The sequence below is a fragment of the Streptomyces sp. NPDC050439 genome (assembly GCF_040655335.1).
Taxonomy (GTDB): Bacteria; Actinomycetota; Actinomycetes; order Streptomycetales; family Streptomycetaceae; genus Streptomyces.
The window spans coordinates 338,638-395,012 of the sequence record NZ_JBFAJT010000007.1; the positions used below are offsets into that span (position 1 = coordinate 338,638).

A 56,375-nucleotide genomic window follows, 5' to 3' on the forward strand; every position below is an offset into this window, starting at 1 on the left:
CCACCGGCTGTCCGTATACCGGACAGCCGTGGCGGTGCGTGACCGCACGCGTGTTTTACTGGTCCACATGACCACGACGAGCAGCCGCACCCCTGCGACCGAGGCGATCACGACGCCCGGTGCTCGTTGTATGTGTCGAATGTGCGCCTTCTGAGGGCCCCCGCACCACCCCTGAGCATCGCGCCCCGAAGCGAAGCCGCTGTGCCGCGCCCCTGTGCGACGTACGCCTTACCGGCGGACGAGACGTAGGAAGCGAGCCTGCCCCGCGCACACCTCCTCCGGTTCCTTTCGCCACCGCGAGAAACCGTGCCGCGTTCCCCACGAATGCCCCGTGCCCGGCGAAAACCGCGCCGCGCACTCGACAGTGACGGAAACCCCTGTGATCACCACTTCCGGCCTCACCAAGGTCTACCGCTCACGCGGTCGTGAAGTAACTGCCCTCGACGGCGTCGATCTGCATGTCCGCGAAGGCGAGGTGTACGGCGTCATCGGCCAGTCCGGCGCCGGCAAATCCTCGCTGATCCGCTGCGTGAACCTCCTGGAGCGTCCCACCGCCGGCACCGTCAGCGTCGGCGGCCAGGACCTCACCGCCCTCGCGGGGCGCGGCAGCCGCGCGAGCAAGGACCTGCGCCGGGCGCGCAGCCGCATCGGCATGGTCTTCCAGCACTTCAACCTGCTGTCCTCGCGCACCGTCAAGGACAACATCGAGCTGCCCCTGGAGATCCTCGGCCTCAGCGGCGCCGAGCGCTCCCGCAAGGCGCTCGAACTGCTCGACCTGGTCGGCCTCGCCGACAAGGCGAAGTCCTACCCGGCGCAGCTCTCCGGCGGCCAGAAGCAGCGCGTCGGCATCGCCCGCGCGCTCGCCGGCGACCCGAAGGTGCTGCTCTCGGACGAGGCGACCAGCGCCCTGGACCCGGAGACCACCCGCTCCATCCTCCGGCTCCTGCGCGACCTCAACCAGCAGCTCGGCCTGACCGTCCTGCTGATCACGCACGAGATGGACGTCGTCAAGAGCGTCTGCGACTCCGCCGCCCTCATGGAGAACGGCAAGATCGTCGAGTCCGGCACCGTCACCGAGCTGCTCGCGACGCCCGGCTCTGAGCTGGCCGCCGCGCTCTTCCCGGTCAGCGGCGCGGCCACGGGGGCCGACCGCACCGTCGTCGACGTGACCTTCCACGGCGAGGCCGCGACCCAGCCGGTCATCTCGCAGCTTTCGCGCACGTACAACATCGACATCTCGATCCTCGGGGCCGCGATGGACACCGTCGCGGGCAAGCAGGTCGGCCGGATGCGCATCGAGCTGCCGGGACGCTTCGAGGAGAACGTCGTGCCGATCGGCTTCCTGCGCGAGCAGGGACTGCAGGTGGACGTCACGGGCGAAGCGCCCGTAGCAGGCACCGCCACGCCGAAGGACGCCACGCTGCTGGTCAAGGAAGGTGCCAAGTGACCTGGTCGGAGATGCAGCCCCTGCTGGAGCAGGCCTGTTGGGACACCCTCTACATGGTCGGCTGGTCGACGCTGATAGCCGTCGTCGCCGGACTGCCGCTCGGCATCCTGCTGGTCCTCACCGACCGCGGCGGGCTGCTGCAGAACACGGTCCTGAACAAGCTCATCGGGCAGATCGTGAACATCGCGCGCTCGATGCCCTTCATCATCCTCATGGTCGCCCTGATGGGCTTCACGCGCTGGATCACGGGTACGACGATCGGCCGCGAGGCCGCCATCGTGCCGCTCGCGATCGGCGCGACGCCGTTCTTCGCGCGGCTCGTGGAGACCGCGGTGCGTGAGGTCGACGGCGGCCTCGTCGAGGCCGTGCAGTCGATGGGCGGCAACACCTGGACCGTCGTGCGCAAGGTCCTCGTGCCGGAGTCGCTGCCCTCGCTGATCTCCAGCACCACCACGACGATCGTCACGATCATCGGCTACTCGGCCATCACCGGCGCCGTCGGCGCGGGCGGCCTCGGCGACATCGCCATCCGCTACGGCTACCAGCGCTTCGAGACCGAGCTGATGTGGATCACCGTCGGTGTCCTCGCCGTCGTCATCTCGATCATCCAGTTCGCGGGCGACTACGCGGCCCGCAGGCTGCACCGACGCGGCGGCCACTCGGGCGCCGCCCCCAAGCTGCGGCTGCTCAAGCTCAAGACGCCGCCCCCGACCCCGTCGGTCTGAACCCACCCCGCACACCCCATCGCGGGGCGTACCACCCATGGAGAAAGGCACTTTTCGTGCGTAACACCGCCAAGATCACCACCGCTGTCCTCGCCGCCGGAGCCCTCACCCTCGGGCTCTCCGCCTGCGGCTCCGACAAGGGCTCCGCCGCGGGAGACAAGGACGGCAAGCTCATCGTCGCCGCCACTCCCACGCCGCAGGGCGAGATCCTCGACTACGTCCAGAAGAACCTCGCCAAGAAGGCCGGCCTCGACCTGGAGGTGAAGGAGTTCACCGACTACGTCACGCCCAACACCGCCGTCGAGCAGGGCGAGGTCTTCGCCAACTACTTCCAGCACAAGCCGTACCTGGACGACTTCAACAAGAAGAACGGCACGGACATCGTGCCCGTCCCGAACGCGACGGTGCACCTGGAGCCGCTCGGCGTCTACTCCAAGAGCGTCAAGAAGCTCGACGACCTGAAGAACGGCGCAACGGTCGCCCTGCCGAACGACACCACCAACGAGGCCCGCGCGCTCAAGCTCCTGGCCGAGAACGGCCTGATCGAGCTCAAGAAGGGCGTCGGCTACGAGGCCACCCCCAAGGACGTCTCGAAGAACCCGAAGAACCTCAAGTTCAAGGAGATCGAGGCGGCCCAGGTGCCCCGCTCCCTCGGTGACGTCGACGCCGCGGTGATCAACGGCAACTACGCGCTTGAGGCCAAGCTCAGCCCGGCCAAGGACGCCCTCGTCGCCGAGCCCGCCAAGGGCAACCCCTACGGCAACTTCCTCGCCGTGAAGAAGGGCGACGAGAACGACCCGCGCGTGAAGAAGCTCGCCAAGCTCCTCACCTCGCCCGAGGTCAAGAAGTTCATCGACGACAAGTACGACGGTGCCGTCGTCGCGGCGTTCTGATCATGCGCAGGCCCGTCATCGCGGCCGCGGGAGCGCTCGCCCTCACGCTCGGTCTGACCGCGTGCGGCGGCGGATCCGGCTCGGAAGGCGCCGACGGTGACACGCTCACCGTCGGCGCCACCCCGACCCCGGCCGGCGAGGTCCTCACGTACATCAAGCAGAACCTCGCGGAGAAGAAGGGACTCGACCTCCAGATCACGGAGTTCACGGACTACGTCACGCCGAACACCGCGCTCCAGGAAGGCTCCCTCGACGCCAACCTCTACCAGCACACCCCGTACCTCGAGGACTTCAACAAGTCCAAGAAGACGGAGCTCACGCCGGTGACCGAGGTCTATCTGCCGCCGATGGGGGTGTACGCGAAGAAGGCGAAGGACGTCACCGAGCTGCCCGCCGGTGCGACCGTCGCCATCCCGAACGACACCACCAACGAAGGCAGGGCGCTGCAACTCCTCGCCTCCAAGGGCGTCATCGGGCTCAAGAAGGGGGCCGGTTCGACCGCCACCCCCGGGGACATCACGTCCAACCCGAAGAAGCTCACCGTCAAGCCGCTGGAACCCGCCCAGTTGCCCCGCTCCCTGGAAGACGTCGAAGCCGCGGTCATCAACAACAACTACGCGCTCGACGCCGACCTCAGCCCCAAGAAGGACGCCATCCTTCTCGAGTCGCCCAAGGACAATCCGTACAACAACGTGCTCGCCGTCAAGAAGGGCGACGAGGACGATCCCAGGGTCGAGAAGCTGGCCGAACTGCTCACTTCACCCGAGGTGAAGCAGTTCATCAAGGACAAGTACAAGGGCTCCGTCCTGCCCGTCGGAACGAGCTGACGCACAGTCCGTTTCCGGTCCCACCACGGGGTCCGCTCCTGATGAAGGAGCGGACCCCGTGGTGCGTTTGCGCGACGACATGCTGCATGCTGGGCTCTTCAGCAGGCCCGAGGGTTCCAGGTTACGGAGCAGCGCATGACTACCTTCCCCGATATCTCCATCAGCACGGAGCGGTTGGTGCTGCGCCCGTTCGAGGAAGCCGACGTCTCCGCGTACACGGAGATGATGAACGACGAGATGGTCACCGCCTGGACCTCCGTGCCCCAGCCCTACACCGAGGACGACGCCCGCGCCTGGATCAACCGCCTCGCGCCCGCCGAGCGCACCGAGGGCCACGGCATCGCCCTCGCCGTCACGGAGTTCCTCACCCAGCGCCTGGTCGGCATCGTGCAACTGCGCGACACCGACTGGCGCGTACGCTCCTGCGAACTCAAGTACGTCGTCGCCCCCTGGGCCCGCGGCGAGGGGTACGCGTCGGAGGCGGCGCTCGCCACCGCCCAGTGGCTCTTCAACGACCAGCGCTTCGAGCGCATCGAGCTGCGCACCGCCGCCGACAACACCGCCGCCCAGCAGGTCGCGCAGAAGATCGGCTGCATCAGCGAGGGAGTCCTGCGGGGCGCTTGGATAGCGCGTACGCGAAACGGCGGGGACCCCTTCGGCGGCTGGATCGAGGTCCGCACCGACCTCATCGTGTGGAGCCTGCTCCCCGAGGATCTCGAAGGCGTCGGCGAGCAGCTCGCCGACAGCGGGTTCACGGCTTTCTCCGACTGGAACTGACCCCACAAGCGCCTCAGGCCCCCACCAGGTACGCTCGCCCCTGGCCGCACGCGGTTGCCCCCTACACGCGACACCCGGCCTCTCAGACGATCCGCGAGAAACCAGGAGACAGACGACGATGGCCGACCGCGTCACGGTGATCGGCTGGGACGGTTCGCCGCTGACCGCAGCGGCGCGCTCGGCGCTCGGCGCCGCCACACTCGTCGCGGGCGCCGCCCACCACCTCGCGCTCACCGCGGTCCCGCCGGCCGCGGAACGCATCCGCCTGGGCAGCGTGAGCCTGGCCGCCCGCCGCATCGCCGCCCACCGCGGCACCGCCGTGGTCCTCGCCGACGGCGACCCCGGGTTCTTCGGAGTCGTCCGCACGCTGCGCGCCCCCGAATTCGGCCTCGAGGTCGAAGTGGTGCCCGCCGTCTCCTCCGTCGCCCAGGCCTTCGCCCGCGCCGGGATGCCCTGGGACGACGCCGAGGTCGTGGTCGCCCACCCCCGCACGCTGCGCCGCGCCGTGAACGTCTGCCGCGCGCACCCCAAGGTCGCCGTCCTCACCTCGCCCGGCGCGGGCCCTGCCGAGCTCGGCCTGCTCCTCCAGGGCGTGCACCGCACCTTCGTGATCTGCGAGGAGCTCGGCACCGAGCGCGAACAGGTCACCGTACTGACCTCGGACAAGGCCGCCGACCACACCTGGCGCGACCCGAACGTCGTCATCGTCATCGGCGGCCCGGTCGCCGCGTCCGACACCGGCTGGATCGCCGGCCGCGACCCGGGCACCCCGCGCGGCTGGGCGCTGCCCGCCCCTGCCTACGGCGGCGACGCCCAGCTCGGCGAGGGCGAGAGCGACCGGCTGCGGGCCGTCCAACTCGCCCGCATCGGACCGCGCGTGGGCGACCTGGTCTGGGACATCGGCTGCGGCAGCGGCGCCTTCGCCGTGGAGGCGGCACGTTTCGGCGCCGCCGTCATCGCCGTCGACGCCGACCCCGACGCCTGCGCCCGCACCACGGCGATCGCCCGCCACTTCGGAGTGCAGCCGCACATCCTGCACGGCACCGCGCCGCACGTACTCGAAGACCTGCCCGAGCCCGACGTCGTACGGATCGGGGGCGGGGGAGCCGAGGTGGTCTCCGCCGTCGCCGACCGCCGCCCGGCGCGCATCGTGACGCACGCGTCGACCCGCGACGCCGCCGAACTCATCGGCAGGGGCCTGACGGAGCACGGCTACACCGTCGAATGCGCGCTGCTCCAGTCCGTCGAACTCGACACGCGCGCGTGGACGGAGCGAGAGCGGACCGTGGTCTTCGCGCTCTCCGGACAGTTGCCCGATCGCGCCCCGTGACCCTGCTGCCGCATGGTGCGGGGTAGGCTGGCCGATCGTTGTACCGCACCGAGTGTCCGGCAAATAGTTGGTCAATGTCCGGAAAGCTCGCCCGTTTTGGGGGGTGTGTGGTACGGCAGGACCGGAGGGCGCGCAACGTGGCGCAGCCCACAGCGGGCCGTTGCGGATCAAGGCGCCGCGGTGGCAGCCAGACCGGGACAATGCCTGTTGTCCGTACGCGGTTCGTGCCGCGTGGCGCGCACGCTCGTTGAGAATGACGGGCGGTTGGTGCGCCGCTCCGGGCAATGGGGCTTCCCCGGCCGACGGCTGAGGGGCGGTCGAAGAAGCACTAACCGATGGGCGAGGGGTTACGCATGACCGACACCGGCCAGGTCCCGGGCGAGGGACTGCCGGAGAACGCAGGCATGGTGGAGCAGCCGGGCGTCCCCGCCCCGGACGCGTACACCTACCTCGACCCCTCCGAGAGTCCCGCCGAGAGCGTCGCCCCCGCAGACGAGGACGACCTGCTCCTGATGCCGGGTGCCCAGGGCGCCTGGAGCGAGCCGCAGTCGGCAGTCGGGCAGCAGGGCATGGGTCAGCCCGCGGGAGACCCGCAGGCGAACCAGTACGCCCCTGTGGCCGACCCCTCGGCGGGCCAGGCCATGGCCGATCAGTCCGCCGGCGGCCAGCACGCGGCGGCTCCGCACGCGTTCGCCCAGCAGTCCGCCGGGCAGCCGCACGCCGCGCACCAGCCGGGCCCGCACGAGACGGCAGGGCGCGACAGCGGCTCGGTCGACCTGAACGGCGTCCAGTTGCCCGGCGCTCCCACCCCCGCGCCCGCGTCGCACCCCGGCCCCTCCCGCCGCCCGCTCCACCGGGGGCCCTCTGGTCCCGCCGTGCCCGACGCCTCGGGCAGCCCCGTACGTTCCCTGGCCGACCGGGGTCCGGCCGGTGCGCCGCAGCACGCCGCGCCCGTACGGCACGCGGGGCCGCCCACCGTGGGCCCCGAGTACCTCGACATCCCGCGTGATGACGACGGCATGCCCAGAGGGACGCGGCTCGGCGAGAACGTGCCGCAGGGCGCGACGCCGTGGACGCCTCAGCCGCAGCCTCAGCCGCAGCACTCGCAGCCCGTCGCACCAGCAGAAACGGTCGTCCCGGACGTCACTCCCGTCACAGGGGAAACACACGGCGCACAGGACACGCAGGACCCGCAGGACACGCAGGGCATACAGAACACGGCTGACGCTGACGCACAGGGATCGGTGGACGCAGCCGTGCCCGCGCCCGAGGCCCCGCAGCCCGTGGTGACCGACCCCGCGGCCCCGGCCGCCTTCCCGCAGGCCGCGGAGGCCGCCGACCCCGCCGTCGCGCAAGGCACCGAGGCCGACGCCCACTTCGCGCACGCCACCGCCGAAGCAGGGCAGCCCGCGTTCGCCATGGACGCCGGGCAGCCGTCGGCCGAGCAGCCGTCTGCCGCGCAGCCGTTCGCCGGGGACCCGGCCGCCTCCGCCCCGGAAGCGAGCCAGGAGCCCGCCCTCGCGCAGGGCTCCGGTCAGCCGCAGTTCGCCATGGCGGGCGCGCAGCCCTGGTCGGACGCGCCGCTCGCCGGTGCGGGACCCGTGGCCCATGGCCCGCACGTCCACCAGCCCCAGCAGCCCCAGCAGCCCCAGCAGGTCCAGCAGCCTCAGCAGTACGCCGATGTGCCCGCGGCGCAGGCGCCGCAGGCCGATGAGTTCCCGGCGGGCCCGAACCAGCACTTCGCGGACCCGCAGGCGCCCGCGCCCCTCGGCCAGTTCGTGCCGGTCGAGGGCTCGGTGCCGACCACGCCTCACCTGGCGCCGACGCCTCCCCATGCCCTGTCCGTACCGCCCGAGCACTTCGAGGCCCCGCAGCCGCAGCCCGTGGCCCCCGAGGCGCAGGCGGAGCCCGCCGAGGCAGCGGCTGCCCCGCCGGCAGCCGACGCCCCGGAGCCGCCGGCCATGGTGGAAACCCCCGAGGTCCCCGAGGTCCAGGAGCCGTCGGCCGCCGTCGAAGCCGAAGCCGTGGAGCCCGCCGCCGAAGCCGTCGAGCCCGCCGGTACTCCCGAGACCGTAGAGGCCCCCGAGCCCGTGGCCCCGCAGCCCGCGGCCACCGTGCCCGCCCCGCGTGACGGAGGAGAGTCCGCGGCGGCCCCGGAGGCGGTGGAGGAGCCCCTGGCCGTGGCGCCCGAACCCGCGGAGGTGGCAGCCGAGGCCGTACCTCCGGCAGTGGTCGAGGTACCTGCCGAAGCACCCGTCGAAGCGGAGGTCGTGGCCGCGGCCGAGGCAGAGGCTCCCGAGCCCCTGCTCATCGTCGAGGCCGAGCCCACCGAGGTGACCGAGGCCCCCGGCCCGGTGGCAGCCGAGGACGCGGACGCCCCCGCCGAGCCCGTCAAGGAGCCGGAGCCGGTTCAGCAGCCGCAGACGCCCGCCGCCCCCGGCTACGACGACGCCGAGCGCGAGGCCGTCCTGCGCGTGATGCGCGAACGCCGCGACATCCGCAACGGCTTCCGCAGCGACGCCATCCCGCACGAGGTGCTGCTGCGCGTCCTGGAGGCGGCCCACACGGCACCCTCCGTGGGCCACTCCCAGCCCTGGGACTTCGTCGTCATCCGCTCGGCGGACACCCGCCGCACGATGCACGAGCTGGCCATGCGCCAGAAGGACGCGTACGCGAAGTCGCTCCCCAAGGGCCGCGCCAAGCAGTTCAAGGAACTGAAGATCGAGGCGATCCTCGACACCCCGGTGAACATCGTCGTCACCGCGGACCCGACCCGGGGCGGCCGCCACACCCTCGGCCGGCACACCCAGCCGCAGATGGCCCCGTACTCCTCGGCCCTCGCCGTCGAGAACCTCTGGCTCGCGGCGCGCGCCGAGGGCCTCGGCGTCGGCTGGGTCAGCTTCTTCGACGAGCGAGAGATGGTCAGGACCCTCGGCCTGCCCGAGCACCTCGAAGTGGTGGCCTACCTCTGTGTCGGATACGTCGACGAGTTCCCCGAGGAGCCCGAGCTGATGCAGGCAGGCTGGTCCAAGCGCCGCCCGCTCTCCTGGGTGGTCCACGAGGAGACGTACGGCCGCCGCGCCCTGCCCGGCGAGGACCCGAGCGACCTCCTTGCGGAGACCGTCTCCAACATCCGTCCGCTGGACGCGAAGGCGCTCGGCGAGGCGTGGGAGCGGCAGAAGCGGATGACGAAGCCGCCGGGCGCGCTCGGCATGCTGGAGATCATCTCCGCGCAGCTCTCCGGCCTCTCCCGGCAGTGCCCGCCGCCGATCCCGGAGCCTGCGGCCGTCGCGATCTTCGCGGGCGACCACGGCGTGCACGCCCAGGGCGTCACCGCCTGGCCCCAGGAGGTGACCGCGCAGATGGTCGCCAACTTCCTCGGCGGCGGCGCGGTCTGCAACGCCTTCGCCAACCAGGTGGGCGCCGAGGTGTGCGTCATCGACGTGGGCGTGGCCAGTGAACTCCCGGCCACCCCCGGCCTGTTGCCCCGCAAGATCCGGGCGGGCACGGCCGACATGACGACCGGCCCCGCGCTGAGCCGCGAGGAGGTCAAGGCCGCCGTCGAGGTGGGCATCGAGACCGCCCGCGACCTGGTGGCGGCGGGCAACAAGGCCCTGCTCACCGGCGAGATGGGCATCGCGAACACCACGGCGTCCGCGGCCCTCATCTCCGTCTACACCGACACCGACCCGGGCGAGGTGACCGGCCGCGGCACCGGCATCAACGACGAGATGCACAGCCGCAAGGTCGACGTCGTGCGCCGCGCCCTGGAACTGCACCAGCCCGACCCGGCCGACCCGATCGGCGTCCTCGCGGCGATCGGCGGCCTGGAGCACGCAGCGATGGTGGGCCTGCTGCTCGGCGGCGCCTCCCTGCGTACGCCGGTGATCCTGGACGGCGTGAGCGCCGGCGCGGCGGCCCTGGTCGCCCGTGCCATCGCCCCCGAGGTCCTCGCCGCCTGCATCGCGGGCCACCGGAGCGCGGAACCGGGCCACGTGGCGGCCCTGAACAAGCTGGGCCTGCGCCCCCTGGTCGACCTCGACCTCCGCCTGGGCGAGGGCACCGGCGCCCTCCTGGCCCTCCCGGTGGTGCAGAGCGCGGCGCGCGCGATGCACGAGGTGGCCACCTTCGACTCGGCGGGCGTGACCGAGAAGTAGCCGAAGGCGCCGCACGCAGGAGGCTCGGGCGAAGCCCACCATTCGGGAAGGGGCGGGGCTGGGGGAGAGACCCCGCCCCGCCCCAGCCATACTGAACGCGCACGTCACAGCACCAACGCAGCCGCCCCACCGTCGTAGCGGCACCCGCAAAGCCCCGCGCCCCGCACGAGGAGCCTCCCGCCATGGCCGAAAACCCCGCCTACCCCGTAGGCCTCCGCCTCACCGCCCGCCGCACGGTCGTGCTCGGCGGCGGCCAGGTGGCCCAGCGCCGTCTGCCCGCCCTGATCGCGGCGGGCGCCGACATCCTCCTCGTGTCGCCGACGGCGACCCCCTCCGTGGAGGCGATGGCGGACGCGGGGGAGATCACCTGGGAGCGTCGGCGGTACGAGGCCGGTGACCTCAAGGACGCCTGGTACGCCCTCATCGCCACCAGCGACACCGAGGCCAACACCGCCGCCTCCGCGGAGGCCGAGGCCCAGCGTGTCTGGTGCGTCCGCTCGGACGACGCCGACGCCGCCACCGCCCTCACCCCGGCGACCGGCCGCTCCGAGGGCGTCACGGTCGCCGTCCTCACCACGGACATCCACGGCCGCGACCCCCGCCGCACCGCGGCGATCCGTGACGCGGTCGTCGAGGGCCTGCGCGACGGCACCCTCGTGGCGCCCCACCACCGCACCCGTACCCCCGGCGTGTCCCTCGTCGGCGGTGGCCCCGGCGACCCGGACCTCATCACGGTCCGCGGCCGGCGCCTCCTCGCCGAGGCGGACGTGGTCATCGCCGACCGGCTCGGCCCCCGCGACCTGCTCGACGAACTGCCGCCGCACGTCGAGGTGATCGACGCCGCGAAGATCCCGTACGGCCGCTACATGGCCCAGGAGGCCATCAACAACGCCCTCATCGAGCACGCGAAGCAGGGCAAGTCGGTCGTCCGGCTCAAGGGCGGCGACCCCTTCGTCTTCGGGCGCGGCATGGAAGAGGCGCAGGCGCTGGCGGAAGCGGGCATTCCGTGCACCGTGGTGCCCGGCATCTCCAGCTCGATCTCGGTGCCCGGCGCCGCGGGCATCCCCGTCACACACCGCGGGGTCGCCCACGAGTTCACGGTGGTCAGCGGCCATGTGGCCCCGGACGACGAGCGCTCCCTGGTCGACTGGCCGGCCCTCGCCAAGCTGCGCGGCACCCTCGTGATCCTGATGGGCGTGGACAAGATCGGCAAGATCGCGGCGACGCTGACCGCGCACGGCCGGTCGCCCGAGACCCCCGTCGCCCTGATCCAGGAGGGCACCACCGCGGCCCAGCGCCGCGTGGACGCCACGCTCGCGACCGTCGCCGCCGAGGTCACCGCCCACGAGGTGAAGCCCCCGGCCGTCATCGTCATCGGCGACGTGGTGAACGTGGGGCCGGGCAGCGCCGCCTGACCGCCCCCGCAATCCCGCGTAACCACCGGTAACCCGACCCGCGCCAAGGCGTTGGCACCACACCCAGGACAAGGCAGTATCACCCTGTGGCCGATCTCATCACCGTTGACGACCCCGCCGACCCGCGCCTGCGCGACTACACGGGCCTGACCGACGTCGAACTGCGCCGCAGGCGCGAGCCCGCCGAGGGCCTCTTCATCGCCGAGGGCGAGAAGGTGATCAGACGCGCCAAGCAGGCGGGCTACGAGATGCGCTCGATGCTGCTCTCCGCCAAGTGGGTCGACGTCATGCGCGACGTCATCGACGAGGTCCCCGCCCCGGTGTACGCGGTCAACCCCGACCTGGCCGAGCAGGTCACCGGCTATCACGTGCACCGCGGCGCCCTCGCCTCGATGCAGCGCAAGCCGCTGCCGACCTCGGACGAACTCCTCACCACGGCGCGCCGGGTCGTCGTCATGGAGTCGGTCAACGACCACACCAACATCGGGGCGATCTTCCGCAGCGCCGCAGCCCTCGGCATGGACGCCGTGCTGCTCTCGCCGGACTGCGCGGACCCGCTCTACCGTCGCTCGGTGAAGGTCTCCATGGGCGCGGTGTTCTCCGTCCCCTACGCCCGCCTCGAAACCTGGCCCAAGGGTCTGGACGGCGTACGCGAGGCGGGCTTCAACCTCCTCGCGCTCACCCCGGACGAGAAGGCCAAGACCCTGGACGAGGCGGCGCCCCACCGCATGGACCGGGTCGCACTGATGCTCGGCGCGGAGGGCGAGGGTCTCACCACGAAGGCCCTGATGGCGGCCGACGAATGGGTCCGTATCCCGATGGCCCACGGCGTCGACTCGCTGAACGTGGGAGCGGCGGCCGCGGTCGCGTTCTACGCCGTGGCGACGGGCCGCCCTCAGCTCTGAGAGCCCGGCCCCGGGTCCTGCCGCTGACTCTGCTGTACGTCGCGCACATCGTGCGCGCCGCTGCCGCCGAGCCCGCGCGCGGGGCCCTGGCATCCCTGGGCCGCCGCAATCCCCAGGGCCACGAGCAGCGTCACGACGACGAAGACGAAGAGCCGCTGGCGCAGCAGCCGCGGGTTGGCGGGCCGACGCGCACCACCGGAGCGCGTCGTGTTCCGGGGCTGCCCGGGACGCGAGCCGGACCGCGAGGAGCTGGAGCCGCCCCGCGAGGGGTGCGGCCGCGAGGAACCCGTGCGCGAGGATCCGGTCCGGGAGGAACCGGTCCGCGAGGAACTCGGCCGTGACGAGCTGGGGCGCGGCGGGGGAGTGCCCTGCGGGTGACGCCGCTGGGTGCGCTGGTCCGCGTACTCCTCGGCCATCCGTCCCGTCGGCCGGTCCTGGTCCTGCCGGGGCGCGGGCGGCCGCGGGTCCGTCAGACCCTGCGCCTCGCGGGCCGCGATCTCCTTGAGCCTGAGCGACAGTTGAAGCGTGCTGGGACGCTCCTCGGGGTCCTTGGCGAGACAGGCCCTGATCAGCGGCGCGAGCGCGTCCGGGACCCCGCCGAGCTGCGCCTCCTCATGGACGACGCGATAGAGCATGACCTCTGAACTGCCGTGCCCGAAGGGTGAGTCCGCCATGCCCGCGTACGCGAGGGTGGCGCCGAGGGCGAACACGTCCGTCGCGGGGGTGACGGCGGCGCCGCGCACCTGCTCGGGCGCGAGGAAACCGGGCGACCCGACGGCGGTGCCCACATGGGTCAGCGTCGAGGCGCCGGTGGCCCAGGCGATGCCGAAGTCGATGATCCGCGGCCCCTTCGGGGACAGCAGAATGTTCGAAGGCTTCAGGTCGCGGTGCACGACACCGGCCTCATGTACGGCTACGAGGCCTTCGGCGAGCGCCGAACCGACGACCGCCACGTCGGCCGCGGAGAGCGGCCCCTCGGCGGCGACCTTGTCGTGCAGGGAGGGCCCGGGCACGTACTGCGTGGCGAACCACGGCCGGTCGGCGTCGAGATCGGCGGCGACGAGCCGCGCGGTACAGCCGCCGCGGATGCGCCGGGCCGCGGAGACCTCGCGCGCGAAGCGCGACCGGAACTCCTCGTCCTCCGCCAGATCGGGCCGGATCACCTTGAGGGCGACGCGCTGCCCCCGCCGGTCCGACCCCAGGTAGACGACCCCCATGCCGCCGGCGCCCAGCCGCCTGTGCAGTCTGAACGAGCCGACGACACGCGGGTCCTCGCGCCGGAGCCGCATCATCGCCATGTCCATCCCCGCTGCCCGGTCCGTTGTCGTGCCACAGCTTACGTTTCCGTGGCCGGGCAGGTGCAGAGGCCGCGCCCTCGCGGCCCGACCGATTGTCAGTGCCGGGTGGGAAACTTGAAGAGTGGTCAGGGCGCCGGGGGAGAGCGGCTGTTGTCAGGGTCGTCCACCCCAACCATCTATCGCTGAAGGGGGATTGATCCCGTGAAAGGTGATCGCGTGGAGATAGTCGTGGACGCCGGGGACACGACACGGACGTACGAGGTGGTGGCGAGCCGGGCGGGCCGCCGCGTGGAGACGGCGGTGCGCAGAGGGGTGGTCGAAGTGAGCGAAGTCACCCGTAGCGGCTCGGTCGTGCGGACCGCGCGGTTCATGGCGACGCGCGTCCTGGCCCTGGTCGAGCAGCCCATCCCCAGGGAGGACACATCCGAGCAGGCCGCCCGGCCCCTCCGGGAAGACCCTGAGACCTAGGACCCCGTCTCCACCCATGGGAGTACATGACGGACGATCGGTCATCCTCCGGGAGGCCCGGCAATCGGTACGAGGGCATGACGACCCAAGCCCTCGGCGCACCTAGATTTGAGGTCAAGCGGCGGGTGCAGCACTCGTCCCCCGAGGTCAAGCACCCGCCGCTGCCAGATCCATACAGACTCGGTCAGGAGAGGAACCATGGCGGACACGGCACCGCGGGCAATGATCCGCACGCAAGGACGTAAGGCCTTCGCCACGTTCGGCGTCCGCCCGTCCGGCACGCGCCACCCCTTGGTGGCCACGGCCATGGTTCTTCCTCTGGCGGCCCTGCTGGTGGTCGTCTTCGGCGGCTGGGAAGCAGTGGTCACACAGGCGTCGTCCGTGGGCGTGATGCTGGGGCGCTGAGCGGCGCCCCAGGCCCGGATGAGCGGTCCGGGCGGGGACATCCGGCCAGGAAACCCCGTGGGGACGGGGGTGCGGCGGACGGCACGAGAAATGCCCGCGCAGCTGGGGAGCTGCGCGGGCCTTTCTTTGTTTCGGGGGTCCATGGTTTCGGGAAGGGGCGGGGTGGGGGAGGAGAACCCCTCACCGGGCCGTGGCCCACGATGCGTACGCTCACGGAAGCACCGATCGACGCACCCCGGGGGACCCGTGACCGCCACAGCCACCGCCTTGCTGCCGGCGCTGACCGCCCAGGTCCGCACCACGGCCCACCGCACCGCGCACACCTGTGCCTGCGCCCCCGAAGCCGTCCTGGCGGACCGGGACGACGCCACCGTCGTCCGGCACGGCGATACGGTCGCCAAGGCGCACGCCCCCCACACGGACCCCACCGATCTCGCGGCCCGCCTGAAGGTCGCCGCAGCCCTGAGCGGCACCCTCCTCCCTCCGCTCGGCGAGACGCCGATCCCGCTCCATGGACGCCTCGTCACCCTCTGGGAGGCCGGCACCCCGGTGGACCGCGACGACCCCGACGCCGCCCCCTGGGAAGCCACGGCCACCCTCCTCGCCCGCCTGCACGCCACACCCCCCGCGCAACTCCCGCACCCGCTCCCGGACATGCGCGGCCCGGCGAAGGCCGCCCGGGCGATGACGCGGATGCGGGCCGCTGGACCGCACCCCGCGGCCGCCCCCGTCGAACGCGCCTGGGCCTCGCTCCCCGCCTGGGCCCGCGCCGAGGCCCCCGCACCGCTCCCCAAGCTCCTGTGCCACGGCGACCTGCACCTGGGTCAGCTGGTCCGCACGGCAGAGGGGCGCTGGCTGCTCATCGACGTCGACGACCTCGGCCTCGGTGACCCGGCCTGGGACCTGGCCCGCCCCGCGGCCTGGTACGCCTGCGGCCTCCTCGCCCCGGAGGAGTGGACCCGCTTCCTCACCGCCTACCGCGCGGCACGCGGCCCGGCGGTCCCGGCCGACGGCACGGACCCCTGGCCCGCCCTCGACGTACCGGCCCGCGCCCTCACCGCGCAGACCGCCGCCCTGGCCGTCGCGAAGTCGGTCAAGGAGAACAGGTCCCTGGACGAGATCGAGCAGGCGGTGGTCGACGCGTGTGATCGAATGGCCGCCGTCCCGCCGGAGTTGGCCCCCACCACCACGAAGTAGGGTGCAACGCACCGAAGCCGGGCAGAGTTCCGGCGAAGCAGTCACGACCGGCGAGGAGTTGAGCCGACCATGCAGTGTCCCAAGTGCCACGCACCGATGCACACGTACAACCGCAATGGCGTCCAGATCGAGCAGTGCAGCGGTTGCCGCGGGATATTCCTCGACTACGGCGAGCTGGAGGCCCTGAGCCGCGTCGAGTCCCAGTGGGGCGGCCAGCAGGCCCCGCCACCGCCGCCCGCCCCGCAGGGCTACCCGGCCGCTCCCGCCCCGGCGTGGGGTGCTCCGCAGCACGGCGGCCACCACGGCGGCCACGGCGGGCACTACGGCCACAACAAGCGCCACAAGAGCTTCGGCCACATGCTCTTCTCCTCCTGACCGGAGGGAACGACGAAGCCCCCGGCCGTGGGAACGGCCGGGGGCTTCGTGTGGATGGTGCGCGATACTGGGATTGAACCAGTGACCTCTTCCGTGTCAGGGAAGCGCTCTCCCGCTGAGCTAATCGCGCGGGTCAACCTGCGTGTGCTGGGTGCTGCGTTTGATGTGTGCTGCGTGCGCGATACTGGGATTGAACCAGTGACCTCTTCCGTGTCAGGGAAGCGCTCTCCCGCTGAGCTAATCGCGCGGGGATCCTTGCGGACCAGATCTTCGGTTGTTCTGCGTGCGCGATACTGGGATTGAACCAGTGACCTCTTCCGTGTCAGGGAAGCGCTCTCCCGCTGAGCTAATCGCGCTTGGAGGTGGAGACGGGATTTGAACCCGTGTAGACGGCTTTGCAGGCCGTTGCCTCGCCTCTCGGCCACTCCACCAGGAGTGCGGGGGTTCGGGAAGATCCCCCTCTTCCTGCGAGCGGACGACCAGGTTCGAACTGGCGACCTCAACCTTGGCAAGGTTGCGCTCTACCAACTGAGCTACGTCCGCTTGTCTTTCCCGGCCCGCTTGCGCGTCCCGGCGACGTGTTGAACTCTAGCGGATTCCTGGGCCAGTACAAAAACGCGTTTGCGCAGCGTGCTGCGCTGTCACCGGCCCGGGGCGCGACCAGGACGCCGGTCATAGACTCACAGGCGTGCACAGCGCCCCTCAGATGTCCTCCCGGCCGCCCTCCGGGGCGTCCCTGCCCATGGCGCGCTTCGGCGGCCTGCTCGCCACCGGCCTCAGGGACGTGACCAGCGATCCCTCGGCGCTGGAGTCCCACGGCTTCTGGGCCGTCGCCGCCGACTTCGAGGGCGGACTGGTGTGTGCCCGCTTCGACGACGTACGGGCGGAGCCGGTGCCCGCGCCGGTGCCCGGCGCGTGGCGGGGGCCCGCCGCCGGTGACTGGACGTCGTCGCTCGACCGCACCGCGTATGTGGACGGCGTGCGGCGCGTGCGGGAACACATCGCGGCCGGGGACGTCTATCAGGCGAATCTCTGCCGTGTGCTGTCCGCGCCGCTCGCGGACGGCGGGGACGGTGCCGACGTCGACGCGCTGACCGCGCTGCTCGCGCGCGGGAACCCCGCTCCCTACGCCGGAACGATCCGCCTGCCGGAGCACGGCGTCGAGATAGCCACGGCCTCGCCCGAGCTGTTCCTGCGCCGCGCGGGACGCGTCGTGGAGTCGGGGCCGATCAAGGGGACGGGCCGGACCGAGGCCGATCTCCTGGAGAAGGACTACGCCGAGAACGTCATGATCGTGGACCTCGTCCGCAACGACCTCGGGCGGATCTGCGTGACCGGCTCGGTGACCGTGCCCGACCTGTGCGTGGTCGAGAAGCACCCGGGGCTCGTCCACCTCGTCTCCACCGTCCGGGGCGAGCTGCGCCCCGACGCCGGCTGGCCCGAGCTCTTCGCCGCCGCCTTCCCGCCCGGTTCGGTCACCGGCGCCCCCAAGTCCAGCGCGCTGCGCATCATCGACGCCCTGGAGACCGCGCCCCGCGGCCCGTACTGCGGCGGCATCGGCTGGGTCGACGCCGACCGGGGCACCGGCGAACTGGCCGTCGGCATCCGTACCTTCTGGATCGACCGCGCGGAGGGCGTGCTGCGGTTCGGCACCGGTGCCGGAATCACCTGGGGCTCGGATCCCGAGGGGGAGTGGCGGGAGACCGAGCTGAAGGCGGAACGGCTCCTGGCGGTAGCGTCGGGAGCGTACGAAGTGAGTGGAGGGACCCCTTGGTGAAGATCTGGCTCAATGGCGGACTGCAGGACCTCGAGTCGGCCCGTGTCTCCGTGCTCGATCACGGGCTGACCGTCGGCGACGGCATCTTCGAGACGGTGAAGGCGGTCGAGGGGCGGCTCTTCGCGCTGACCCGGCACCTGGACCGGCTCGCCCGTTCGGCGCGCGGTCTCGGCCTGCCGGAGCCGGACCTGGACGAGGTGCGCGCGGCCTGTGCCGCCGTTCTCGACGCCAACCCGATGCCGCTGGGGCGGCTGCGCATCACGTACACCGGAGGTCTCTCGCCGCTCGGCTCGGACCGTGGTGACCAGGGGCAGACGCTCGTCGTCGCCCTCGGGGAGGCGCCCAGGCGCCCCGACACGACCGCCGTGATCACGGTGCCGTGGACCCGCAACGAACGCGGCGCCCTGACCGGCCTGAAGACCACCTCGTACGCCGAGAACGTCGTCGCCCTCGCGCGCGCCCACGAACAGGGCGCTTCGGAGGCGCTGTTCGCCAACACCGTGGGGCAGCTGTGCGAAGGCACGGGGTCGAACGTCTTCGTCGTGATCGACGGCGAGATCCACACGCCGCCGGTCGCCTCCGGGTGCCTGGCGGGCATCACGCGCGCGTTGGCCGTCGACTGGACGGGCGCGCGGGAGACCGACCTGCCGTTCGACGTACTGGACCGCGCCGACGAGGTGTTCCTGACCTCGACGCTCCGTGACGTCCAGGCCGTCCACCGGGTCGACGGGCGCGAACTGCCCGGCGCGCCGGGACCGGTGACCGCCAAGGCGATGCGGATCTTCGCCGAGCGCGCGGCGGACGACCTCGACCCGTGACCGGCCGGACGACAGCCGCAAGTGCCTGTAATCCTGATGACCCGCGAGCCGCAGGGTGGGTAGAACTCCACTGATGACCACGACCCTGCGGCCGACCGGGCCGCTTCAGCAGAGCGCTGACGGCGCGAAGTCACGTACGTACGAAGTGCGCGTGAACAGCCGTCCTGTGGGCGGGATAGAACTCGCCACGCATCCCGTCTTCGGGCCCGCTGTCGCCGAGATGCGGGATCTGAGCATCAAGAAGCCCGACCGCAGGCGCGGCCGTGCCACCGTCGCGGTGCTCGCCGCCGAGGAGGTGGCGCGCGGCTGGGGCTGCGAGCGGATCGAGGTGGCGGTGCCCGCCGTGGCCGCAGCGGCCCACCGCCTGGCCGTGTCCCTCGGCTACGTGGAGCGCAACCGCCACATGGTCAAGCCCCTGGCTGAGGAGTCGCCCGCGCTGCCCGCGGGCGTCGAGGGGCGGCCGATGACGGAGGGTGAGTACGAGGTCTGGCTGGCCCGCGAGAAGGAGGACTACGCCCAGACCTGGATCGAGCGCGGTGTCCCCGAGGCGGAGGCGCGTGCCAAGTCCGACGCCGACCACGCGGACCACCTGCCGCAGGGCATCGCCACCCCCGGCACCCGCCTCAGCGTGCTCACCCACGAGGGCACGGCGGTCGGCACCCTGTGGCTGGCGCGGCGCGGCGCCGACGCGTTCGTCTTCGACGTCGAGGTCGACGAGGAGTACCGCGGACGCGGGCACGGCCGGTCCCTGATGCTCCTCGCGGAGACCCAGGCCCGTGAGGCGGGACTCGGCCGCCTCGGCCTCAACGTCTTCGCGGGCAACACCCCGGCCCTGCGTCTGTACGAGTCGCTGGGCTACGAACCGGTCATGTACTACGTCTACAAGCAGCTGCTCTAGGCGTCCGTCCGGAGGGCGAAAGGCGTCGGTCAGGGAGCGAGCAGGCTGTCCGCGATCTTCTCGACGCGCTCGCGCAGGCCCTCCTGGCTCTTGCCGCCGTCGAGACGCTCGCCGTCGATGACGTACGTCGGGGTCCCGGTGACGCCGATCGCCTTGCCCTCGGCCTGGTCGGCGTCGACGATCAGGATGTGCCGGCCGTCGACCAGCGCGGTGTCGAACTCTTCCGCGTCCAGGCCCAGTTCACGCGCGGTCTCGATCAGGAAAGGCTCGCCCTTGCGGTCCAGGTCCTCGACTCCGGCGAGCACGGCCTCGACGTACGGCCAGCCCTGCCCCTGCTCGAAGGCCTCCTCGGCGGCCTGGGCGGCGGCGAAGGCGTGCTTGTGCTTCTCGAGGGGGAAGTGGCGCAGCCGCAGGTCCACGCGGTCGCCGTAGCGGGCGCGGAGCGCGCGGACGTCGTCGAGGGCGGTCCGGCAGTCCGGGCACTGCAGCTCGCACCAGACGTCGATGACGAGGGGGCCGGCGGGGTTCGCGGGGGCAGAGTCGCTCATGGGCCCAGTCTTCCAGCCCCGCGTCCGCCTCCCAACCGGGGCCGGGGACGGCGACCGGAACCTGCGGAGGAGCCGCGACCCTGATATGTCCCTGAAGTCCGCTCGGGGCGTGGCTTGTGGGGGTCCACCCGGTGCAGGATGGAGGGGAGGACAGTGCCAGACAGGGCCACCGTCCACGCCCGTACGCCTGGAGGACCGGATGATTGCCGAGACCGTCTGTTCCGCCGTGTCCGCGGCCGGCCTCGGCATTGCCGCGATCACGGCCTATCGCAAGCGATTCCTCGCGGCGACGCGCCTTGCCGCGTATGCGCTGGTCCCGGTCGGCCTGGTGATGACCGGTGTCGTCGGGTGGCTGGCCGACACCGCCTTCAGCATGAAGGCGTGGGCGGGCTTCGGGGTCCTCGGCGCCGCCTGGCTGCTCTTCATGATCACGCGCGCGGTGGAGCGCCGCTCCGGCGGCACCCGCAAGGAGCGCAAGGCCGCGAAGGCGGCCCAGCGCGAGGCGGTGGCCCCCGCGGCGTCCGCACCCTCGCTGGGACAGGGGGCCCGGCCTGCTGCCCAGCCCGCGGAGCGGCCGAAGGCGGCCGCGCCCAAGGAGGACTTCAGCGACATCGAGGCCATCCTGAAGAAGCACGGCATCTGAGAGCAGACGTAGACGCAGGCGCAGGCGGTCGGAGGTCGGAGGTCGGAGGTCGTCAACATCCGTCCGCGTTCGACGACCGTAGGGCTACCTCGTTCGAGTGGACGGCAGTACCGCCGGGTCTGATGAGATCCGCCGCTGGTCGGCCACCGGCCGAACACCCGGGACGGCGGGCTTCTACAGGTCAGGGATGCCGCGAACTCCTGGGCCTGCCGGGGGTATTGGTCATCCGCACCCCTGGGACTAGGTCATCATCGCCGCGAGATGCTGGACACCGCACCGGGCGATGCCGCCCCGCCGACCGATGAGCGAGCCGCGACGGAAGAGCCCAAGGGCTGTCTGTTCGCGCTCTCCCAGCCACCCCTGATGATCTTCCTGGCGGTGATCGGTGTCCTGCTCCTGATGGGTTCCCTGCACGATCTGCTGGGCCTGTAGCGGGCGGCAGGGGCTCAGCCCGCCGCTTCCTTGCGCCGGGCCCGGTAGGCGGCGACGTGCAGCCGGTTGCCGCAGGTGCGGCTGTCGCAGTAGCGGCGCGAGCGGTTACGCGAGAGGTCGACGAAGGCGTGCCGGCAGTCCGGGGCCTCGCAGCGCCGCAGCCGCTCCTGCTCGCCGGCGACGACGAAGAACGCCAGGGCCATCCCGCAGTCCGCCGCGAGGTGGTCGGCGATGGAGGCGCCGGGCGCGAAGTAGTGCACGTGCCAGTCGTAGCCGTCGTGATCGGTGAGCCGGGGCGTGGTGCCCGCCGCCGCGATCAGTTCGTTGATCACCGCAGCGGCGGCCTGCGGCTCGGGGGCCGCGAAGACCTCCTGGAAGCGGCCGCGGATGTGCCGGACGCCGGCCAGGTCACGCTCTGTGAGTACACCGACGTCACTTATGTCATGGCTTCGTACGAACTCTCCCAGGGCTGCCAGGTCAGGGAGCCCCTCCGTGTCGGTGCTCGTCGCGTCCTCGGTGTCCGGCGCGGTGTTCACCAGATCGACCACGGCGTCGAGTGCGCACCGGGTGTCGTGGGTGATCAGCACGATTTGCTCCCTGGCCTGGGGGTAGTGGGGCCTGCCCCGCTCGTTGAGAGCCGGGAAGGGTGCCCGCCGATGCTGGCCGATGCTAGCGGCTTCACGACAGGACACACCGGCGCCGTCCCCGCGGGTGTCCGCGGCGACGGCGCCGGTGTGTCTGCTTGTGCGGTTGTCGTGCCCGAGCCGTCGCCCCGAGTCGGACGGCGCCAGGCGCTCTCGCGCGGCCTGGAACTAACTTTCGGCCAGGATGTGCGAGAGCTCCGTATCCAGATCGAAGTGGCGGTGTTCCGTTCCGGGCGGCACGGCCGCGTCGGTTCGCTTCAGGAACGATTCCAGGGCCCGCGCCGGGGCCTCGAGCAGAGCCTCACCCTCGGGGGAACTCAGGGCGATGCAGACGACGCCCTGACCGTGGCTCCGGGACGGCCAGACTCGGACGTCGCCGGTACCGGTGGGCCGGTGCAGGCCCTCGGCGAGGAGGTCGCGGGCGAACACCCACTCGACGGTTTCCTCGGCTCCGGTGTGGAAGGTGGCGTGCACGGCATAGGGATCGGCCGTGTCATACCGCAGTCCTGCGGGTACAGGCAGTGAGGACTCGCTCGACACAACGAGGCGCAGGTGCAGCTCGCAGCTGACCGTGGTGTTCATAAGCGCCAGGGCCTTTCGCTCAGTGTGCGCTCGGGGATTCGCACGTCGGCGAAATCGACATGCCACCTACGGTGCCGTTGTAAACCCCTCTGAGGGTTTTGGGTGTCTTTAGGTAGCTCGTACGGCGGGTTGTTCGTTCGACGGGTACAGCCATTCCAGTGACGGGTTTCCGTCCGGTAGGGTTTGGCCGTATGAATACGGGGAGTAACGAGCCGGGGGTTGCCGAAACAATCACCGGTACAAAGGACGAACAGCCGCTCGGATCGCGTGCGCCGGAGTACATCCAGGCCCGCAAGGCGCTGCACCTCAGCTGGCAGGTGGGCGTGTTCATCGTCGGCCTCGCCGTGGTTGCCGCGGGCATCGTGATGCTGCCGCTGCCGGGTCCCGGCTGGCTGGTGATCTTCGGGGGAATGGCGATCTGGGCGACCGAGTTCGTCTGGGCCCAGCTGGTGCTTCGCTGGACGAAGCGGAAGGTCACCGAGGCGGCGCAGCGTGCGCTCGACCCCAAGGTGCGCCGCCGGAACATCATCCTGACGACCGTCGGTCTGGTGATCATCGCCGTGCTCGTGGCGGTCTACGTCTGGAAGTTCGGCCTGGAGATGCCGTGGAAGATCAAGGAGTGACCTTCGGGTGACTCCATGGCGGTCGGAGGCACCCGCTGACATGCGGTAATGTTCTCCGTGCGCCCGGGGCGATTAGCTCAGTGGGAGAGCGCTTCGTTCACACCGAAGAGGTCACTGGTTCGAACCCAGTATCGCCCACCCCGGAACTGCGGCCCGGAGGCTTAAAGCCTCCGGGCCGCAGTCGTATTCTTTCGATTTCCCGTGCGGTGCAAGGAAATTGATACTCCGTCGGCTGCGGCACGGGAAAACGGAGTCAGCGCATTCTGCCGAGAACGTCACGGACCCGGCGTGCGTCGCGCAGCCGTTGTTCGTACGTCGCGCCGATCGCGAGGAGCAGAAGACCCGCGAGTGCCGGCGGCAGCCAGCGCGGCAGGGCGTCCACCACTTGGACGATGTAGGGCGCCAGTTCGTGCAGGGCGTCCAGGGCCAGGACCGTGCCGCCGAGCACCAGGGGCGCCTGCAGCCGGTGCCGGGCGCCCGCCAGCGTGACCAGCAGGGCCGCGACGCCGAGGAGCAGTGGCCGCTGCCAGTGCGGGTCGCTCCAGGCGGCGACGAGGCTCGGCAGGAGAGTCGCCGCGAGGCCGGGCCCGTACGCCGTCCAGGAGGACGTCTCGGGGGTGCGGTGGCGCCGCAGGCTGCCGATCAGGAGCGCGGGGACGGTGACCGGCAGGGTGTAGGCCTCGGGGGTCACGACGTCCCAGGCGGCGAGGCGGACCCAGGTCGCCAGGATGAACAGCACCCCGGCCGCGTAGCCGACGGGGCGGCGGTCCGTGCGGAGTGCGGTGCCGGCGGCGATGAGACCGCCGAGCGAGAGGGCCAGGGCGAGGGTCGTCGCGTGCCCCGCGGTGAGGGTGACCGCGAGCCCACCCGCGACCGCCCCTGAGATCTCGACGGGCGGGGTCAGCGGGTGACGGCCGAGCCGGGCCGCGACGAGGGCGGTGAGTGCAGGGACGGTGAGCGTCAGGAGCCCCGTGTGGTCCACGCGCAGGCCCCCGGCGGCTCCCGCGGCGCAGGCGAGCGCGGTGGCGTACGCGACGGCCGCACAGACGGCGACACCCGGCACGAGCACGGGGCGGCGGCCCGCGAGAACCGCGGCCGCCACGCAGAGCACCGTCAGGGCGGCCAGAGTGCCGAGCGTGACGGAGGTCGTGGCAAGGGCAAGGAACGCGACGCTCACCGAGGAGACGCCCGCCAGGCTCACCGCGGTAAGGGCAACCACCTTCGAACCACCCCACGACGCGACGGCAAGCAGACCCGCGGTGAGCACTGCGTAAGCCGATACGCCTGCGACGTAAGGGAGTTGAAGGGCGGACGGCAGGACGGCGAGGGCGGCCCAGCCGAGAGCGAGGGCGGCGGAGCGGGTGATGTCGGGGCGGGACAGGGGTGAGGCAGGGGGCCGCGCTGCGGTGGGCCGCCCGGCGAAGGCATCTGGGGTGGGACCGGTGGGCGGAGTGTGCGGGGGAGTGGATGGCGCGGCGGGGGTGGCAGGCGAGGCGGCCGGGGTGGCGGGTGCGGCTGGTGGCGCGCCCGGGTTCTTCGTGGTGGGGACGGACGGGTGTGTGGTGTGGGGGCTGGTCGGGTCCGTGGTGGCGGGGCTGGACGGGGCTGTCGTCGTAGGGCTGGGCGGGTACGTGGCGTTGGGGCTCGACGGGGCCGTCGTGGTGGGGCTCGAACCGTCGGGAGTGACGGGGCTGGAGGGGTGTGTGGCGTTGGCGCTGATCGGAGCCGCTGTAGTGGGGCTGGGCCGGTCGGGAGTGGCGGGGGTCGGTGGCAGTGTTTCTCGGTGCTCAGTGGGCCAGGGCAGCAAGCGCGGCGCTGCGAGCAGGACCGCTGCGACGGTGGCCAGTACGAGTGCGGCCATGGCGGGGTGTTGGACGGACAGTTCGGGCACGGGGGAGGCGTCGCCCATGTCCCGCGGCGCGCCCGTCCAGATTTTTCCGGCCCAGCCGACCGGTCCGGCGACCGCGGCCACGAGTGTGGGGAGTGTCCACAGCACCGCGAGCCCGTGCATCAGGAGGCCCGCACCGGCGACCCCCCGGAGGACCGGCCGCGGCAGCGCGGTGCGGACGACCGACAGGAGCGCGACGGCACACGCCAAGTAGGCGGGCACCGTCCATGCGGAGGGCAGTGTCTCGCGCAGTACGCCACCGGCCGCCGCCGTCACGAGCAGGCCGCCCGCGAACGCGGCACCCGTCGCCTGTGGGGCCGGCGGGATCAGCCACGCCGCCACCAGTGCGATCGACGCCGCCAGCAGAAGCAGGGTTCCCGCTCGCGCCGCGTCCGGTAGATCCGCCGCCGACCAGGAGAGGTAGCCGGCGCCCAGCGCGCCCCACGAGCCCGTGGCGCAAGCACCGACGGTCGCGACCACGCGCACGGCGGGGTCGCTCACCCGCAGCGCGACGGCGGCATCGAACGCCGCCGTCACCAGAAGCGCCGCCCCCGTCCCGTGGACCCCCGCGTCCGCCGCGAGCGCCCCGAGGAAGAGCGGGAGTTGCGCGGTCGCGACGGCCAGCGGCAAGGGCAGCCGCAGCTCGCGGAAGACAAGGCCGTACGCCGTCCACAGCGCGGCGAGCACGGCGGACGCGGCCGCCGTGAAGCCGGGGGCGTCCGTCCGCGGCAGGGCGACGGCATGGAGGGCGTACGCGTCCAGGACGGTCAGGGCGAGGCCGAGCGCGGCCACCGTCTCCGCCGTCGAACGCAGCTTCCGGCGCAGCAGCAGCGCGGGCACGCCGAGCGCCGTCAGCGTCACGGCCGCCAGGACGGCGCCGCGCCCGCCGATGCCCAGGTGCCCCCAGCTCACCAGCGTGAAGGCGATCGCCGCGATCGTCAGGAGGATGCCGCCCAGGGTGAGCAGCGCGTTCTGCACGTTCGGCGGTGTGGCCTCGGGGGCGCGGACCGGCCGCGGGGGAGCGGGCGCGGGGGCCGCGACCGTCCCGAGGGCGCCCAGGAGCCAGGCGCGGCGTTGCAGCAACTGCGTCCTGCGCGCGTCGAGATGGTGCAGCTCCAGGTCGAGGATCCTGAGCTCCTCGGCCGGGGGCGGAATGTGGGTCATGCCGGGGAGTGTGGTCCCGGACACAGCGACAGGCATCGGTGCGGATACTCAGGACGTACTCAGATCGGCGCCCGACCGGCAGACTCGGTCCATGGACTGGAGTCACTACCGCTTCCGCAGCATCTGGAACGTGCCCGCGCCACCCGCCGACGTGTTCGCGACCCTGGAGCGCGCCGAGGACTATCCGCAGTGGTGGCCCCAGGTGCGGGAGGTGACGCCGGTCGACGAGCGCAGCGGCACGGCACGTTTCCGCTCCCTGCTGCCGTACGACCTGTTCGTCACCGCCGAGGAACGGCGCCGCGACCCCGCCGCCGGGGTCCTGGAGATCGCGATGACCGGGGACCTGGAGGGCTGGGCACGCTGGACCGTCACGGCGGTGCCGGGCGGCACACGGGCGCTCTACGCACAGGAAGTGGTGGTGCGGAAACCGCTGATGCGACGCCTCGCCGTACCCGGGAGACCCGTCTTCCTCCTCAACCACGCGCTGATGATGCGTGCCGGTGAGCGCGGGTTGAGGGCACACCTCGGGCGGCGCTGAAGGTCCTCGTACAAGCGGTTTGAAGGAAACCCGCGAAGACCTGTATTGTTCAGTCCGTTCCCGGGCGATTAGCTCAGTGGGAGAGCGCTTCGTTCACACCGAAGAGGTCACTGGTTCGAACCCAGTATCGCCCACCCGGAGAATGCCGGTCCGTCGTCGACGGACCGGTTTTTTCATGCCCGCGAGCAGTTGGAGCAGTAATCGGCGGGCGTCGATCGTCAGGCCGCCGCCGGGAGTTCGGGGCGCAGCGGCCACGCGGGATCCACCGCCTCCGGCGTACCGCTGCGCGCGAACCAGGCCTGCAGCCCGCGCGCCTGCGCCGCGTGCCACACCGCCTGCAACGCGTGCAGCTCGGCCGCCGAGAGCCGTTCGAGCCGCGAGGCGAAACGCTTGCCCACCGCGCGTACGACATCCAGCGCGGCCTGCGCGTCGGCCGCCGCGTCGTGCGCCTCGTCCAGCTCCACCGCGTAGTGCGCGCACAGATCGGTCAGTGTGCGACGGCCCTTGCGGTAGCGGTCGAGCTGCTTGTCCAGGACCCGGGGATCCAGGACGCACAGGGGGGAGCCCGCCATGTAGTGGCCGAGCGACGACGCGCGGTGCCTGCGCAACTCCCGGTCCAGGATCGTCAGGTCGAAGGGTGCGTTCATGACGACGATGGGGCGGCCCGCCGCGCCCTGCTCCGCCAGCTCCCTGGCTATCTCCTCCATCACCGGCGCGGGCCAGCGGCCGTTGTGCTGCAGATGTTCCTCCGTCAGGCCGTGTATCGCGGTGGCGCTCTCGGGCACCGGAACGCCCGGGTTCACCAGCCAGCGCGTGATCCGCGGGCGGGTGCCCGCGCCTTGCTGGACGACGACGGCGGCCGACACAATGCGGTCGGTCTCGACGTCGACGCCCGTGGTCTCCGTGTCGAATGCGGCCAAGGGCCCCTCGTACCAGCACGTCATAGTGACGCAACTCCTCGATCATGTCCGGCAGATGGCTTTCCTCCCCTGCCCACCCCGGTGATACCCGGGCCGTTTGCGCTGTACGCGGCCCGGAGACAACAGAGGTACAGGGCTTGGGAATTGACCGGCCCGAAGCGGGGATTCACTGGTTCGGAAGGCTCGTTGGACATGGCGCTCGCGCAGCCCGAACAGGGTGGGCTGCTGCCCGAGCGGATCGCACCGCCGCGCGGCACACTCGCCACCACCGCCTGTATGGAGACCCTTCAGGTGGGCTATCTGCACGCCGTCGCCGCAGCGGCGGGGTGCTCGCTCTCGCAGCCCTTTCCCGACAACGGAATCGACTGGCACGTCAGCCACAGCGCCCCCGGGCACACGGTCGACGACGAAGTCACCATCAAGGTGCAGCTCAAGTGCACCTACCAGATACCGCCGAACCCCCCGGGGCCGACGTTCTCCTTCACGCTCGACAACCCCCACCTGGAGAAGCTCGCCCGCACCCCGGTCTCGGTGCACAAGATCCTGGTCGTGATGCTCGTGCCCCGGTCGCAGGACGACTGGCTGCGCGCGGGCCATGACCGGCTCGACCTGCGGCACTGCTGCTACTGGACCAACCTCGCCGGACACCAGGTGACCGGCCGGCGCAGGACCACCGTGCGCGTCCCGACCTCGCGGATCTTCGACGACAAGGCCCTCTGCGAGATCATGACGCGGGTCGGGACGGGAGGGAGACCCTGATGCACCGCCCGATCGAAGAGCCACTACGCCCCGTTCGCCCGCACCCCGTGGAACCCGCGGGCAACTGGGCCGCTCCGGCGGACCGTTTGGGTCCCCCCGATCCCGCGCAGGTCGATCCCGCCGTGCTCGGCGCGCTGCTGGGCCGGCACGGCTGGCGCCGGCGCGGGGGAGCGGCGGGGCGCTATGCCCGCTGGACCCCGCCCGGACCCGGCGGGGGCGGCACGAGTCTGCTCGTGCCGGAGAACAGGGCCTTCCCCGACTGCGAGGACCTGCTCGGCGAGGCCCTCACCGCCCTGGCGCGCAGCGCGTCGCCGTCGGCGCGTGACGTGCTCGTCGGGCTCACCGTGCCCAGTGACGAGATCCGCTGGTGGCGCGATGTCCCGGCGGGCCCGGCGGGCGCCGCGACGTGGACGGCGGAGGAACAACTGCGGGCGGCGGCACGGCAGATGCTGCTCGCGGGGGCTCTCGCGGCGCGCGGCCGTGCCGGGTACTACGGGGCGCGGCACCGTGGGCCCGCCGCCGCTTCCCTGGAGAGCGTCCTGGTCGGGCCCGCTCCCGGTGGGCGCAGGCTCACCGCGTTCGTGCCCGTCCTGGCCGGGCGGCTCCTGGCGGTACGGCTGCACCAGGCGCTGTACGCGGTCCGCGAGGCCGTCGACTACCAGCGCGCCACCGGTGGCATGGACGCCTTCGACGGCGCGGTGGAGGCGGGCGTCAGCCATGAGCTGACGGAGGCCGTCGTGGCCCTGGTGCGGGGCACGGAGGGGGCACGGGTCGCCGTGCAGTGGGCGCCGGCCGCCGGGGTGCCCGAGGGGTGCGCCGTCGATGCCGGGCCCGTCGAGTTCTCGCCCGGTGACCTGCCGGTGCTCAGGGAGGCGAGCGCCCGCTATCTGCGGGACGAGCCGGCGATGCCGGTGCGGATCACGGGGGCCGTGGTGCGGATGCGGCGGTCGGGGCCGCGGGGCGACGGGACGGTGCGGGTCCGGGTGCTCGCGGGCGCCGACGTCCCCCACGTACGCATGACGCTCGACGAGGAGTCGTACCGCATCGCGGGCCATGCCCATCTGGTGGGGCTGCCGATCCGGGTGCACGGGCGCCTGGAGAGCCGGGGCGGGTTCCGGCGGCTCACCGGGGCCTCGGGGGTGGTGCCCGTGCAGGTGGACGAGGGGGAGAAGGACCGCCTGATGAAGTCGCTCCAGGAGAATCTCGACTTCTTCGAGGAGGCGTGCAGCGGGGACTGAGGCGGGGTGGCCGAGGCCCGGGGGACAACCGTTTCGCGGTGGGCGCCCCCGGCTCGGTACGATTCGTTTCGCGTGCAGGAGCAGATCTGCCGCGACCCCCTTCAGGTAGGAGAAGACCGGTGTCAGACGTCCGTGTGATCATCCAACGCGATTCCGAGCGGGAAGAGCGCGTGGTGACGACGGGCACTACGGCCGCCGAACTCTTCTCCGGTGAGCGCACCATCGTCGCCGCCCGCGTGGCCGGTGAGCTGAAGGACCTGGCGTACGCGGTACAGGACGGCGAGGAGGTCGAGCCGGTCGAGATCTCCTCCGAGGACGGCCTGAACATCCTGCGCCACTCCACCGCGCACGTCATGGCGCAGGCCGTGCAGGAGCTCTTCCCCGAGGCCAAGCTGGGCATCGGCCCGCCGGTGCAGAACGGCTTCTACTACGACTTCGACGTCGAGAAGCCCTTCACGCCCGAGGACCTCAAGGCCATCGAGAAGAAGATGCAGGAGATCCAGAAGCGCGGCCAGCGCTTCTCGCGCCGCGTCGTCACCGACGAGGCCGCCCGCGAGGAGCTCGCCGACGAGCCGTACAAGCTGGAGCTCATCGGCATCAAGGGTTCCGCCTCCAGCGACGACGGCGCGGACGTCGAGGTGGGCGGCGGCGAGCTGACCATCTACGACAACCTCGACGCGAAGACCGGCGACCTGTGCTGGAAGGACCTCTGCCGCGGTCCCCACCTGCCCACCACCCGCAACATCCCGGCGTTCAAGCTGATGCGCAACGCCGCCGCGTACTGGCGCGGCAGCGAGAAGAACCCGATGCTCCAGCGCATCTACGGCACCGCCTGGCCCACCAAGGACGAGCTCAAGGCCCACCTGGAGTTCCTCGCCGAGGCCGAGAAGCGCGACCACCGCAAGCTCGGCAGCGAGCTGGACCTGTTCTCCGTCCCGGAGCAGATCGGCTCGGGCCTCGCGGTCTTCCACCCCAAGGGCGGCATCATCCGCCGGGTCATGGAGGACTACTCGCGGCGCCGCCACGAGGAGGAGGGGTACGAGTTCGTCTACACCCCCCACGCCACGAAGGGGAAGCTCTTCGAGACCTCGGGCCACCTGGACTGGTACGCCGACGGCATGTACCCGCCCATGCAGCTCGACGAGGGCGTGGACTACTACCTCAAGCCCATGAACTGCCCGATGCACAACCTGATCTTCGACGCGCGCGGGCGTTCCTACCGTGAACTGCCGCTGCGCCTCTTCGAGTTCGGCACGGTGTACCGGTACGAGAAATCGGGTGTCGTGCACGGTCTGACCCGTGCCCGCGGCTTCACCCAGGACGACGCGCACATCTACTGCACCAAGGAGCAGATGGCGGACGAGCTCGACACGACGCTCACCTTCGTCCTGAACCTCCTGCGCGACTACGGCCTGACCGACTTCTACCTGGAGCTGTCCACCAAGGACCCGGAGAAGTTCGTCGGCTCGGACGAGGTCTGGGAAGAGGCCACCGAGACGCTGCGCAAGGTCGCCGAGAAGCAGGGCCTCCCGCTGGTCCCGGACCCGGGCGGCGCCGCCTTCTACGGCCCGAAGATCTCCGTGCAGTGCAAGGACGCCATCGGCCGCACCTGGCAGATGTCGACCGTGCAGCTCGACTTCAACCTGCCGGAGCGCTTCAACCTGGAGTACACGGGCCCCGACGGCACCAAGCAGCGTCCGGTGATGATCCACCGCGCGCTCTTCGGTTCGATCGAGCGGTTCTTCGCGGTGCTCCTGGAGCACTACGCGGGCGCGATGCCGCCGTGGCTCGCCCCGGTCCAGGCCGTCGGCATCCCCGTCGGGGACGCGCACATCCCGTACCTGCAGGAGTTCGCGGCTGAGGCCAAGAAGAAGGGCCTGCGGGTCGAGGTGGACGCCTCGTCCGACCGCATGCAGAAGAAGATCAGGACGCAGCAGAAGCTGAAGGTCCCGTTCATGATCATCGTCGGTGACGACGACATGAACGCGGGCACGATCTCCTTCCGCTACCGCGACGGCTCGCAGGAGAACGGCATCCCGCGCGACCAGGCGCTCGCCAAGCTCCTCGACGTGGTGGAGAGCCGCGTACAGGTGTGACCTGAGTGAGAGGCCCCCGGGACGTTCAGCGTCCCGGGGGCCTCTTGTTGTCCTCGGGGTCCTCCCGCGCGAACACCTGGAGCAGCCACGACGAGAACGACCCCGTCACCGCGCCGAGCAGCGCCAGGCCGCTGAGCATCACGCCCACCGCGACCAGACGGCCCACGGGTGTCACGGGCGCCACATCGCCGTAGCCCACCGTCGAGAGCGTGGCCGCGGTCCACCACACGGCGTCCCCGAAGGTACGGATCGTCGCGCCCTGAGCCGTGTGCTCGTGCTGGTAGACGGCGAGCGCCCCGGTGAAGCCGAGGAGCAGCGCCGAGAGACCGGCGTACGCGACCACGCGCGCGTGCAGCGCGAGGCGCGGCCGCCCACGCCTGCGCTGCACGACCTCGTAGACGTGCACGACGCGCAGTGGCCGCAGCAGGGGCAGCACGAGGACCAGGGTGTCCAGCCAGTGCGTGCGCATGAAGCGGGGCCCCTGACCGCTCAGCCGCCACCGCATCGCGTAGTCCACGGCGAACGCGGCCCATGCGGCGAACAGCACCGTGAGGCAGACACCGCGCCATGCCTGGGGCAGCCCGGAGGCCAGGACGAGGACCGCGTACGCGGTCAGGTAGAGCAGCGAGGCCACGCCGAGCGGCGCCTCCGTGCGGTTCTCCCAGCGTGCCTGACGGCTGTCATCGCTCATCGGTCCAGCTTCGCGGTGCCGGGCCCGGCGGGCGCCCCGCCGACACGCTTCGATCGGAGCAAGTCATATGCTGCACTGCATGACGAGTGAGCCGGAGCAGCAGATCGGAGTGGGGACGCAGGACGCGTTCCAGCGCCTGTGGACGCCCCACCGGATGGCGTACATCCAGGGCGAGAACAAGCCGAGCGGTCCGGGCGCCGACGACGGTTGTCCCTTCTGCTCCATCCCGGCGAAATCCGACGAGGACGGCCTGGTGATCGCCCGGGGCGAGCACGTGTACGCGGTGCTCAACCTCTACCCGTACAACGGCGGCCACTTGATGGTCGTGCCCTACCGCCATGTCGCCGACTACACGGAGCTGACCGCTCCGGAGACGGCCGAGCTCGCCGGGCTCACCAAGCAGGCCATGACCGCGCTGCGCACCGCCTCAGGCGCGCACGGCTTCAACATCGGCATGAACCAGGGCACCGTGGCGGGCGCCGGCATCGCCGCGCACCTGCATCAGCACATCGTGCCGCGCTGGGGCGGGGACACGAACTTCATGCCGGTCGTCGGCCACACGAAGATCCTGCCCCAGCTGCTCGCGGACACCCGCAAGATGCTGGCCGACGCCTGGCCCGCCGCCCTCTGAAGCGCCTCACGCGTCGTACACGTCCGCCTTCCTCGGCATCGGGTCCTGGACCGCGCCGCTGAGGAAGCCGGAGCGGGTGCCGAACTTCTCCGTGTTCACGCCGTTCTCCTCCAGCACCCTGATGGCCGCCGAGTGCACGACGCGGAGCACCGGGGTGGCCGCGCGCAGCGCGTCGTCGGCCATGAAGCGATGCCGCCACGGCTTGTCCGCCCAGGCGTGCCGCAGGCCGAACGGCTCGGGAAGCACCAGCTTGCCGCCGAGGTGGTCCAGGACCGGCGGATACCACGTGAAGGGCGCCCGCACCGCGAGGCGCACGACTTCGTCGGCGTCGACAAGCGGCAGCTTGCGCTGGGTGGTCTCCCAGAACTTGATGGGCTTGGCGACCGTCTTGACCTTGGGGTCGGGCTTGCTGGTGAACAGCGAGTGGACCGGGCCGAGCGCGTGGCCGGTGACCTCGATGCGCAGGGTCTCGTGCAGGACGGTCACCGTGATCAGCATCGTGATGACCAACTGGCCGTCCCAGAGCGTGAACTGGACGCCGAGATAGTGGCGGTTGCCGCTGCCGAACTGCTGCTCGTTGCAGATCCGCTGTATCTCGTGGCCGCGGACCTGATAGGCCTCGACCTCCGTGCCGCCGGGGCGGGCGACCGCCTTGGCGTTCTCCCCGATGGGGGAGACGATCCAGTGCTTTATCGAGGGGGTCGGGAAGCCGCCGGTGTGCAGCGGGCCGCGTTCGAGCAGCCGCAGCTGGTCGTGCACCGACCGTATGACGTCCCAGCTGCGGAACGGGTGGATCTCCGTGCCCTCCTTGGCGGAGACCAGCTCCTCGGCCAGCTGCCAGCTGCCCCAGCGCGTGCCCATGCCCAGTATTCCCTTGGGCCCGGCGTAGAAGACCGAGTTGCTCTGCTGCTCCGCCGAGAGACGCGCGAGGCCCTGCCGGAGCTGCTCGGCGGCCGTCTCGCCCGGGCTGCCCGGCACCGCCTCGGGGATCTTGGCGCCGATGCCGCCGCCGGAGAGCAGGCTGCCCCAGCGCTCGCGCAGGTCCCGCGCGGTGCGCTCGGCGATCAGCTTGGCCCAGAACCAGCCCGCCACGGGGACGACGATCGCCGCGCGGATGTACCAGCCGAGGAGGCCGCCGATCGGCAGCTTGATGAGAAAGATCACGGCGAGGACGCCCACGGCGACCAGGACGGCCGTCGCGATGGCGCTCGCCCGCTTGTTGTCCCGCTTGACGACCGCCTGCTTGATCGAGAAGAGCAGCAGCCAGAGGAGCAGCCCCGGCAGGAACAGCAGCCCGCACAGCACCATCACCACCGTGAGCCAGCGGTCGCGCTCCTTGCGGATGTTGTTCGCCGCGAGGCAGTGCTCGACGATCGACTGCGGCTCCATGCCGAAGGACTGGATGAGCGGCTTACGGGCGCCGCCCAACATCCTGACCTGCACGGCCCGTGCGAACGCCTCACCCAGATTCGGTGCGAAGAGCGACCAAAGCCCTTCCTTCACCTCGGACTTGTGCCATTCGTTGTTGGCGTCGAGGATCTTCGACACCTTGTCGTCGCGGTACGCGGCCGACGCGAGGGCGTGGGTCGCCGCCGTCTGTCCTGCGGCCCCGGACAGCGGGACCTGGGCCCCGGGCCTGAAGTCGAATACGTCGTCCGCCACTGCCGCCCCCATCGCCGCCAACCTTGCTGCTGCGGCTCTTCCCGACTTCCTTGCCCGGCACACCTGTTGATCAGGTCATCAGCGTATCCGGGCGCGCCGACATCCGGCAGGGCGCATCCGTGCGCCCTGCCGGACGTCCGCAACTAGGAGACGTCCTGGGCCTGTTCACGAATCCTCTCGGAGAGCTGGGGCGGCATCGGCTCGTGGCGTGCGTACGCGCGGCTGAAGCGGGCCGTGCCCTGCGAGAGGGACCTCAGGTCCACGGCGTAGCGCCCGATCTCGATCTCCGGCACCTCGGCCCGCACGAGCGTGCGCCCGCCGGGCGCCTGCTCCGTGCCGACCACCCGGCCGCGGCGCCCCGAGAAGTCGCTCATCACCGACCCCACGTGATCGTCGCCGACCAGGACCCGCACCTCCGCCACCGGCTCCAGGAGGTGGATCTTCGCGTCGGCCGCGGCCTCGCGCAGGGCGAGCGCGCCCGCCGTCTGGAACGCGGCGTCCGAGGAGTCCACCGAGTGCGCCTTGCCGTCGAGCAGCGTGATCCGTACGTCGATGAGGGGATATCCGGCGGCCACACCCTTCGCGGCCTGCGCGCGCACGCCCTTCTCGACGGACGGGATGAACTGCCGGGGCACGGCGCCGCCCACGACCCTGTCGACGAACTCGATGCCGCTGCCGCCCGGCAGCGGCTCGACCTCGATCTCACAGATCGCGTACTGGCCGTGGCCGCCGGACTGCTTCACATGACGGCCCCGCCCCGCCGACCTGCCCGCGAACGTCTCCCGTAGGGAGACCTTGTGGGTCACGACGTCGACCTGCACGCCGTACCGGCTGCGCAGCCGCTCCAGGGCGACGTCCGCGTGCGCCTCGCCCAGGCACCACAGGACCACCTGGTGGGTGTCCTGGTTCTGCTCCAGGCGCATCGTCGGGTCCTCGGCGACCAGGCGCGAGAGCCCTTGGGAGAGCTTGTCCTCGTCCGCCTTGCTGTGCGCCTGGATGGCGAGCGGCAGGAGCGGGTCGGGCATGTCCCAGGGCTCCATCAGGAGCGGATCGTCCTTGGCCGAGAGGGTGTCGCCCGTCTCGGCGCGGTTCAGCTTGGCGACACAGGCCAGATCTCCCGCGATACAGCTGCTGAGCGTGCGCTGCTGCTTGCCGAAGGGGGAGGAGAGCGCGCCGACGCGCTCGTCGACGTCGTGGTCCTCGTGGCCGCGGTCGGCCAGGCCGTGCCCGGAGACGTGCACGGTCACGTCGGGACGCAGGGTGCCGGAGAAGACGCGTACGAGCGAGACGCGCCCCACGTAGGGATCGGACGCCGTCTTCACCACCTCGGCGACCAGCGGTCCCGCGGGGTCGCAGGTGAGCGCGGGCCGCGCCTTGCCGCCGGGGGTGGTGACGGCCGGCGCCGGGTGCTCCAGGGGGGTGGGGAAGCCGCCCGTGATCAGCTCCAGGAGCTCCACCGTGCCGATGCCCTGCCGGGCGCCCTCGGCGGCGGGGGCCGCCGCGAGGACGGGGTGGAAGATGCCGCGCGCCACGGCCCGCTCCAGGTCGTCCACGAGGGTCTTGAAGTCGAGGTCCTCGCCGCTGAGATAGCGGTCCATGAGGGACTCGTCCTCGCTCTCGGCGATGATCCCCTCGATCAGTTTGTTGCGTGCGTCCTCGATGAGCGGGAGCTGCTCGTCGCCCGGCTCGGTCTCCTTGCGTTCACCGGACGCGTAGTCGAAGACCCGCTGCGAGAGCAGCCCGATCAGACCGGTCACCGGAGCGTGCCCGTCGGGCCCCTTGGCGCCGTGCAACGGCAGATACAGCGGCAGCACGGCATCGGGGTCGTCGGCCCCGAAGGCCTCGGCGCAGGTCCGCGTCATCTCGCCGAAGTCGGCGCGGGCCGCCTCCAGGTGCGTCACCACGATGGCCCGCGGCATGCCGACCGCCGCGCACTCCTCCCACACCATGCGGGTCGCGCCGTCCACGCCGTCGGCCGCCGAAACGACGAAAAGGGCCGCGTCCGCGGCGCGCAGACCGGCCCGTAACTCGCCGACGAAATCGGCGTACCCGGGGGTGTCCAGGAGATTGATCTTGTAGCCGCCCCATTCGACGGGGACCAGGGACAGCTGTACGGAGCGCTGTTGCCGGTGCTCGATGTCGTCGTAGTCCGAGACGGCGGTGCCGTCCTCCACACGGCCCGCGCGGTTCACCGCCCCCGCGGTCAGCGCGAGGGCCTCCACCAGAGTCGTCTTGCCCGATCCGCTGTGGCCGACCAGCACCACATTCCGTACGGACGCGGGGTGGTCGGCCGCCGTAGCCCTGCCGGCGGCTCCGGGGTGTGCGTTCGCCTTGTCGCCCATGCCTTGGCCTCCCGGTCACGTGCGCGATGAGGAGGCACAGCCCCCTCGGGGATGCTGGCTGATCGCGGACACGCGGGGCCGTGTGCGGGTCGGCTCCGGCGACGCCCGCGGTGCTTTCGAGCTTTCCACTCGGGTCACTGTGCGTCCATACGTCGTACGCGATCGTGAGGGGGCGAGCCGGTCTGTCAACGGCGTGACTACGATGGGCCAGCCGGTGGCCAACAGGGCCGCGCGGCTCACCGACCCCTCGGGAAGGCCATGCTGAACAAGTACGCGCGTGCATTCTTCACGCGTGTTCTCACACCGTTCGCCGCGTTTCTCATCCGTCGCGGCGTGAGCCCCGACGCGGTCACGTTCATCGGCACGGCCGGTGTGGTGGCGGGTGCGCTGGTCTTCTTCCCCCGCGGCGAGTTCTTCTGGGGCACGATCGTCATCACGCTCTTCGTGTTCTCCGACCTCGTCGACGGGAACATGGCGCGGCAGCTGGGACGCTCAAGCCGCTGGGGAGCCTTCCTGGACTCGACGCTCGACCGGGTCGCCGACAGCGCGATCTTCGGTGGCCTCGCGCTCTGGTACGCGGGCTCGGGGAACAACGACATCCTGTGCGCCGTCTCCATCTTCTGCCTGGCCAGCGGCCAGGTGGTCTCGTACACGAAGGCGCGCGGCGAGGCGATCGGCCTGCCCGTCGCGGTCAACGGTCTGGTGGAGCGCGCCGAGCGCCTGGTGATCTCGCTGGTCGCCGCGGGTCTCGCGGGGCTGCACAAGTTCGGGGTCCCCGGCATCGACGTCCTGCTGCCCATCGCCCTGTGGATCGTCGCCGTCGGCAGTCTCGTCACGCTCGTCCAGCGCGTCGTGACCGTGCGCAGGGAGTCCGCGGAGGCGGACGCGGCCACGCAGGCGCAGGGCAGTGAGGCCACGTCGTGAAGGACCGACTGACCGACGGGCTCTACGGAGCCGCCTGGAGCTCGGTCAAGAAGCTCCCGGAACCGGTGGCGGTGCGCCTTGGCCGGACCATCGCCGACGCCGTGTGGAAGCGCCGCGGCAAGGGCGTCCTGCGCCTTGAGGCGAACTACGCGCGCGTGGTGCCCGACGCGAGCCCGGAGCGCCTGCGCGAGCTGTCCAGGGCGGGCATGCGCTCGTACCTGCGCTACTGGATGGAGTCGTTCCGGCTGCCCTCGTGGAGCCGGGAGCGCATCGGGGCGGGCGTCGAGATCAAGGACCTCCACTACCTGACGGACGGCCTGGCCTCCGGCAAGGGCGTCATTCTGGCCCTTCCGCACCTGGGCAACTGGGACCTGGCGGGCGCGTGGGTCACCACCAATCTTCAGACGCCCTTCACGACGGTCGCCGAGCGCCTCAAGCCCGAGACGCTGTACGACCGCTTCGTCGCCTACCGCGAGGGCCTGGGCATGGAGGTCCTGCCGCACGAGGGCGGCTCCGCCTTCGGCACCCTGGCGCGCCGGCTGCGCGCGGGCGGCCTGGTCTGCCTCGTCGCGGACCGGGACCTCTCGGCCTCCGGTGTCGAGGTCAAGTTCTTCGGGGACACCGCGCGGATGCCCGCGGGGCCCGCGATGCTCGCGCAGCAGACGGGGGCGCTGTTGCTGCCCGTCACCCTCTGGTTTGACGAGACGCCCGTCATGAAGGGGCGTGTTCACGCCCCCATCGATGTCCCCGAGACAGGTACCCGTACGGAGAAGACGTCTGTCATGACGCAGGCGCTGGCAGACGCCTTCGCCACGGGTATCGCCGACCATCCGGAGGACTGGCACATGCTGCAGCGTTTGTGGCTCGCTGATCTCGACCCCGCCAAGGGTCCCGCCGACGACTCCGCGCACCCCGGCGAGGGGACCGCCCCGTGAGGATCGGCATCGTCTGCCCTTATTCGTGGGACGTGCCGGGCGGCGTCCAGTTCCACATCCGTGACCTCGCGGAGCACCTGATCCGCTTGGGGCACGAGGTGTCCGTCCTGGCCCCCGCGGACGACGAGACCCCCCTCCCGCCGTACGTCGTCTCGGCGGGCCGCGCCGTTCCCGTGCCGTACAACGGCTCGGTGGCCCGGCTCAACTTCGGGTTCCTGTCGGCCGCGCGGGTGCGCCGCTGGCTGCACGACGGCACGTTCGACGTCATCCATATCCACGAGCCGACCTCGCCGTCCCTCGGTCTGCTCACGTGCTGGGCGGCGCAGGGCCCGATCGTCGCGACGTTCCACACGTCCAACCCGCGCTCCCGCGCCATGATCGCGGCCTACCCGATCCTGCAGCCCGCCCTGGAGAAGATCAGTGCGCGCATCGCGGTGAGCGAGTACGCGCGCCGCACGCTGGTCGAGCACCTGGGCGGCGACGCGGTCGTCATCCCGAACGGCGTCGACGTCGACTTCTTCGCCAAGGTCGAGCCCAAGGCGGAGTGGCAGGGCGGGACCATCGGCTTCATCGGCCGCATCGACGAGCCGCGCAAGGGCCTGCCGGTGCTGATGAAGGCCCTGCCGAAGATCCTCGCCGAGCGCCCCGACACCCGGCTGCTCGTCGCGGGCCGCGGCGACGAGCACGAGGCCGTCTCCTCGCTGCCCGTCGAGATGCGCGAGCGCGTGGAGTTCCTCGGCATGGTCAGCGACGAGGACAAGGCGCGCCTGCTGGCCAGCGTCGACGTGTACGTCGCTCCCAACACCGGCGGCGAGAGCTTCGGGATCATTCTCGTCGAGGCGCTGTCGGCGGGCGCACCCGTGCTCGCCAGCGATCTGGACGCCTTCGCGCAGGTCCTCGACCAGGGCGCGGCGGGCGACCTGTTCACCAACGAGGACGCGGACTCGCTGGCCGAGGGGGCGCTGCGGCTCCTGAACGACCCCGGGCGGCGCGACGAGCTGCGCGAGCGCGGCAGCAAGCACGTGCGCCGCTTCGACTGGTCGACGGTGGGCGCCGACATCCTCTCGGTGTACGAGACGGTCGCCGACGGGGCCGCCGCGGTGGCCGCCGACGAACGCACCGGTCTGCGGGCGCGGTTCGGCCTCGCACGGGACTGACCGCGGCCGGTCCCGGGAGCCCGGCGGTCATGGGGGCGGGCCGCCTGGACTAGCCTCGGGCCGGTGACCTCGACACTGATCTGGATCGCGGTAGCCCTCTTCGCGATCGGCCTCTATCTGAGCTGGACCGCGGGCCGCCTCGACCGGCTGCACGCACGCATCGACGCGGCCCGCGCCGCCCTCGACGCCCAGTTGCTGCGCCGCGCGTCGGTCGCCCAGGAGCTGGCCACCTCGGGGGTGCTCGACCCGGCGGCCTCCATCGTGCTCTACGAGGCGGCGCACGCGGCCCGGCAGGCCGAGGAGGAGCACCGTGAGGTCGCCGAGAGCGAGCTCAGCCAGGCGCTGCGCGCGATCTTCGGCGAGGCGCAGCAGGTCGAGGCGGTGCGCGAGGCTCCCGGCGGCGACGAGGCGGCGTCCGAGCTGGCCGCGGCCGTACGCAGGGTGCCGATGGCCCGCCGCTTCCACAACGACGCCGTACGCGCGGCCCGTGCCCTGCGCAGGCACCGCAAGGTCCGCTGGTTCCGCCTCGCGGGGCACGCGCCGTTCCCCATGGCCTTCGAGATGGACGACGAACCGCCGGTCGCGCTGGCCGACCGCGCGACGACCCAGAATCCCTGACGGAACAGTCCACCGGGCGAGCCGCTGACCAGGGGCGTCCGGGAAAAATGAGCCACCGGTCGTCCATTGGCCCTTGCTGTGGACTGGTGGCCGGGAGTTTCCTCGTAGACGCAGTAACCCGTCTTCAGCGAGCGAGGTCAACTCCGTGTCCAGCACCCTGCCCAGCAGCAACCAGTCGCCCGAGACCGGCACCGCGCGCGTCAAGCGCGGCATGGCCGAGCAGCTCAAGGGCGGCGTCATCATGGACGTCGTCAACGCCGAGCAGGCGAAGATCGCCGAGGACGCCGGCGCAGTGGCCGTCATGGCGCTGGAGCGGGTCCCCGCCGACATCCGCAAGGACGGCGGCGTCGCCCGGATGTCCGACCCGAACATGATCGAAGAGATCATCGAGGCCGTCTCCATCCCGGTCATGGCCAAGTCCCGCATCGGCCACTTCGTCGAGGCCCAGGTCCTGCAGTCCCTCGGCGTCGACTACATCGACGAGTCCGAGGTCCTGACCCCGGCCGACGAGGTCAACCACAGCGACAAGTTCGCCTTCACGACCCCCTTCGTGTGTGGCGCCACCAACCTTGGCGAGGCCCTGCGCCGCATCGCCGAGGGCGCGGCCATGATCCGCTCCAAGGGCGAGGCCGGCACCGGCAACGTCGTCGAGGCCGTGCGCCACCTGCGCCAGATCAAGAACGAGATCGCCAGGCTGCGCGGCTTCGACAACAACGAGCTGTACGCCGCCGCCAAGGACCTGCGCGCCCCGTACGAGCTGGTCAAGGAGGTCTCCGAGCTGGGCAAGCTGCCGGTGGTCCTCTTCTCGGCCGGTGGCGTCGCCACCCCCGCCGACGCAGCCCTGATGCGCCAGCTCGGTGCCGAGGGCGTCTTCGTCGGCTCCGGCATCTTCAAGTCGGGCGACCCGGCCGCGCGCGCAGCCGCCATCGTGAAGGCCACCACCTTCTACGACGACCCCAAGATCATCGCGGACGCGTCCCGCAACCTCGGCGAGGCCATGGTCGGCATCAACTGCGACACCCTCCCCGAGGCCGAGCGCTACGCGAACCGCGGCTGGTAGGGCACCCCACAGATGACTGACACCCCTGTGATCGGCGTCCTGGCACTCCAGGGCGACGTCCGGGAGCACCTGATCGCCCTGGCCTCGGCGGACGCCGTGGCCAGGCCGGTCCGGCGCCCCGAAGAGCTGGCGGAGGTGGACGGCCTGGTCATCCCCGGCGGTGAGTCCACCACGATCTCCAAGCTGGCCACCCTCTTCGGCCTGATGGAGCCCCTTCGCGCGCGCGTGCGGGACGGCATGCCGGTCTACGGCAGCTGCGCGGGCATGATCATGCTCGCCGACAAGATCCTCGATCCGCGCTCGGAGCAGGAGACGTTCGGCGGCATCGACATGATCGTGCGCCGTAACGCCTTCGGACGGCAGAACGAGTCCTTCGAGGCGGCCGTCGCCGTCGCGGGCATCGACGGTGACCCCGTGGAGGGTGTCTTCATCCGCGCCCCCTGGGTCGAGTCGGTCGGCGCGCGCGTCGAGGTGCTCGCCGAGCACGAGGGACACATCGTCGCCGTGCGCCAGGGCAACGCCCTCGCGACGTCGTTCCACCCCGAGTTGACGGGCGACCATCGCCTGCACGAACTATTCGTCGGGATGGTGCGGGGGAACGCGGCGGCGCGATCCTAGTAGGATCCGGGGGTCCCCCTGGTCCCTTAGGGTCGGGGGAGTTCGTACAGGTTGGGTAACGCGAAGGAGACAGGCAGATGTCCGGCCACTCTAAATGGGCTACGACGAAGCACAAGAAGGCCGTGATTGACGCCAAGCGCGGCAAGCTCTTCGCGAAGATGATCAAGAACATCGAGGTCGCGGCCCGCACGGGCGGCGCCGATGTGTCCGGTAACCCGACCCTCTTCGACGCCATCCAGAAGGCCAAGAAGAGCTCGGTCCCGAACAAGAACATCGACTCCGCGGTCAAGCGCGGCGCCGGTCTCGAAGCCGGTGGCGCCGACTACGAGACGATCATGTACGAGGGCTACGGCCCCAACGGCGTCGCGGTCCTCATCGAGTGCCTCACGGACAACCGCAACCGCGCGGCCTCGGACGTACGCGTCGCGATGACCCGCAACGGCGGCTCCATGGCCGACCCGGGCTCCGTCTCGTACCTCTTCAACCGCAAGGGCGTCGTCATCGTCCCCAAGGGCGAGCTGTCCGAGGACGACGTTCTCGGCGCGGTCCTGGACGCGGGCGCCGAAGAGGTCAACGACCTCGGCGAGTCCTTCGAGGTCCTCTCCGAGGCCACCGACATGGTCGCGGTCCGCACCGCGCTCCAGGAGGCCGGCATCGAGTACGACTCGGCCGACGCCAACTTCGTCCCGACCATGCAGGTCGAGCTGGACGAGGACGGCGCCCGGAAGATCTTCAAGCTGATCGACGCGCTGGAGGACAGCGACGACGTGCAGAACGTCTTCGCCAACTTCGACGTGAGCGACGAGGTCATGGAGAAGGTCGACGCGTAGGCGCGCCCCTGTCGTAGCGCTGACGGGCCGACGGGACACACCCCCGTCGGCCCGTCGCGTTGTCAGAGGGACCCGATAACCTGCACGGACAGGCAACGGGAGGGGATTCATGCGCGTGTTGGGGGTCGACCCAGGGCTCACCCGCTGCGGCGTCGGTGTCGTCGACGGAGTGGCCGGACGACCGCTCACCATGCGCGGCGTCGGTGTCGTGCGGACGCCGCCGGACGCCGAGCTCGGCCACCGATTGGTCGCCATCGAGCAGGGCATCGAGCAGTGGCTCGACGAGCACGACCCCGAAGTCCTCGCGGTGGAGCGGGTGTTCAGCCAGCACAACGTGCGCACGGTCATGGGCACGGCCCAGGCGAGCGCCGTCGCCATGCTGTGCGCCTCGCGGCGCGGCATCCCCGTCGCCCTGCACACGCCCAGCGAGGTCAAGGCCGCCGTCACCGGCAGCGGCCGCGCGGACAAGGCGCAGGTCGGCGCGATGGTCACCCGCCTCCTGCGGCTCGACGCACCGCCCAAGCCCGCCGATGCCGCGGACGCCCTCGCCCTCGCCATCTGTCACATCTGGCGCGCCCCGGCGCAGAACCGCCTCCAGCAGGCCGTGGCCCAGAACCGCCTCCAGCAGGCGGCGGCCCAGCACGCCTCGAAGACCCCGAAAGCCCCGACCGCCCGCACCGCACGGGCAGCACAGAAAGGCCGTACCGCATGATCGCCTTCGTCAGCGGCCCCGTCGCCGCCCTCGCCCCCGATTCCGCGGTGGTCGAGGTCGGTGGCATCGGCATGGCCATCCAGTGCGCGCCGAACACGCTCTCCACCCTGCGCATCGGCCAGCAGACCAAGCTCGCCACCTCCCTGGTCGTCCGCGAGGACTCCCTCACGCTGTACGGCTTCGCGGACGACGACGAGCGCCAGACCTTCGAGCTCCTGCAGACGGCGAGCGGCGTCGGGCCGCGGCTCGCGCAGGCCATGCTCGCCGTGCACAGCCCGGACGCCCTGCGCCGCGCGGTCGCCACCGGTGACGAGAAGGCGCTCACCGCGGTCCCGGGCATCGGCAAGAAGGGCGCCCAGAAGCTGCTCCTGGAGTACAAGGACCGCCTCGGCGAACCCCTCGGCACGGGCGGCCCCGCCATCGGCACCCCTGTCACCTCCGGCTGGAGCGACCAGCTGCACGCGGCGCTGATCGGCCTCGGGTACGCGACGCGCGAGGCCGACGAAGCCGTCGCCGCCGTCACCCCGCAGGCCGAGGCGTCCGAGAAGCCGCAGGTGGGCCAGCTCCTCAAGGCCGCGCTCCAGACGCTGAACCGCACCCGCTAGCACGTGCCGGCCCCTTCAATACCAGAACCACACCGCGAGGCGAGCTCATGAACTGGGACGAGACGACCGACGACGCGACCGCCGCACCCGGCGCGGCCGAGCGGCTCGTAGGTGCGTCCGCCGACGGCGAGGACCAGGCGGTCGAGGCCGCCCTGCGCCCCAAGGACCTGGACGAGTTCATCGGCCAGGAGAAGGTCCGCGAGCAGCTCGACCTCGTCCTGCGCGCCGCCCGCGCCCGGGGCGCCACCGCCGACCACGTCCTGCTCTCCGGAGCCCCCGGCCTCGGCAAGACCACCCTCTCGATGATCATCGCCGCCGAGATGGGCGCCCCGATCCGCATCACCAGCGGCCCGGCCATCCAGCACGCGGGCGACCTCGCGGCGATCCTCTCCTCCCTCCAGGAGGGAGAGGTGCTCTTCCTCGACGAGATCCACCGGATGTCGCGGCCCGCCGAGGAGATGCTCTACATGGCGATGGAGGACTTCCGCGTCGACGTGATCGTCGGCAAGGGCCCCGGCGCCACCGCCATCCCCCTGGAGCTGCCGCCCTTCACCCTGGTCGGCGCCACCACCAGGGCAGGCCTGCTGCCGCCGCCGCTGCGCGACCGCTTCGGCTTCACCGCGCACATGGAGTTCTACGAACCCGCCGAGCTGGAGCGGGTGATCCACCGCTCCGCGCAGCTGCTCGACGTGGAGATCGACCCGGCCGGCGCCGCCGAGATCGCCGGACGCTCGCGCGGCACGCCCCGTATCGCCAACCGCCTGCTGCGCCGCGTACGGGACTATGCGCAGGTCAAGGCCGACGGAGAGATCAACAAGGACATCGCCGCCGCGGCCCTGAAGGTCTACGAGGTGGACGATCGCGGCCTCGACCGCCTCGACCGCGCGGTCCTGGAGGCCCTGCTCAAGCTCTTCGGCGGCGGACCCGTCGGCCTGTCGACGCTCGCCGTCGCCGTGGGGGAGGAGCGCGAGACGGTCGAGGAGGTCGCCGAGCCGTTCCTGGTGCGCGAGGGACTGCTCGCGCGCACCCCCCGCGGCCGGGTCGGCACGCCCGCCGCATGGGCGCATCTCGGCCTTGTTCCGCCGCGGCAGGCGGGCGGAATCGGACAAGGGGACCTGTTCGGGGCGTGACGGCGCGCGTACTCGCCCGGTCAGGAACTGCGGTGCCATGCTGAGCGTTGTTCGTTAGGTGCGGACTCGCTTAGACTCCGCCGATGCCGCCCTTGTGGGCGGCGTGCCCACCCCCGTCCATCAGGCCGCTTATCTGCGCGGTCATGCGAAGGAAACTCCGTCCCGTGAATATCGTGACCCTCCTCCCCTTCATCGTGCTCATCGGGGCCATGTTCCTGATGACGCGCTCCGCCAAGAAGAAGCAGCAGGCGGCCGCGCAGATGCGCAATGAGATGCAGCCCGGCACCGGCATCCGCACGATCGGGGGCATGTACGCCACCGTCAAGGAGGTTCACGACGACGCCGTCCTCCTTGAGGTGGCTCCTGGTGTGCACGCGTTCTACGCGAAGAACTCCGTGGGCGCCGTCCTCGAGGACGACGAGTACAACCGCATCGTGCACGGCACGAGTGCCGTGAAGACGGACGACCCCGTCGTCCCGGACGACGCCTCCTCCCTCACCGAGACCGACGAGCCCGCCGCCGACGCTTCCGACGACTCGCCCATCGACCTCGGCAAGAAGGACGCGGACAGCGCCCCCAAGGCCGACGACGCCGAGCCGAAGAAGACCGACGGCGAGTCCGACGCGAAGTAACCACCGCCGGGGTCCGTGGGGTGCGCCGCTCGCGCTGCCACGGTCCCCGTAGTGCGTGGGTTTCGTGACGGGTCTCGACACCATTTCATGGCCGCCCGACCTGGAGACTCCCCGTTCAGCGCGGGGCAGTGCACCGGACGCCGGGGCGGTTGGACAGGGAGAACGAGAAGGTGGCAGCACCCAAGAAGGGCCGAAGGCAGAGCGCCCCGGGCAAGCCGGGACGCTCTTTGGTCTTCATCCTGATCGCCCTCGTGGCGCTCACCGGGGGGATGTTCCTCTCCGGGAACACCACGCCTCGCCTCGGCATCGACCTCGCCGGCGGCACGAGCATCACGCTCCAGGCGAAGGACGAGCCGGGCCAGAAGAAGAGCGCGATCAACCCGACCAACATGAACACCGCGGTCAGCATCATCAACAACCGCGTCAATGGTCTGGGTGTGTCCGAGGCCGAGGTGCAGACCCAGGGCGAAGACAACATCATCGTCAACATCCCCAAGGGCACGAACGAGAAGCAGGCGCGCGAGCAGGTCGGCACGACCGCTCAGCTCTACTTCCGTCCGGTCCTGACGGTGGCCAGCGGTGAGCCCACTCCGGAGCCGTCCGCCAGCTCGTCCGGCAAGGACAAGGACAAGGGCAAGGGCGACAAGAGCACGGACACGCCCGAGGCGACCGACAAGGGCGACGACAAGGCCTCCTCGACCCCGACCGCCACCGGCTCGCCCAGCCCGCAGGGCCGCGCCGTCACCGACGGCCTGAAGGCCGACGCGACCCCGACGCCCAAGGCCTCGGACAAGGGCGGCGACAAGGACAAGGGGGCGCCGACCCCCACCCCGTCCGCCGACCCGGCCACCGCGGCACTGCAGAAGAAGTTCACCGAGCTCGACTGCACGGACAAGGCGCAGCGCGGCAAGGTCGGCGACGGCGTCAGGCCGTCCGAGCAGACCATCGCCTGTGGCAAGAACAACGCCGGCCAGTGGGAGAAGTACGTCCTCGGCCCCGCGGAGCTGAACGGCAAGGACGTCGACGACGCCAAGGCCACGATCAACCAGCAGAGCGGTGCCTGGGTCGTCAACATGGAGTTCACGGGCGGCGGCTCGAAGAAGTTCTCCAAGACCACCGGCAAGCTCTCGCAGCAGCAGCCCCCGATGAACCAGTTCGCCATCGTCCTCGACGGTGAGGTGGCCTCGGCCCCCAGCGTCAACACGACGCTGAACTCCAACGCCGAGATCTCCGGCAGCTTCACCCAGGAGTCGGCCCAGGACCTCGCGAACATCCTGTCGTACGGCGCGCTGCCCCTGACCTTCCACGAGCAGAGCGTCACCACCGTCAGCCCCGCGCTCGGCGGCGAGCAGCTGCACGCCGGTCTGATCGCCGGCGCCATCGGCCTCGCGCTCGTCATCATCTACCTGGTGGTCTACTACCGCGGCCTGTCGCTGATCGCCATCGCGAGCCTCCTGGCCTCGGCGGCCCTCACGTACACCCTGATGACGCTGCTCGGCCCGGCCATCTCCTTCACCCTGAACCTGCCCGCGGTGTGTGGTGCGATCGTCGCCATCGGCATCACCGCGGACTCGTTCATCGTGTTCTTCGAACGCGTCAGGGACGAGGTCCGCGAAGGGCGTACGCTGCGGCCTGCCGTGGAGCGTGCCTGGCCGCGTGCCCGGCGCACCATCCTGGTCTCCGACTTCGTGTCGTTCCTCGCGGCCGCGGTGCTCTTCGTCGTGACCGTCGGCAAGGTCCAGGGCTTCGCGTTCACGCTCGGCCTGACCACGCTGCTCGACGTCGTCGTGGTGTTCTTCTTCACCAAGCCGCTGATGACCATCATGGCGCGCAAGAAGTTCTTCGCGAACGGCCACAAGTGGTCCGGTCTCGACCCGAAGCGTCTCGGCGCGAAGCCGCCGCTGCGCCGCACCCGCCGTGCCACTGGTTCTTCCGTTGGCCCTGTCGACCCGAAGGAGGCGTGAGGTGTCGAAGCTCGGCAATCTCGGCGCCAGGCTCTACCGCGGTGAGGTCGGCTACGACTTCGTCGGCAAGCGCAAGATCTGGTACGGCATCTCGATCCTGATCACCATCACGGCCATCGTCGGCCTCGCGGTGCGCGGCCTGAACATGGGCATCGAGTTCGAGGGCGGGGCGGTCTTCACCACCCCGAAGACCAGCGTCTCGGTCGCGCAGGCCGAGCAGTACGCGGAAGAGGCCTCAGGCCACGACGCGGTCGTCCAGGAGCTTGGCTCGGGCGGCCTGCGCATCCAGGTCGCGGGCGTGGACACCGCCAAGTCCGACCAGATCAAGGCGGAGCTCGCGAAGGACATGGACATCAAGTCCGAGTCCATCAACGCCGACCTCGTGGGCCCCAGTTGGGGTGAGCAGATCAGCAAGAAGGCCTGGACGGGCCTGATCATCTTCATGGTCCTCGTGGTGATCTATCTGGCGATCGCCTTCGAGTGGCGCATGGCGGTCGCCGCACTGATCGCCCTGATCCACGACATCACGATCACCGTCGGTGTGTACGCACTGGTGGGCTTCGAGGTCACCCAGGGCACGATCATCGGTCTGCTCACGATCCTCGGTTATTCGCTGTACGACACGGTGGTGGTCTTCGACAGCTTGAAGGAGCAGTCGAAGGACCTCACCAAGCAGACGCGGTGGACCTACAGCGAGGTCGCCAACCGCAGCATCAACAGCACCCTGGTGCGCTCGATCAACACCACGGTCGTCGCGCTCCTGCCGGTCGCCGGCCTGCTCTTCATCGGCGGCGGCTTCCTCGGTGCGGGCATGCTCAACGACATCTCGCTGTCGCTGTTCGTCGGCCTCGCGGCCGGTGCGTACTCCTCGATCTTCATCGCCACGCCGCTCGTCGCCGATCTCAAGGAGACCGAGCCGCAGATGAAGGCGCTCAAGAAGCGCGTCCTCGCCAAGCGCGCCGCCGCGGCGGCCAAGGGCGAGTCCGTGGAGAGCGCGGCGCAGGACGAGTACGACGACGAGCCGCAGGAGGACGAGCCCGCGGGGGCGGCCCCGGCGGGCGTCGTCGGACCGCGCACGCAGCCGGCCTCGCGGGGCCGCGGCCGCGGCCGTCCCTCGGGGAAGCGCCGATGACCGAGCTCGCCGGCACGTCGGAGCTGCTGCTCAGCCGCATCCGGGACGTCCCCGACTACCCCGAGCCCGGGGTGATGTTCAAGGACATCACCCCGCTGCTCGCGGACCCGGAGGCCTTCGCCGCACTCACCGAGGCCCTCGCGGACCTCGCCGTGCGGTACGGCGCCACGAAGATCGTCGGCCTTGAGGCCCGCGGCTTCATCCTGGGCGCCCCGGTCGCGCTGCGCGCCGGGCTCGGCTTCATCCCCGTGCGCAAGGCGGGCAAGCTTCCCGGAGCGACGCTCAGCCAGTCGTACGACCTGGAGTACGGCAGCGCCGAGATCGAGGTGCACGCCGAGGACCTCGCCGCCGACGACCGCGTCATGGTCATCGACGACGTCCTGGCGACCGGCGGCACCGCCGAGGCGTCCCTGCGGCTCATCCGCCGTGCGGGCGCGCAGGTCGCCGGAGTGGCGGTCCTGATGGAGCTCGGCTTCCTCGGGGGCCGCGCCAAGCTGGAGACGGCCCTGGAGGGCGCCCCGCTGGAGGCCCTCCTCACCGTCTGAGGCGTCTGAGCAGCCACCACGCACACCCTGAGGCGGGCCCGGAGGAATCCGGCGCCCGCCTCAGGTGTTTCTCCCGTAGTGAGCCGTCTCACGGGCTGAAGGCGAGCCGAAGGTCCAGGATCGATACCATGGGTTCTTCGGGGCCTGACCGGGGGACCCGGATCGCGCACAGGGAGCGCCTCTTGCCAGACGAGTCCAAGGCACTCACCGCCGCCAAGGCCGCAGAGCAGGCCAAGAGCGCGGCGGCACCCGCTGCCGCGCCCGCGAAGAGCACGCAGCCCGCCAAGGGCGCGACGCCGGCGAAGCGGGAGAGCACGCCCCCCAGCACCACGTCCGCACCGAGCAAGACGGGGGGCGACAGCGGCCCCCGGGAAAGGCCGGCCGTCGATTCCTCGCGTCCCAAGCCCCCCACCGAGGCCCGCGCGGGCAGCACGACGCCCACGCCCCGCCCCACCGCGGCCAAGAACGAGCGGTCCGGCTCCTCCAACCGCGTGCGCGCCCGCCTGGCCCGCCTCGGCGTCCAGCGTTCGAACCCGTACAACCCGGTCCTGGAGCCCCTGCTGCGGATAGTGCGCAGCAACGACCCCAAGATCGAGACGGCGACGCTGCGCCAGATCGAGCGCGCCTACCAGGTCGCCGAGCGCTGGCACCGCGGTCAGAAGCGCAAAAGCGGCGACCCGTACATCACGCACCCCCTCGCCGTGACGACGATCCTCGCCGAGCTCGGCATGGACCCGGCCACCCTGATGGCCGGGCTCCTGCACGACACCGTCGAGGACACCGAGTACGGCCTCGACACCCTCAAGCGCGACTTCGGCGACCAGGTCGCCCTGCTGGTCGACGGCGTCACCAAGCTGGACAAGGTCAAGTTCGGCGAGGCCGCGCAGGCCGAGACCGTGCGCAAGATGGTCGTCGCCATGGCCAAGGACCCCCGCGTCCTGGTCATCAAGCTCGCCGACCGCCTGCACAACATGCGCACGATGCGGTATCTCAAGCGCGAGAAGCAGGAGAAGAAGGCCCGCGAGACGCTCGAGATCTACGCGCCCCTGGCCCACCGCCTGGGCATGAACACCATCAAGTGGGAGCTGGAGGACCTCGCCTTCGCGATCCTCTACCCGAAGATGTACGACGAGATCGTGCGCCTGGTCGCCGAGCGCGCCCCCAAGCGCGACGAGTATCTCGCCATAGTGACCGACGAGGTCCAGGCCGACCTGCGCGCCGCCCGCATCAAGGCCACCGTCACCGGACGCCCGAAGCACTACTACAGCGTCTACCAGAAGATGATCGTCCGCGGCCGTGACTTCGCGGAGATCTACGACCTGGTGGGGATTCGTGTACTTGTCGACACGGTCCGCGATTGTTACGCCGCTCTCGGCACCGTGCACGCGCGATGGAACCCGGTCCCCGGCCGGTTCAAGGACTACATCGCGATGCCGAAGTTCAACATGTACCAGTCGCTGCACACGACGGTGATCGGCCCCAGCGGCAAGCCCGTCGAGCTCCAGATCCGTACGTTCGACATGCACCGCCGTGCCGAGTACGGCATCGCCGCGCACTGGAAGTACAAGCAGGAGCCGTCCGCCGGCGCCTCCAAGGTGCGTACCGACGTGCCGCGGAAGGCCGGCGGCAAGGACGACCACCTCAACGACATGGCGTGGCTGCGCCAGCTCCTGGACTGGCAGAAGGAGACCGAGGACCCCAGCGAGTTCCTCGAATCGCTGCGCTTCGACCTGTCGCGCAACGAAGTCTTCGTCTTCACGCCCAAGGGCGACGTCATAGCGCTCCCGGCGGGCGCCACCCCGGTCGACTTCTCGTACGCGGTCCACACCGAGGTCGGCCACCGCACCATAGGAGCCCGGGTCAACGGCCGGCTCGTGCCGCTCGAATCGACCCTGGACAACGGCGACCTGGTGGAGGTCTTCACCTCCAAGGCGGCCGGCGCGGGCCCGTCCCGCGACTGGCTCGGCTTCGTCAAGTCACCGCGGGCGCGCAACAAGATCCGCGCATGGTTCTCCAAGGAGCGCCGCGACGAGGCCATCGAGCAGGGCAAGGACGCCATCGCGCGCGCCATGCGCAAGCAGAACCTGCCGATCCAGCGCATCCTCACGGGCGACTCCCTGGTCACCCTCGCGCACGAGATGCGCTACCCCGACATCTCGTCCCTCTACGCGGCGATCGGCGAAGGCCACGTCACCGCGCAGTCCGTCGTGCAGAAGCTCGTCCAGGCGCTCGGCGGCGAGGAAGCCGCCAACGAGGACATCGCCGAGAGCACACCGCCCTCGCGCAGCCGCAGCAAGCGCCGCGCCAACGCCGACCCCGGTGTCGTCGTCAAGGGCGTCGACGACGTGTGGGTCAAGCTGGCCCGCTGCTGTACGCCGGTGCCGGGGGACCCGATCATCGGCTTCGTCACGCGCGGCAGCGGCGTATCGGTCCACCGCAGCGACTGTGTGAACGTCGACTCGCTCTCCCGCGAGCCCGAGCGCATCCTCGAGGTCGAGTGGGCGCCCACCCAGTCGTCGGTCTTCCTGGTCGCCATCCAGGTAGAGGCCCTGGACCGTTCGCGGCTGCTCTCGGACGTCACGCGCATCCTGTCGGACCAGCACGTGAACATCCTGTCCGCGGCCGTCCAGACCTCCCGCGACCGGGTCGCCACCTCGCGCTTCACCTTCGAGATGGGCGATCCCAAGCACCTGGGCCATGTGCTCAAGGCGGTCAGGGGAGTCGAGGGCGTGTACGACGTGTACCGAGTGACATCGGCGCGCAGGCCCTGAGCTCATCGCATCATGGGTCCGCCCCCGGCGCTGAAGCGCCGGGGGCGGACCCATGATGTCGAGCAGGCTGTGTCAGCCGCCTGTCAGCCGCCGAACTCGTGCAGACCCTTGAGGGCCTGGTCGAGAAGCGCCTGACGGCCGTCAAGTTCCTTCTGGAGCTTGTCGGCCTTGGCGTTGTTGCCCGCCGCACGCGCCTTCTCGATCTGGTCGACCAGCTTGTCGACGGCGGCCTGCAGCTGACCGGTCAGACCCTCGGCACGCGCACGCGCCTCGGGGTTCGTCCGGCGCCACTCGGCCTCCTCGGTCTCCTGCAGGGCACGCTCCACCGCGTGCATCCGGCCCTCGACCTTCGGCCGCGCGTCACGCGGGACGTGGCCGATGGCCTCCCAGCGCTCGTTGAGCGTACGGAAGGCGGCGCGCGCCGACTTGAGGTCCTTCACCGGGACGAGCTTCTCGGCCTCCTCGGCCAGCTCCTCCTTCAGCTTCAGGTTCTCCGTCTGCTCGGCGTCCCGCTCCGCGAAGACCGAGCTGCGCGCCGCGAAGAACACGTCCTGGGCGCCGCGGAAGCGGTTCCACAGATCGTCCTCGTGCTCGCGCTGGGCACGGCCCGCGGCCTTCCACTCGGTCATCAGGTCGCGGTAGCGCGCGGCCGTCGGACCCCAGTCGGTCGAGTTGGAGAGGGCCTCGGCCTCGCCGACCAGCTTCTCCTTGGTCTTGCGGGCCTCCTCGCGCTGGGCGTCCAGCGAGGCGAAGTGGGCCTTGCGCCGCTTGGAGAACGCCGAGCGGGCGTGCGAGAAGCGGTGCCACAGCTCGTCGTCCGACTTGCGGTCCAGGCGCGGCAGACCCTTCCAGGTGTCCACCAGGGCACGCAGCCGCTCGCCCGCCGCCCGCCACTGCTCGCTCTGGGCGAGCTCCTCGGCCTCGACGACCAGCGCCTCCTTGGCGTGCCTCGCCTCGTCCGACTGCTTGGCCTTCTGCACCTTGCGCTCTTCACGGCGCGCGTCGACGGTCTCGACGAGCTTGTCCAGGCGCGTGCTCAGGGCGTCCAGATCGCCGACCGCGTGTGCCTCGTCCACCTGCTGGCGCAGGTGGTCGATGGCGGTCATGGCGTCCTTGGCCGACAGGTCGGTCGTCTTCACCCGGCGCTCGAGAAGTCCGATCTCGACGACCAGACCGTCGTACTTGCGCTCGAAGTAAGCCAGGGCCTCGTCAGGAGACCCCGCTTTCCACGAACCGACCTCGCGCTCGCTGCCGTCGGCCTTGCGCACGTACACGGTCCCCGTCTCGTCGACGCGGCCCCACGGGTCGCTGCTCACAGCGCCTCCTCCACATGATGCCTGCGCAGGGCCTCGGGGCCCCCGGCATCGTCCACAGTTTCGTCACCGCCAACATAGGCGACCGGCGGGGATGCTGTCCGCATCCCGCGCGTCCGAAGTTTGCCTCCCGGCGGTCAGGATTTCGACACGGTCGCCTTGTTGATGACGACCGTCGCGTTCGGGGCGCCATCGCCCTGGCCGGTGCTCTCGCCGGCGTCGGCAATCTTCTTGAGCACCTTCATCCCGGAATCGGAAATGGTCCCGAACGGTGTGTAGTCGGGCGGGAGCTGACTGTCCTGGTAGACCAGGAAGAACTGGCTGCCGCCGCTGTCCCGGCCCGTCTTCTTCTCGGCGCTGTACCGGTTGGCCATCGCGACCGTGCCCGCCGGATAGACGTTCCCCTTCAGACGCTTGTCCTTGAGGTTCTCGTCCGGGATCGAGTAGCCGGGGTCGCCCTCGCCGGTGCCCTTCGGGTCGCCGCACTGCAGGACGTAGATGCCGCCCGCGGTCAGCCGGTGGCACTTGGTGTGGTCGAGGTAGCCCTTCTTCGCCAGGAAGTCGAAGGAGTTGACCGTGTGCGGGGCCTTGGCCGCCGACAGGTTCAGGTCGATGTCGCCGCAGGTGGTGGCGAGCTTCATCGTGTAGTCGGCCGACTTGTCGACCGTGAGCTTCGGTTCCTTCTTGAAGCTGAGCGGCTTCACCTTGCCGCCCGCGGGCTTCTCGCAGGGGTCCGCCTTGGTGGTGGGGCCCGCGTTCGCCTCGTCGTTCGTCTTGCCGTCGTCGTCGAAGGCTCCCGCCGCGTACGACACCGCGCCGCCCGCCAGGATCACCGCGAGCGCCGAGGCGACCACCGCGTTGCGCATCCGCGCCCTGCGCCGCGCGGCCTCCCGGCGCTGCTGCTGCCGCAAGAACTTCTCCCGGGCGAGCTGACGCCGCCGCTGATCGTTGCTGACCACCGGGTGATCTCTCCTCTGCGTGGATGACCGCTTCTGTTAGCCCCGTACCGTATATGGGTTAGCTGTGGAATCGGGAGCGCCGGTAGGCTCTGATCTGCCGCGATCCCGCGCGGTCACCTCCGCCGCACTACGAACGAAGGACGATCGTGCTCATTGCCGGGTTTCCCGCCGGGGCCTGGGGCACCAACTGCTACTTGGTCGCCCCCGCCGCAGGCGAGGAGTGCGTGATCATCGACCCGGGCCACCAGGCCGCCGAGGGAGTCGAGGACGCGCTCAAGAAGCATCGGCTCAAGCCCGTCGCGGTCGTCCTCACCCATGGCCACATCGACCACGTCGCCTCGGTCGTCCCGGTCTGCGGGGCGCACGACGTGCCCGCGTGGATCCACCCCGAGGACCGGTACATGATGAGCGACCCGGAGAAGGCCATCGGCCGCTCCCTCGGGGCGCAGCTGCTCGGCGAACTGACCGTGGGGGAGCCCTCCGACGTCAAGGAGCTGGCCGACGGCGCTCGGTTGAAGCTCGCCGGTCTGGACTTCTCCGTCGCACACGCGCCGGGGCATACGAAGGGGTCGGTGACGTTCCAGTTGCCCGAGACCGGGGAAGTCCCCTCGGTGTTCTTCTCGGGCGACCTGCTCTTCGCCGGCTCCATCGGCCGCACCGACATGCCCGGCGGATCACAGGCCGACATGTTCGAGTCGCTGGCGCGTGTGTGCCTGCCGCTCGACGACTCGACCGTGGTCCTGCCCGGTCACAACGAGCACACGACCATCGGCCGTGAGCGCGCCACCAACCCGTATCTGCGCCAGGTGGCCGCCGGCCCGGGAGCCGACGCTCCCCGACGAGGAATGTGACGAGAGAAAACCCGTGAGCACCTTCAAGGCCCCCAAGGGCACCTACGACCTCCTGCCGCCGGACTCCGCGAAGTACCTGACGGTGCGCGAGGCCATCTCCGCGCCCCTGAAGAACTCCGGCTACGGCTACGTCGAGACGCCCGGCTTCGAGAACGTCGAGCTGTTCTCGCGCGGCGTCGGCGAGTCCACCGACATCGTCTCCAAGGAGATGTACGCCTTCGAGACCAAGGGCGGCGACCAGCTCGCCCTGCGCCCCGAGGGCACCGCCTCCGTGCTGCGCGCGGCCCTGGAGGCCAACCTGCACAAGGCGGGCAACCTCCCGGTCAAGCTCTGGTACTCCGGCTCGTACTACCGCTACGAGCGGCCGCAGAAGGGCCGCTACCGCCACTTCTCGCAGGTCGGTGCCGAGGCGATCGGCGCCGAGGACCCGGCTCTGGACGCCGAGTTGATCATCCTCGCCGACCAGGCGTACCGCGCGCTCGGCCTGCGGCAGTTCCGCATCCTGC

52 protein-coding genes and 7 tRNA genes (1 of these 59 running past the window's edge) are annotated in these 56,375 nt (G+C 71.0%); 43 read left to right on the plus strand and 16 right to left on the minus strand.

The features are described from left to right. Positions 1-379: 379 nt before the first annotated feature. The 9 genes from AB0I66_RS29360 (at position 380) to AB0I66_RS29400 (ending at position 12,476) form a co-directional block, all read left to right on the plus strand. Entirely contained in the window at positions 380-1,447 is a 1,068-nt protein-coding gene (locus AB0I66_RS29360; RefSeq protein WP_363210955.1) for an ATP-binding cassette domain-containing protein, read from the plus strand. Continuing rightward, on the plus strand, positions 1,444-2,172 hold the full coding sequence (locus tag AB0I66_RS29365) for a methionine ABC transporter permease (RefSeq protein WP_363210956.1): 729 nt from the start codon (positions 1,444-1,446) through the stop codon (positions 2,170-2,172). Before AB0I66_RS29360 ends, AB0I66_RS29365 begins: the two co-directional genes overlap by 4 nt. Positions 2,173-2,228: 56 nt before the next feature. Continuing rightward, a complete protein-coding gene (locus AB0I66_RS29370) occupies positions 2,229-3,065 on the plus strand; it encodes a MetQ/NlpA family ABC transporter substrate-binding protein (RefSeq protein ID WP_363210957.1) in 837 nt (278 codons plus the stop codon). Positions 3,066-3,067: 2 nt separating this feature from the next. Beyond that, positions 3,068-3,892 (plus strand): MetQ/NlpA family ABC transporter substrate-binding protein, encoded by an 825-nt coding sequence (locus tag AB0I66_RS29375; RefSeq protein ID WP_363210958.1) that lies wholly within the window; start codon positions 3,068-3,070, stop codon positions 3,890-3,892. 135 nt (positions 3,893-4,027) lie between these two features. Next, positions 4,028-4,669 (plus strand): GNAT family N-acetyltransferase, encoded by a 642-nt coding sequence (locus AB0I66_RS29380; RefSeq protein ID WP_363210959.1) that lies wholly within the window; start codon positions 4,028-4,030, stop codon positions 4,667-4,669. A 118-nt stretch (positions 4,670-4,787) separates the two neighbouring features. Continuing rightward, the gene (cbiE, locus tag AB0I66_RS29385) at positions 4,788-5,999 is read left to right on the plus strand and encodes a precorrin-6y C5,15-methyltransferase (decarboxylating) subunit CbiE (protein WP_363210960.1); all 1,212 of its coding nucleotides are present in this window, start codon (positions 4,788-4,790) and stop codon (positions 5,997-5,999) included. A 353-nt stretch (positions 6,000-6,352) separates the two neighbouring features. Next, positions 6,353-10,156, plus strand: coding sequence for a nicotinate-nucleotide--dimethylbenzimidazole phosphoribosyltransferase (gene cobT, locus AB0I66_RS29390; RefSeq protein ID WP_363210961.1), 3,804 nt, complete (start codon positions 6,353-6,355; stop codon positions 10,154-10,156). Between the two features lie 182 nt (positions 10,157-10,338). Continuing rightward, on the plus strand, positions 10,339-11,571 hold the full coding sequence (gene cobA / locus AB0I66_RS29395; protein WP_363210962.1) for a uroporphyrinogen-III C-methyltransferase: 1,233 nt from the start codon (positions 10,339-10,341) through the stop codon (positions 11,569-11,571). Positions 11,572-11,657: 86 nt separating this feature from the next. After that, positions 11,658-12,476 (plus strand): RNA methyltransferase, encoded by an 819-nt coding sequence (locus AB0I66_RS29400; RefSeq protein WP_363210963.1) that lies wholly within the window; start codon positions 11,658-11,660, stop codon positions 12,474-12,476. On the opposite strand, the gene AB0I66_RS29405 is transcribed toward AB0I66_RS29400, so the two are convergent. After that, positions 12,467-13,780 (minus strand): serine/threonine-protein kinase, encoded by a 1,314-nt coding sequence (locus AB0I66_RS29405; RefSeq protein WP_363210964.1) that lies wholly within the window; start codon positions 13,778-13,780, stop codon positions 12,467-12,469. The two genes, AB0I66_RS29400 and AB0I66_RS29405, sit on opposite strands and share 10 nt — an antisense overlap. A gap of 195 nt (positions 13,781-13,975) precedes the next feature. On the opposite strand from AB0I66_RS29405, the gene AB0I66_RS29410 reads away from it, so the two are divergent. From AB0I66_RS29410 to AB0I66_RS29425, 4 genes are all read left to right on the plus strand, one after another. Beyond that, positions 13,976-14,242, plus strand: a complete 267-nt coding sequence (locus AB0I66_RS29410) for a hypothetical protein (RefSeq protein ID WP_363210965.1) — start codon at positions 13,976-13,978, stop codon at positions 14,240-14,242. Positions 14,243-14,440: 198 nt separating this feature from the next. Continuing rightward, positions 14,441-14,647, plus strand: a complete 207-nt coding sequence (locus tag AB0I66_RS29415) for a hypothetical protein (RefSeq protein WP_160503827.1) — start codon at positions 14,441-14,443, stop codon at positions 14,645-14,647. Positions 14,648-14,893: 246 nt separating this feature from the next. Further along, positions 14,894-15,844, plus strand: coding sequence for an aminoglycoside phosphotransferase family protein (locus AB0I66_RS29420; protein ID WP_363210966.1), 951 nt, complete (start codon positions 14,894-14,896; stop codon positions 15,842-15,844). Positions 15,845-15,913: 69 nt separating this feature from the next. Beyond that, positions 15,914-16,219, plus strand: coding sequence for a zf-TFIIB domain-containing protein (locus tag AB0I66_RS29425; RefSeq protein WP_363210967.1), 306 nt, complete (start codon positions 15,914-15,916; stop codon positions 16,217-16,219). 55 nt (positions 16,220-16,274) lie between these two features. Here AB0I66_RS29425 and AB0I66_RS29430 read toward each other — a convergent pair. The 5 genes from AB0I66_RS29430 to AB0I66_RS29450 all read right to left on the minus strand — a co-directional run bounded on the left by AB0I66_RS29430 (position 16,275) and on the right by AB0I66_RS29450 (position 16,762). Beyond that, positions 16,275-16,349 (minus strand) — tRNA-Val (locus tag AB0I66_RS29430). Between the two features lie 45 nt (positions 16,350-16,394). Continuing rightward, a tRNA-Val gene (locus AB0I66_RS29435) sits at positions 16,395-16,466 on the minus strand. 37 nt (positions 16,467-16,503) lie between these two features. After that, positions 16,504-16,575: transfer RNA gene (locus AB0I66_RS29440), tRNA-Val, on the minus strand. 1 nt (position 16,576) lies between these two features. Beyond that, a tRNA-Cys gene (locus AB0I66_RS29445) sits at positions 16,577-16,650 on the minus strand. A gap of 39 nt (positions 16,651-16,689) precedes the next feature. Next, a tRNA-Gly gene (locus AB0I66_RS29450) sits at positions 16,690-16,762 on the minus strand. Positions 16,763-16,925: 163 nt separating this feature from the next. On the opposite strand from AB0I66_RS29450, the gene AB0I66_RS29455 reads away from it, so the two are divergent. The 3 genes from AB0I66_RS29455 (at position 16,926) to AB0I66_RS29465 (ending at position 19,712) form a co-directional block, all read left to right on the plus strand. Further along, positions 16,926-17,996 carry a chorismate-binding protein gene (locus AB0I66_RS29455; protein ID WP_363211152.1) on the plus strand — a complete coding sequence of 357 codons (1,071 nt, stop codon included), beginning with the start codon at positions 16,926-16,928 and terminating at the stop codon, positions 17,994-17,996. Beyond that, positions 17,993-18,814: an aminodeoxychorismate lyase gene (locus tag AB0I66_RS29460; protein WP_363211153.1), complete on the plus strand. Its 822-nt coding sequence runs from the start codon at positions 17,993-17,995 to the stop codon at positions 18,812-18,814. Before AB0I66_RS29455 ends, AB0I66_RS29460 begins: the two co-directional genes overlap by 4 nt. Positions 18,815-18,887: 73 nt before the next feature. Next, positions 18,888-19,712, plus strand: coding sequence for a GNAT family N-acetyltransferase (locus tag AB0I66_RS29465; protein WP_363210968.1), 825 nt, complete (start codon positions 18,888-18,890; stop codon positions 19,710-19,712). 29 nt (positions 19,713-19,741) lie between these two features. On the opposite strand, the gene AB0I66_RS29470 is transcribed toward AB0I66_RS29465, so the two are convergent. Then, positions 19,742-20,260, minus strand: a complete 519-nt coding sequence (locus AB0I66_RS29470) for a DsbA family protein (RefSeq protein ID WP_363210969.1) — start codon at positions 20,258-20,260, stop codon at positions 19,742-19,744. Positions 20,261-20,459: 199 nt separating this feature from the next. Here AB0I66_RS29470 and AB0I66_RS29475 point away from each other — a divergent pair, with 199 nt between their 5' ends. Further along, the gene (locus AB0I66_RS29475) at positions 20,460-20,903 is read left to right on the plus strand and encodes a hypothetical protein (RefSeq protein ID WP_363210970.1); all 444 of its coding nucleotides are present in this window, start codon (positions 20,460-20,462) and stop codon (positions 20,901-20,903) included. A 261-nt stretch (positions 20,904-21,164) separates the two neighbouring features. Beyond that, positions 21,165-21,335, plus strand: a complete 171-nt coding sequence (locus AB0I66_RS29480; protein WP_363210971.1) for a hypothetical protein — start codon at positions 21,165-21,167, stop codon at positions 21,333-21,335. A gap of 14 nt (positions 21,336-21,349) precedes the next feature. On the opposite strand, the gene AB0I66_RS29485 is transcribed toward AB0I66_RS29480, so the two are convergent. Together AB0I66_RS29485 and AB0I66_RS29490 are read right to left on the minus strand one after the other, a co-directional pair. After that, a complete protein-coding gene (locus AB0I66_RS29485) occupies positions 21,350-21,922 on the minus strand; it encodes a CGNR zinc finger domain-containing protein (protein ID WP_363210972.1) in 573 nt (190 codons plus the stop codon). A 225-nt stretch (positions 21,923-22,147) separates the two neighbouring features. After that, positions 22,148-22,561: an SsgA family sporulation/cell division regulator gene (locus AB0I66_RS29490; RefSeq protein WP_003959770.1), complete on the minus strand. Its 414-nt coding sequence runs from the start codon at positions 22,559-22,561 to the stop codon at positions 22,148-22,150. A gap of 191 nt (positions 22,562-22,752) precedes the next feature. Between AB0I66_RS29490 and AB0I66_RS29495 the strand changes: the two genes are divergently transcribed. Both AB0I66_RS29495 and AB0I66_RS29500 read left to right on the plus strand, forming a co-directional pair. Beyond that, positions 22,753-23,184: a TIGR02611 family protein gene (locus AB0I66_RS29495; RefSeq protein ID WP_363210973.1), complete on the plus strand. Its 432-nt coding sequence runs from the start codon at positions 22,753-22,755 to the stop codon at positions 23,182-23,184. Positions 23,185-23,250: 66 nt separating this feature from the next. Next, positions 23,251-23,322 (plus strand) — tRNA-Val (locus AB0I66_RS29500). Positions 23,323-23,437: 115 nt separating this feature from the next. On the opposite strand, the gene AB0I66_RS29505 is transcribed toward AB0I66_RS29500, so the two are convergent. Further along, positions 23,438-26,236: a hypothetical protein gene (locus AB0I66_RS29505; RefSeq protein ID WP_363210974.1), complete on the minus strand. Its 2,799-nt coding sequence runs from the start codon at positions 26,234-26,236 to the stop codon at positions 23,438-23,440. 91 nt (positions 26,237-26,327) lie between these two features. Between AB0I66_RS29505 and AB0I66_RS29510 the strand changes: the two genes are divergently transcribed. Then, positions 26,328-26,774 carry an SRPBCC family protein gene (locus AB0I66_RS29510; protein WP_363210975.1) on the plus strand — a complete coding sequence of 149 codons (447 nt, stop codon included), beginning with the start codon at positions 26,328-26,330 and terminating at the stop codon, positions 26,772-26,774. Positions 26,775-26,836: 62 nt separating this feature from the next. Next, a tRNA-Val gene (locus AB0I66_RS29515) sits at positions 26,837-26,908 on the plus strand. Between the two features lie 84 nt (positions 26,909-26,992). Here the strand turns inward: AB0I66_RS29515 and AB0I66_RS29520 are convergent. Beyond that, complete coding sequence (locus tag AB0I66_RS29520) at positions 26,993-27,718, minus strand: 3'-5' exonuclease (RefSeq protein WP_363210976.1); 726 nt, start codon at positions 27,716-27,718, stop codon at positions 26,993-26,995. Positions 27,719-27,886: 168 nt separating this feature from the next. On the opposite strand from AB0I66_RS29520, the gene AB0I66_RS29525 reads away from it, so the two are divergent. The 3 genes from AB0I66_RS29525 (at position 27,887) to thrS (ending at position 31,787) form a co-directional block, all read left to right on the plus strand. Then, complete coding sequence (locus AB0I66_RS29525; protein ID WP_363210977.1) at positions 27,887-28,453, plus strand: DUF4365 domain-containing protein; 567 nt, start codon at positions 27,887-27,889, stop codon at positions 28,451-28,453. Next, complete coding sequence (locus tag AB0I66_RS29530) at positions 28,450-29,691, plus strand: hypothetical protein (protein ID WP_363211154.1); 1,242 nt, start codon at positions 28,450-28,452, stop codon at positions 29,689-29,691. The genes AB0I66_RS29525 and AB0I66_RS29530 overlap by 4 nt, the downstream gene beginning before the upstream one ends. A gap of 119 nt (positions 29,692-29,810) precedes the next feature. After that, positions 29,811-31,787, plus strand: a complete 1,977-nt coding sequence (thrS, locus tag AB0I66_RS29535; RefSeq protein WP_363210978.1) for a threonine--tRNA ligase — start codon at positions 29,811-29,813, stop codon at positions 31,785-31,787. Positions 31,788-31,812: 25 nt separating this feature from the next. Here thrS and AB0I66_RS29540 read toward each other — a convergent pair whose 3' ends face one another. Then, positions 31,813-32,478, minus strand: coding sequence for a potassium channel family protein (locus AB0I66_RS29540; protein ID WP_363210979.1), 666 nt, complete (start codon positions 32,476-32,478; stop codon positions 31,813-31,815). A 67-nt stretch (positions 32,479-32,545) separates the two neighbouring features. Here AB0I66_RS29540 and AB0I66_RS29545 point away from each other — a divergent pair, with 67 nt between their 5' ends. Beyond that, positions 32,546-33,109 carry an HIT domain-containing protein gene (locus AB0I66_RS29545; protein ID WP_363210980.1) on the plus strand — a complete coding sequence of 188 codons (564 nt, stop codon included), beginning with the start codon at positions 32,546-32,548 and terminating at the stop codon, positions 33,107-33,109. Positions 33,110-33,115: 6 nt separating this feature from the next. On the opposite strand, the gene AB0I66_RS29550 is transcribed toward AB0I66_RS29545, so the two are convergent. Next, complete coding sequence (locus tag AB0I66_RS29550) at positions 33,116-34,783, minus strand: hypothetical protein (protein ID WP_363210981.1); 1,668 nt, start codon at positions 34,781-34,783, stop codon at positions 33,116-33,118. 131 nt (positions 34,784-34,914) lie between these two features. Further along, entirely contained in the window at positions 34,915-37,113 is a 2,199-nt protein-coding gene (locus AB0I66_RS29555) for an elongation factor G-like protein EF-G2 (RefSeq protein ID WP_363210982.1), read from the minus strand. Between the two features lie 258 nt (positions 37,114-37,371). Here AB0I66_RS29555 and pgsA point away from each other — a divergent pair, with 258 nt between their 5' ends. The 15 genes from pgsA (at position 37,372) to AB0I66_RS29630 (ending at position 52,746) form a co-directional block, all read left to right on the plus strand. Next, the gene (gene pgsA / locus AB0I66_RS29560; protein WP_363210983.1) at positions 37,372-38,037 is read left to right on the plus strand and encodes a phosphatidylinositol phosphate synthase; all 666 of its coding nucleotides are present in this window, start codon (positions 37,372-37,374) and stop codon (positions 38,035-38,037) included. Continuing rightward, positions 38,034-38,972: a phosphatidylinositol mannoside acyltransferase gene (locus AB0I66_RS29565; protein WP_363210984.1), complete on the plus strand. Its 939-nt coding sequence runs from the start codon at positions 38,034-38,036 to the stop codon at positions 38,970-38,972. Before pgsA ends, AB0I66_RS29565 begins: the two co-directional genes overlap by 4 nt. Then, positions 38,969-40,129, plus strand: coding sequence for a glycosyltransferase family 4 protein (locus tag AB0I66_RS29570; protein ID WP_363210985.1), 1,161 nt, complete (start codon positions 38,969-38,971; stop codon positions 40,127-40,129). The genes AB0I66_RS29565 and AB0I66_RS29570 overlap by 4 nt, the downstream gene beginning before the upstream one ends. Positions 40,130-40,192: 63 nt before the next feature. After that, positions 40,193-40,747, plus strand: a complete 555-nt coding sequence (locus AB0I66_RS29575; RefSeq protein ID WP_363210986.1) for a hypothetical protein — start codon at positions 40,193-40,195, stop codon at positions 40,745-40,747. 145 nt (positions 40,748-40,892) lie between these two features. Then, positions 40,893-41,807 (plus strand): pyridoxal 5'-phosphate synthase lyase subunit PdxS, encoded by a 915-nt coding sequence (pdxS, locus tag AB0I66_RS29580; RefSeq protein ID WP_363210987.1) that lies wholly within the window; start codon positions 40,893-40,895, stop codon positions 41,805-41,807. Between the two features lie 12 nt (positions 41,808-41,819). Continuing rightward, positions 41,820-42,425 carry a pyridoxal 5'-phosphate synthase glutaminase subunit PdxT gene (gene pdxT / locus AB0I66_RS29585; RefSeq protein WP_363210988.1) on the plus strand — a complete coding sequence of 202 codons (606 nt, stop codon included), beginning with the start codon at positions 41,820-41,822 and terminating at the stop codon, positions 42,423-42,425. A 77-nt stretch (positions 42,426-42,502) separates the two neighbouring features. After that, positions 42,503-43,255 (plus strand): YebC/PmpR family DNA-binding transcriptional regulator, encoded by a 753-nt coding sequence (locus tag AB0I66_RS29590; protein ID WP_363210989.1) that lies wholly within the window; start codon positions 42,503-42,505, stop codon positions 43,253-43,255. Positions 43,256-43,364: 109 nt separating this feature from the next. Continuing rightward, the gene (gene ruvC / locus AB0I66_RS29595; protein ID WP_363210990.1) at positions 43,365-43,967 is read left to right on the plus strand and encodes a crossover junction endodeoxyribonuclease RuvC; all 603 of its coding nucleotides are present in this window, start codon (positions 43,365-43,367) and stop codon (positions 43,965-43,967) included. Further along, a complete protein-coding gene (gene ruvA / locus AB0I66_RS29600) occupies positions 43,964-44,572 on the plus strand; it encodes a Holliday junction branch migration protein RuvA (RefSeq protein ID WP_363210991.1) in 609 nt (202 codons plus the stop codon). Before ruvC ends, ruvA begins: the two co-directional genes overlap by 4 nt. A 47-nt stretch (positions 44,573-44,619) precedes the next feature. Further along, positions 44,620-45,702: a Holliday junction branch migration DNA helicase RuvB gene (ruvB, locus tag AB0I66_RS29605; protein WP_363210992.1), complete on the plus strand. Its 1,083-nt coding sequence runs from the start codon at positions 44,620-44,622 to the stop codon at positions 45,700-45,702. Positions 45,703-45,866: 164 nt separating this feature from the next. Further along, the gene (gene yajC / locus AB0I66_RS29610; RefSeq protein WP_363210993.1) at positions 45,867-46,334 is read left to right on the plus strand and encodes a preprotein translocase subunit YajC; all 468 of its coding nucleotides are present in this window, start codon (positions 45,867-45,869) and stop codon (positions 46,332-46,334) included. Between the two features lie 170 nt (positions 46,335-46,504). Then, entirely contained in the window at positions 46,505-48,298 is a 1,794-nt protein-coding gene (gene secD / locus AB0I66_RS29615; RefSeq protein ID WP_363210994.1) for a protein translocase subunit SecD, read from the plus strand. A gap of 1 nt (position 48,299) precedes the next feature. After that, the gene (gene secF, locus AB0I66_RS29620; protein WP_363210995.1) at positions 48,300-49,430 is read left to right on the plus strand and encodes a protein translocase subunit SecF; all 1,131 of its coding nucleotides are present in this window, start codon (positions 48,300-48,302) and stop codon (positions 49,428-49,430) included. Further along, positions 49,427-49,975, plus strand: coding sequence for an adenine phosphoribosyltransferase (locus AB0I66_RS29625; RefSeq protein WP_363210996.1), 549 nt, complete (start codon positions 49,427-49,429; stop codon positions 49,973-49,975). The genes secF and AB0I66_RS29625 overlap by 4 nt, the downstream gene beginning before the upstream one ends. A gap of 182 nt (positions 49,976-50,157) precedes the next feature. Further along, positions 50,158-52,746: a bifunctional (p)ppGpp synthetase/guanosine-3',5'-bis(diphosphate) 3'-pyrophosphohydrolase gene (locus tag AB0I66_RS29630; RefSeq protein ID WP_363210997.1), complete on the plus strand. Its 2,589-nt coding sequence runs from the start codon at positions 50,158-50,160 to the stop codon at positions 52,744-52,746. An 83-nt stretch (positions 52,747-52,829) separates the two neighbouring features. Here the strand turns inward: AB0I66_RS29630 and AB0I66_RS29635 are convergent, their stop codons facing one another. Together AB0I66_RS29635 and AB0I66_RS29640 are read right to left on the minus strand one after the other, a co-directional pair. Further along, positions 52,830-54,062 (minus strand): DUF349 domain-containing protein, encoded by a 1,233-nt coding sequence (locus tag AB0I66_RS29635; RefSeq protein WP_363210998.1) that lies wholly within the window; start codon positions 54,060-54,062, stop codon positions 52,830-52,832. A gap of 134 nt (positions 54,063-54,196) precedes the next feature. Continuing rightward, positions 54,197-55,018: a peptidylprolyl isomerase gene (locus AB0I66_RS29640; protein WP_363210999.1), complete on the minus strand. Its 822-nt coding sequence runs from the start codon at positions 55,016-55,018 to the stop codon at positions 54,197-54,199. Positions 55,019-55,164: 146 nt separating this feature from the next. Between AB0I66_RS29640 and AB0I66_RS29645 the strand changes: the two genes are divergently transcribed. Then, positions 55,165-55,869: an MBL fold metallo-hydrolase gene (locus AB0I66_RS29645; RefSeq protein WP_363211000.1), complete on the plus strand. Its 705-nt coding sequence runs from the start codon at positions 55,165-55,167 to the stop codon at positions 55,867-55,869. Between the two features lie 13 nt (positions 55,870-55,882). Beyond that, positions 55,883-56,375, plus strand: partial view of a histidine--tRNA ligase gene (gene hisS / locus AB0I66_RS29650; protein WP_363211001.1) — the start only. 770 nt of this gene lie beyond the right edge of the window; 493 of the gene's 1,263 nt are visible here — the first part of the coding sequence; the start codon lies at positions 55,883-55,885; the stop codon falls past the right edge of the window.

Bases quoted from the DNA above. Each gene is read 5' to 3' on its own strand.
- pgsA (WP_363210983.1), top strand. From the start codon at position 37,372: ATGCTGAACAAGTACGCGCGTGCATTCTTCACGCGTGTTCTCACACCG.
- ruvA (WP_363210991.1), top strand. From the start codon at position 43,964: ATGATCGCCTTCGTCAGCGGCCCCGTCGCCGCCCTCGCCCCCGATTCC.
- AB0I66_RS29475 (WP_363210970.1), top strand. From the start codon at position 20,460: ATGATTGCCGAGACCGTCTGTTCCGCCGTGTCCGCGGCCGGCCTCGGC.
- AB0I66_RS29405 (WP_363210964.1), bottom strand. From the start codon at position 13,780: ATGGACATGGCGATGATGCGGCTCCGGCGCGAGGACCCGCGTGTCGTC.
- AB0I66_RS29415 (WP_160503827.1), top strand. From the start codon at position 14,441: ATGGCGGACACGGCACCGCGGGCAATGATCCGCACGCAAGGACGTAAG.
- AB0I66_RS29455 (WP_363211152.1), top strand. From the start codon at position 16,926: ATGTCCTCCCGGCCGCCCTCCGGGGCGTCCCTGCCCATGGCGCGCTTC.
- ruvC (WP_363210990.1), top strand. From the start codon at position 43,365: ATGCGCGTGTTGGGGGTCGACCCAGGGCTCACCCGCTGCGGCGTCGGT.
- AB0I66_RS29625 (WP_363210996.1), top strand. From the start codon at position 49,427: ATGACCGAGCTCGCCGGCACGTCGGAGCTGCTGCTCAGCCGCATCCGG.
- AB0I66_RS29465 (WP_363210968.1), top strand. From the start codon at position 18,888: ATGACCACGACCCTGCGGCCGACCGGGCCGCTTCAGCAGAGCGCTGAC.
- AB0I66_RS29495 (WP_363210973.1), top strand. From the start codon at position 22,753: ATGAATACGGGGAGTAACGAGCCGGGGGTTGCCGAAACAATCACCGGT.
- AB0I66_RS29525 (WP_363210977.1), top strand. From the start codon at position 27,887: ATGGCGCTCGCGCAGCCCGAACAGGGTGGGCTGCTGCCCGAGCGGATC.
- AB0I66_RS29375 (WP_363210958.1), top strand. From the start codon at position 3,068: ATGCGCAGGCCCGTCATCGCGGCCGCGGGAGCGCTCGCCCTCACGCTC.
- AB0I66_RS29520 (WP_363210976.1), bottom strand. From the start codon at position 27,718: ATGACGTGCTGGTACGAGGGGCCCTTGGCCGCATTCGACACGGAGACC.
- AB0I66_RS29505 (WP_363210974.1), bottom strand. From the start codon at position 26,236: ATGACCCACATTCCGCCCCCGGCCGAGGAGCTCAGGATCCTCGACCTG.
- AB0I66_RS29550 (WP_363210981.1), bottom strand. From the start codon at position 34,783: ATGGGGGCGGCAGTGGCGGACGACGTATTCGACTTCAGGCCCGGGGCC.
- cobT (WP_363210961.1), top strand. From the start codon at position 6,353: ATGACCGACACCGGCCAGGTCCCGGGCGAGGGACTGCCGGAGAACGCA.
- AB0I66_RS29490 (WP_003959770.1), bottom strand. From the start codon at position 22,561: ATGAACACCACGGTCAGCTGCGAGCTGCACCTGCGCCTCGTTGTGTCG.
- AB0I66_RS29590 (WP_363210989.1), top strand. From the start codon at position 42,503: ATGTCCGGCCACTCTAAATGGGCTACGACGAAGCACAAGAAGGCCGTG.
- AB0I66_RS29470 (WP_363210969.1), bottom strand. From the start codon at position 20,260: ATGAGCGACTCTGCCCCCGCGAACCCCGCCGGCCCCCTCGTCATCGAC.
- cobA (WP_363210962.1), top strand. From the start codon at position 10,339: ATGGCCGAAAACCCCGCCTACCCCGTAGGCCTCCGCCTCACCGCCCGC.
- AB0I66_RS29480 (WP_363210971.1), top strand. From the start codon at position 21,165: ATGCTGGACACCGCACCGGGCGATGCCGCCCCGCCGACCGATGAGCGA.
- pdxT (WP_363210988.1), top strand. From the start codon at position 41,820: ATGACTGACACCCCTGTGATCGGCGTCCTGGCACTCCAGGGCGACGTC.
- AB0I66_RS29555 (WP_363210982.1), bottom strand. From the start codon at position 37,113: ATGGGCGACAAGGCGAACGCACACCCCGGAGCCGCCGGCAGGGCTACG.
- AB0I66_RS29510 (WP_363210975.1), top strand. From the start codon at position 26,328: ATGGACTGGAGTCACTACCGCTTCCGCAGCATCTGGAACGTGCCCGCG.
- ruvB (WP_363210992.1), top strand. From the start codon at position 44,620: ATGAACTGGGACGAGACGACCGACGACGCGACCGCCGCACCCGGCGCG.
- AB0I66_RS29545 (WP_363210980.1), top strand. From the start codon at position 32,546: ATGCTGCACTGCATGACGAGTGAGCCGGAGCAGCAGATCGGAGTGGGG.
- AB0I66_RS29380 (WP_363210959.1), top strand. From the start codon at position 4,028: ATGACTACCTTCCCCGATATCTCCATCAGCACGGAGCGGTTGGTGCTG.
- AB0I66_RS29540 (WP_363210979.1), bottom strand. From the start codon at position 32,478: ATGAGCGATGACAGCCGTCAGGCACGCTGGGAGAACCGCACGGAGGCG.
- cbiE (WP_363210960.1), top strand. From the start codon at position 4,788: ATGGCCGACCGCGTCACGGTGATCGGCTGGGACGGTTCGCCGCTGACC.
- AB0I66_RS29425 (WP_363210967.1), top strand. From the start codon at position 15,914: ATGCAGTGTCCCAAGTGCCACGCACCGATGCACACGTACAACCGCAAT.